Annotated in this window: 45 protein-coding genes (2 of these 45 only partly in view); 11 read left to right on the forward strand and 34 right to left on the reverse strand. The window is 29.1% G+C overall.

All coding sequences use genetic code 11. From position 1 onward, the window contains the following. The 4 genes from tldD to M9397_RS01190 form a co-directional block, all read right to left on the reverse strand. Positions 1-188, reverse strand: partial view of a metalloprotease TldD gene (gene tldD / locus M9397_RS01175; protein ID WP_250259829.1) — the beginning only. It extends 1,303 nt beyond the left edge of the window; the window shows 188 of its 1,491 coding nt (coding positions 1-188); it begins with the start codon at positions 186-188; the stop codon falls past the left edge of the window. Positions 189-708: 520 nt separating this feature from the next. Beyond that, entirely contained in the window at positions 709-1,188 is a 480-nt protein-coding gene (gene mreD, locus M9397_RS01180; protein WP_250227140.1) for a rod shape-determining protein MreD, read from the reverse strand. Between the two features lie 77 nt (positions 1,189-1,265). Then, a complete protein-coding gene (gene mreC, locus M9397_RS01185) occupies positions 1,266-2,081 on the reverse strand; it encodes a rod shape-determining protein MreC (protein ID WP_250227141.1) in 816 nt (271 codons plus the stop codon). A 121-nt stretch (positions 2,082-2,202) separates the two neighbouring features. Next, positions 2,203-3,246: a rod shape-determining protein gene (locus tag M9397_RS01190; protein WP_250227142.1), complete on the reverse strand. Its 1,044-nt coding sequence runs from the start codon at positions 3,244-3,246 to the stop codon at positions 2,203-2,205. Positions 3,247-3,908: 662 nt separating this feature from the next. Between M9397_RS01190 and aroQ the strand changes: the two genes are divergently transcribed. From aroQ to accC, 3 genes are read left to right on the forward strand one after another with little or no spacing between them, the layout of a single operon-like run. Then, positions 3,909-4,358: a type II 3-dehydroquinate dehydratase gene (aroQ, locus tag M9397_RS01195; protein ID WP_250259831.1), complete on the forward strand. Its 450-nt coding sequence runs from the start codon at positions 3,909-3,911 to the stop codon at positions 4,356-4,358. 28 nt (positions 4,359-4,386) lie between these two features. Further along, on the forward strand, positions 4,387-4,839 hold the full coding sequence (accB, locus tag M9397_RS01200; protein WP_250259833.1) for an acetyl-CoA carboxylase biotin carboxyl carrier protein: 453 nt from the start codon (positions 4,387-4,389) through the stop codon (positions 4,837-4,839). Between the two features lie 10 nt (positions 4,840-4,849). After that, on the forward strand, positions 4,850-6,205 hold the full coding sequence (accC, locus tag M9397_RS01205; protein ID WP_250227145.1) for an acetyl-CoA carboxylase biotin carboxylase subunit: 1,356 nt from the start codon (positions 4,850-4,852) through the stop codon (positions 6,203-6,205). 116 nt (positions 6,206-6,321) lie between these two features. On the opposite strand, the gene gmhB is transcribed toward accC, so the two are convergent. Beyond that, on the reverse strand, positions 6,322-6,933 hold the full coding sequence (gene gmhB, locus M9397_RS01210) for a D-glycero-beta-D-manno-heptose 1,7-bisphosphate 7-phosphatase (protein ID WP_250227146.1): 612 nt from the start codon (positions 6,931-6,933) through the stop codon (positions 6,322-6,324). A 364-nt stretch (positions 6,934-7,297) separates the two neighbouring features. On the opposite strand from gmhB, the gene M9397_RS01215 reads away from it, so the two are divergent. Further along, entirely contained in the window at positions 7,298-9,043 is a 1,746-nt protein-coding gene (locus tag M9397_RS01215) for a proline--tRNA ligase (protein WP_250259835.1), read from the forward strand. A 198-nt stretch (positions 9,044-9,241) separates the two neighbouring features. Here the strand turns inward: M9397_RS01215 and tilS are convergent, their stop codons facing one another. The 18 genes from tilS to rpsB all read right to left on the reverse strand — a co-directional run bounded on the left by tilS (position 9,242) and on the right by rpsB (position 30,342). After that, on the reverse strand, positions 9,242-10,774 hold the full coding sequence (tilS, locus tag M9397_RS01220) for a tRNA lysidine(34) synthetase TilS (protein ID WP_250259837.1): 1,533 nt from the start codon (positions 10,772-10,774) through the stop codon (positions 9,242-9,244). 148 nt (positions 10,775-10,922) lie between these two features. Next, positions 10,923-11,882, reverse strand: coding sequence for an acetyl-CoA carboxylase carboxyl transferase subunit alpha (gene accA, locus M9397_RS01225; RefSeq protein WP_250227149.1), 960 nt, complete (start codon positions 11,880-11,882; stop codon positions 10,923-10,925). A gap of 27 nt (positions 11,883-11,909) precedes the next feature. Continuing rightward, positions 11,910-15,404 carry a DNA polymerase III subunit alpha gene (gene dnaE / locus M9397_RS01230; protein WP_250227150.1) on the reverse strand — a complete coding sequence of 1,165 codons (3,495 nt, stop codon included), beginning with the start codon at positions 15,402-15,404 and terminating at the stop codon, positions 11,910-11,912. Positions 15,405-15,434: 30 nt separating this feature from the next. Further along, complete coding sequence (rnhB, locus tag M9397_RS01235) at positions 15,435-16,052, reverse strand: ribonuclease HII (RefSeq protein WP_420022207.1); 618 nt, start codon at positions 16,050-16,052, stop codon at positions 15,435-15,437. Between the two features lie 38 nt (positions 16,053-16,090). Further along, positions 16,091-17,236, reverse strand: coding sequence for a lipid-A-disaccharide synthase (gene lpxB / locus M9397_RS01240; protein WP_250227152.1), 1,146 nt, complete (start codon positions 17,234-17,236; stop codon positions 16,091-16,093). A gap of 19 nt (positions 17,237-17,255) precedes the next feature. After that, complete coding sequence (gene lpxA, locus M9397_RS01245) at positions 17,256-18,044, reverse strand: acyl-ACP--UDP-N-acetylglucosamine O-acyltransferase (RefSeq protein WP_250227153.1); 789 nt, start codon at positions 18,042-18,044, stop codon at positions 17,256-17,258. 4 nt (positions 18,045-18,048) lie between these two features. Then, positions 18,049-18,504, reverse strand: a complete 456-nt coding sequence (gene fabZ / locus M9397_RS01250; protein WP_420022205.1) for a 3-hydroxyacyl-ACP dehydratase FabZ — start codon at positions 18,502-18,504, stop codon at positions 18,049-18,051. Positions 18,505-18,606: 102 nt separating this feature from the next. Then, positions 18,607-19,638 (reverse strand): UDP-3-O-(3-hydroxymyristoyl)glucosamine N-acyltransferase, encoded by a 1,032-nt coding sequence (lpxD, locus tag M9397_RS01255; protein WP_250227154.1) that lies wholly within the window; start codon positions 19,636-19,638, stop codon positions 18,607-18,609. 3 nt (positions 19,639-19,641) lie between these two features. Next, entirely contained in the window at positions 19,642-20,142 is a 501-nt protein-coding gene (locus M9397_RS01260; protein ID WP_250227155.1) for an OmpH family outer membrane protein, read from the reverse strand. A 79-nt stretch (positions 20,143-20,221) separates the two neighbouring features. Continuing rightward, positions 20,222-22,645, reverse strand: coding sequence for an outer membrane protein assembly factor BamA (bamA, locus tag M9397_RS01265; protein ID WP_250259839.1), 2,424 nt, complete (start codon positions 22,643-22,645; stop codon positions 20,222-20,224). A gap of 46 nt (positions 22,646-22,691) precedes the next feature. Further along, on the reverse strand, positions 22,692-24,065 hold the full coding sequence (rseP, locus tag M9397_RS01270) for a sigma E protease regulator RseP (protein ID WP_250227157.1): 1,374 nt from the start codon (positions 24,063-24,065) through the stop codon (positions 22,692-22,694). A gap of 35 nt (positions 24,066-24,100) precedes the next feature. After that, positions 24,101-24,949: a phosphatidate cytidylyltransferase gene (locus M9397_RS01275; RefSeq protein ID WP_250227158.1), complete on the reverse strand. Its 849-nt coding sequence runs from the start codon at positions 24,947-24,949 to the stop codon at positions 24,101-24,103. Positions 24,950-24,968: 19 nt separating this feature from the next. Beyond that, complete coding sequence (gene uppS / locus M9397_RS01280; protein WP_250227159.1) at positions 24,969-25,721, reverse strand: polyprenyl diphosphate synthase; 753 nt, start codon at positions 25,719-25,721, stop codon at positions 24,969-24,971. Between the two features lie 156 nt (positions 25,722-25,877). Next, complete coding sequence (gene ispC, locus M9397_RS01285; RefSeq protein ID WP_250227160.1) at positions 25,878-27,071, reverse strand: 1-deoxy-D-xylulose-5-phosphate reductoisomerase; 1,194 nt, start codon at positions 27,069-27,071, stop codon at positions 25,878-25,880. A 96-nt stretch (positions 27,072-27,167) separates the two neighbouring features. Further along, entirely contained in the window at positions 27,168-27,734 is a 567-nt protein-coding gene (frr, locus tag M9397_RS01290) for a ribosome recycling factor (RefSeq protein WP_250227161.1), read from the reverse strand. An 84-nt stretch (positions 27,735-27,818) separates the two neighbouring features. Then, positions 27,819-28,544, reverse strand: a complete 726-nt coding sequence (gene pyrH / locus M9397_RS01295) for a UMP kinase (RefSeq protein ID WP_250227162.1) — start codon at positions 28,542-28,544, stop codon at positions 27,819-27,821. A 205-nt stretch (positions 28,545-28,749) separates the two neighbouring features. After that, positions 28,750-29,556 (reverse strand): translation elongation factor Ts, encoded by an 807-nt coding sequence (gene tsf, locus M9397_RS01300; RefSeq protein ID WP_250259870.1) that lies wholly within the window; start codon positions 29,554-29,556, stop codon positions 28,750-28,752. Positions 29,557-29,658: 102 nt separating this feature from the next. After that, the gene (gene rpsB, locus M9397_RS01305) at positions 29,659-30,342 is read right to left on the reverse strand and encodes a 30S ribosomal protein S2 (RefSeq protein ID WP_250227163.1); all 684 of its coding nucleotides are present in this window, start codon (positions 30,340-30,342) and stop codon (positions 29,659-29,661) included. Between the two features lie 332 nt (positions 30,343-30,674). On the opposite strand from rpsB, the gene map reads away from it, so the two are divergent. The 4 genes from map to recD all read left to right on the forward strand — a co-directional run bounded on the left by map (position 30,675) and on the right by recD (position 38,734). Then, positions 30,675-31,457, forward strand: a complete 783-nt coding sequence (gene map, locus M9397_RS01310; protein ID WP_250259841.1) for a type I methionyl aminopeptidase — start codon at positions 30,675-30,677, stop codon at positions 31,455-31,457. Positions 31,458-31,945: 488 nt separating this feature from the next. Next, positions 31,946-32,767 (forward strand): 2,3,4,5-tetrahydropyridine-2,6-dicarboxylate N-succinyltransferase, encoded by an 822-nt coding sequence (gene dapD / locus M9397_RS01315; RefSeq protein WP_250227164.1) that lies wholly within the window; start codon positions 31,946-31,948, stop codon positions 32,765-32,767. Positions 32,768-32,978: 211 nt separating this feature from the next. Then, on the forward strand, positions 32,979-36,527 hold the full coding sequence (gene recB / locus M9397_RS01320; RefSeq protein WP_250227165.1) for an exodeoxyribonuclease V subunit beta: 3,549 nt from the start codon (positions 32,979-32,981) through the stop codon (positions 36,525-36,527). Positions 36,528-36,835: 308 nt separating this feature from the next. Next, the gene (gene recD, locus M9397_RS01325) at positions 36,836-38,734 is read left to right on the forward strand and encodes an exodeoxyribonuclease V subunit alpha (RefSeq protein ID WP_250227166.1); all 1,899 of its coding nucleotides are present in this window, start codon (positions 36,836-36,838) and stop codon (positions 38,732-38,734) included. A gap of 125 nt (positions 38,735-38,859) precedes the next feature. On the opposite strand, the gene recC is transcribed toward recD, so the two are convergent. The 6 genes from recC to prfB all read right to left on the reverse strand — a co-directional run bounded on the left by recC (position 38,860) and on the right by prfB (position 48,924). Then, the gene (gene recC / locus M9397_RS01330) at positions 38,860-42,270 is read right to left on the reverse strand and encodes an exodeoxyribonuclease V subunit gamma (RefSeq protein ID WP_284150758.1); all 3,411 of its coding nucleotides are present in this window, start codon (positions 42,268-42,270) and stop codon (positions 38,860-38,862) included. Between the two features lie 395 nt (positions 42,271-42,665). Beyond that, positions 42,666-43,514, reverse strand: a complete 849-nt coding sequence (gene lgt, locus M9397_RS01335; RefSeq protein ID WP_250227168.1) for a prolipoprotein diacylglyceryl transferase — start codon at positions 43,512-43,514, stop codon at positions 42,666-42,668. A gap of 201 nt (positions 43,515-43,715) precedes the next feature. Further along, a complete protein-coding gene (gene rppH, locus M9397_RS01340) occupies positions 43,716-44,192 on the reverse strand; it encodes an RNA pyrophosphohydrolase (RefSeq protein WP_250227169.1) in 477 nt (158 codons plus the stop codon). A gap of 639 nt (positions 44,193-44,831) precedes the next feature. Further along, positions 44,832-46,112, reverse strand: a complete 1,281-nt coding sequence (gene lysA, locus M9397_RS01345) for a diaminopimelate decarboxylase (RefSeq protein ID WP_250227170.1) — start codon at positions 46,110-46,112, stop codon at positions 44,832-44,834. 176 nt (positions 46,113-46,288) lie between these two features. Beyond that, complete coding sequence (lysS, locus tag M9397_RS01350) at positions 46,289-47,818, reverse strand: lysine--tRNA ligase (RefSeq protein WP_250227171.1); 1,530 nt, start codon at positions 47,816-47,818, stop codon at positions 46,289-46,291. Beyond that, positions 47,811-48,924, reverse strand: a protein-coding gene (prfB, locus tag M9397_RS01355) for a peptide chain release factor 2 (protein WP_250227172.1) whose coding sequence is annotated in 2 segments (ribosomal slippage) — positions 47,811-48,860 and positions 48,862-48,924 — 1,113 coding nt in all. Because the reading frame shifts where the segments join, the coding sequence is not laid out codon by codon here. Before prfB ends, lysS begins: the two co-directional genes overlap by 8 nt. Before the next feature lie 487 nt (positions 48,925-49,411). Here prfB and ygfZ point away from each other — a divergent pair. Next, a complete protein-coding gene (gene ygfZ / locus M9397_RS01360) occupies positions 49,412-50,404 on the forward strand; it encodes a tRNA-modifying protein YgfZ (RefSeq protein WP_250227173.1) in 993 nt (330 codons plus the stop codon). A gap of 41 nt (positions 50,405-50,445) precedes the next feature. On the opposite strand, the gene M9397_RS01365 is transcribed toward ygfZ, so the two are convergent. Then, positions 50,446-51,666, reverse strand: a complete 1,221-nt coding sequence (locus tag M9397_RS01365) for an FAD-dependent monooxygenase (protein ID WP_250259845.1) — start codon at positions 51,664-51,666, stop codon at positions 50,446-50,448. Positions 51,667-51,691: 25 nt separating this feature from the next. Then, positions 51,692-52,882, reverse strand: a complete 1,191-nt coding sequence (gene ubiH / locus M9397_RS01370; RefSeq protein ID WP_250259847.1) for a 2-octaprenyl-6-methoxyphenyl hydroxylase — start codon at positions 52,880-52,882, stop codon at positions 51,692-51,694. Positions 52,883-53,747: 865 nt separating this feature from the next. Between ubiH and zapA the strand changes: the two genes are divergently transcribed. Beyond that, positions 53,748-54,092: a cell division protein ZapA gene (gene zapA, locus M9397_RS01375; protein ID WP_250227176.1), complete on the forward strand. Its 345-nt coding sequence runs from the start codon at positions 53,748-53,750 to the stop codon at positions 54,090-54,092. Positions 54,093-54,273: 181 nt separating this feature from the next. Further along, positions 54,274-54,843, forward strand: coding sequence for a 5-formyltetrahydrofolate cyclo-ligase (locus M9397_RS01380; RefSeq protein WP_250259849.1), 570 nt, complete (start codon positions 54,274-54,276; stop codon positions 54,841-54,843). A gap of 249 nt (positions 54,844-55,092) precedes the next feature. Here M9397_RS01380 and rpiA read toward each other — a convergent pair whose 3' ends face one another. The 3 genes from rpiA to M9397_RS01395 form a co-directional block, all read right to left on the reverse strand. After that, positions 55,093-55,749: a ribose-5-phosphate isomerase RpiA gene (gene rpiA, locus M9397_RS01385; protein WP_250227178.1), complete on the reverse strand. Its 657-nt coding sequence runs from the start codon at positions 55,747-55,749 to the stop codon at positions 55,093-55,095. A gap of 341 nt (positions 55,750-56,090) precedes the next feature. After that, positions 56,091-57,173: a class II fructose-bisphosphate aldolase gene (gene fbaA / locus M9397_RS01390; RefSeq protein WP_250227179.1), complete on the reverse strand. Its 1,083-nt coding sequence runs from the start codon at positions 57,171-57,173 to the stop codon at positions 56,091-56,093. Positions 57,174-57,258: 85 nt separating this feature from the next. Further along, a protein-coding gene (locus M9397_RS01395; protein WP_250259851.1) for a phosphoglycerate kinase crosses the window boundary here: on the reverse strand, positions 57,259-57,671 show its 3' end. The gene runs 772 nt beyond the window's last position; 413 of the gene's 1,185 nt are visible here — the last part of the coding sequence; its start codon lies beyond the right edge, outside the window — the gene reads right to left on this strand; its stop codon occupies positions 57,259-57,261.

Below are 57,671 nucleotides of genomic sequence, written 5' to 3' on the forward strand. Positions count from 1 at the left end.
TCGATAGTGTAGGATCCAGATTTAATAATGCTATCTTCAAGAGTCCATGTTTCATGCAAACATGATTGAAAATACAGATCTGAGTAGTCTATTTGAAATTTTTCTGTCATGTCTAACAAATATAAAAGATCATTATGTTGTAATTTATTAGGAGTGAGTAGTCTTTCAGTAACAAAATTTAAGCTCATATAACCTCTATTTAAAATATAATAATTAGTATATTTGACTAAATGGAAAGAATTTTTTAAATATTTGTTTTTAACAATTTTTATATATTTTATTTTAAAATGTTTTACTGAGTATTGGTTAAATGTGTAGTATACTCGTTCTTATTTCGGTTTAAAACCCTTTTATCTCATTGATAACATATTATATGTATAATATGCTTATTATGAATTAAATAGTTTAGTAATTATTATTACTTTTTATATATATGTATACACAGAGTGATTAATTTTATTGATGAAATAATTCTTATAACTCATTAAATTAATTAAATATGTATTTTGCTTTAATGATGTTCTTCTTCATGTGAAAAATACGATTATTCAATTTTTGTTTAATATTTTCATGACATTCCTGAAACAGTGTTGTTAACAATGATTTCAATTTTTTATAAGTTTATGTAAATATATTTATTCAATAAAAATAATTATTTAATATTAAAATTATTACTATTAGTATTTTTTAAAAATCATCAATTGTTGATTAATTTCGGCGAATTTTGTGCATTAAAAAAACTAAAAATGGCCATGATCCACCATCTAATAGGCAGTTCCAAAATATTTCCGGTGCATACAAAACTTTGGTTATTAAAAATTTTATTAAAAATGTAATGCTTTGATGAATAAAAGAAAGAAATATAATAATAAAAGTTTGTTGCCAGATAGGCATGTATCTAAAAAAATAAATGTTCCGGATTACCAAATAAGCAAGTATACTTAAAGATAAAGAGTGTATTCCTAAAGTAGATCCTAGTATGATATCAATTACTAATCCTAAAGTAAATCCAGTACCGATATTCACCTGATTTGGAAGTATTGTAATCCAACGAATTAACAGTATCATTGTCCAGGATGGATGTATATTCCACGTTCGAAGACAAAAGGGAATAATTTGTAAAATAATTGCAATGATAAAAGAACTATATACTACCCACAATTTATAATTATTGTATTTATTGTGCATGTTTTTAAAGTTGTTTTTATTGCAAATATTATTATGTTAAATATAATAAATAATGTTTTAATATTAATTACATTAATTTATTTCCAAAGTAGTATTGCATAACATAAAGATTGTAATTTAACTGTTGGATGTGCTTGAATGATGGTAGAGTCTTGTTCTGAATCTACTATTATATTAGATACTGTTGCTACTGGATATCCTTCTGGAAAACGACCATCTAATCCAGATGTTATCAAGATATCTCCAATACATACATCTAAATATCCTGGATATTCTGCACGTAAATCTGCGCCATATCCACAACCCATTAAAATAAAACGCATATTATTTCGCTTTATTTGTACAGGTAAAGCATGTTCAGGATCACAAATCAACATAACACGACTGCTAAGTGTATTAGTAGAAATTACTTGCCCTATGATTCCTGAATCAGTAATAACTGGTTGACCAATATAGATGTTATGATTCTTTCCTTGATTTATTATAACTTGATTGCCGTATAAATCTGCGTTAACAGAAATAATTCTAGTGATTATTTTTTGTTTATCATAACACAAAGGAGAGTGAATTAATGCATGTAGCTTGTAATTTTCATCTTTATATTGATCCATCAACAATAATTCACTGTTTTTTAAACATAACTCCTGACGCAATGTATTATTTTCCAATATTAATTTGTCATATCCTGATAACAATTTTTTAGTATAATTGTATATATTATGCGACTTATCGCATAAGCAATAAAACAAATAAGTGGAATCTTCCATGTAACTTTTTAATTTTAGGAACATATTTAGTTTTTCATCGGAAATAATAATGATAACAGACATTATTATTGCAAAAAATAAACGTAATTCTAAATAAGGAAATTTATTGCTTATAGCACTATACATGGAAGATACCTTAATCTTAATAAGACTAATTAATATATATCATTAAAAGTAATACATTTTAATTTATGTGATTTTATTAATTTAAAATGTATAAATTTATTTATAGCGCTTTTAAAAAAAATTATTCTTCACTAAATAAGTCTCGACCGTGTACATCAATCATATCAAGTGCTTTACCGCCACCCCGTGCAACACAAGTAAGCGGGTCTTCTGCGATTACCACGGGGATACTAGTTTCTTTTATCAATAAACGATCAATATTTCTCAATAGTGCCCCTCCTCCAGTTAATACCATTCCATATTCAGAAATGTCAGATGCTAATTCTGGAGGACATTGTTCTAGTGCCGCCATAACTGCACTGACAATGCCAGTTAATGGTTCTTGTAATGCTTCTAAAATTTCATTATTATTTAATACGAAACTTCGTGGTATTCCTTCTGCTAAATTTCGCCCACGTACTTTTATTTCACGAAGTTCATCATCTAAATATGCAGAACCTATAGTATGTTTTATTCTTTCTGAGGTTACTTCTCCAATCAAGGAACCATAATGACGTCTCACATAACTAATAATAGCTTCGTCAAAACGGTCTCCTCCAATCCTAACAGATGATGAATACACTACTCCATTCAGTGAAATTACTGCGACTTCAGTGGTACCGCCTCCAATGTCTACTACCATTGAACCAGTAGCTTCGGATACTGGTAAACCTGCTCCAATAGCCGCTGCCATAGGTTCTTCTATTAAAAAAACTTCACGTGCTCCTGCTCCTTGTGCAGATTCACGTATAGCTCTACGTTCAACTTGTGTAGCGCCTACTGGAACACATACTAACACCCTCGGGCTTGGTTTCATGAAACTATTGCTGTGCACTTGCTTGATAAAATGCTGCAACATTTTTTCAGTAATAAAAAAGTCAGCAATTACTCCGTCTTTCATGGGGCGAATAGCCGCAATGTTTCCGGGAGTTCGCCCTAACATCTGTTTCGCTGCATAGCCTACAGCAGCTACACTTTTGGGCATTCCGCCTCGATCTTGTCTAATGGCTACAACAGAAGGTTCGTTTAAAACAATACCTTGTCCTTTTAAATAAATCAAAGTATTGGCAGTACCGAGATCAATAGATAGGTCGCTAGAAAATATGCCGCGGAATTTTTTAAACATAATAGTAATAATCTAAAATAAGTTTATAAATTTTTTTAAAATTATTCATTTGTGATTGATCTTTTGGAGAAAAATAAAATTAAATGATCGCATAATATCGATAAATGTATTTTCAAGTTATTGTGTTTAAAATATTGCATATTATTTAATTCTCTATATTTATTTAATATTAAAAAATTGAAACATATACTACGTATATATATTGCATTATAAATATAACTATATATGTGTAAAAATAATAAATTATATTTGGTATACTATACAATTAAGATTGTCAAATATTATTTTAGATGCTTATTGTAGTTCGTGTAAGATTGCAATAATCAATTTTATTGAAAATATTACATTCTAATATTATAATAGTTATCTTGAAAAAATAAATTATTTATTACATGAATATTGTGTATGACAGTTATTTTTATTAAAAAAATTTAAAACCTAATAAAAATCAATTGTATTTTTAGGCATTATTGGTTTTTAATTATAAACAATAAACATATATATTTGAAATTATGATAATTTTCTACGAAATATATTATTGAATAATAAAAAATTATTATTACTGTACTACAGACAACATTTATTAAATATTAAATATAAAATGATATGTAAAGTTATAATTGTGCACTGAGGTGTTGAATTGATGAGGATGTTTGAATATCATGACAAATAAATGTCGTATTTTATTGATAAATGGGCCTAATTTAAATTTGTTAGGTATACGTGAACCACATATATATGGATATGAAACTTTATCTGATGTTGTAGCAAATTTATATAAGACTGCTGAATCGTTAGGTATTCAAATGGATCATTTTCAATCTAATGCAGAACATGAATTGATTGAATGTATACATAAAAATTACAAAAATACGGATTTTATCATAATTAACCCTGCAGCTTTTACTCATACCAGCATAGCGTTGCGAGATGCATTTTTATCTGTGAATATTGATTTCATAGAAATTCATCTTTCTAATATATATATCAGGGAAAAATTTAGATATCGTTCATATTTGTCTGATATTGCGCTTGGTGTTATTTGTGGATTTGGGGTATACGGATATCATTGTGCTTTACATATGGCGCATAAATATTTATCTAAAAATTAATGAGTAACAAATACACATAGGTTTTGCTATGGATATTCGCAAAATAAAAAAATTAATTACACTGATTGAAGAATCAAATATATCTAAATTAGAAATTTCAGAAGGAAATAAGATAGTGCGTATTACTCGTTCTACATCTACAACATCGTCCGATTCGGCTCTTTTGTCTACAAAAAAAGAGTCAGAAATACCAGTACGTATTCCAAGCGCAACAACACGTTATGAAAATGTTAAATTGATAAATAATGGACATGTTATACGTTCTCCAATGGTAGGTATTTTCTATATTGCTTCTAGTTCAGATTCCAATCCATTTGTATCAATTGGTCAAATGGTTGAGGTCGGAGATACTGTGTGTATTATTGAAGCCATGAAAGTTATGAATCAAATTCAATCAGATAAGTCAGGCATAGTCAAAGCAATTTTAATGGACAATGGTCAACCAGTTGAATTTAATGAGCCATTAGTTATTATCGAATAATGAGAATAAAATGTTAGAAAAAATTGTCATTGCAAACCGAGGAGAAATAGCGTTACGTATTTTACGTGCATGTAAAGAATTAGGGATAAAAACAGTGGCTGTGTATTCAACTATAGATCGTGATTTGAAACACGTGTTGTTGGCTGATGAAACTGTTTGCATAGGACCTCCTCCTGCAATACATAGTTATTTAAATATCCCGGCTATTATTTCAGCTGCAGAAATTACTGGATCATCAGGAATTCATCCTGGTTATGGGTTTTTGTCGGAAAATGCTGATTTTGCGGAACAAGTTGAACGTTCTGGTTTTGTTTTTATTGGGCCGCATTCAGAAACTATTCGTTTAATGGGAAATAAAATATCCGCTATAGCTATTATGAAAGAATCAGGAATAAAGTCTGTTCCAGGTTGGAATTATGAATTGAATAAGAACATAAATAATGAAATTTATAATTTTTCACATCAAAATTTACATATTGATTATCCAATTATCATAAAATCTGCTCATGGAGGAGGAGGACGCGGCATGTGTGTAGTTAAAAAAGAATCAGATTTACAAGATGCTATACGTATGATGCGATCAGAAGCAAAAAACACGTTTAATAATGATACTATTTATGTAGAACAATACTTGAAAAATCCTAGGCATATAGAAATACAAGTTTTATCTGATGGAAAAGGCAATACAATCTATTTGACAGAACGTGATTGTTCCGTACAAAGGAGATATCAAAAGATAGTAGAAGAAACTCCTGCGTTAGGTATTAGTTCTACAATGCGGCAACATATAGGAGAGAGTTGTATAAAAGTTTGTTATAAAATTGGATATCGTGGAGTAGGTACATTTGAATTTTTGTATGAAAATAATGAATTCTTTTTTATTGAAATGAATACTCGTATTCAAGTGGAACATCCGATTACAGAAATGGTTACCGGGATAGATCTCGTTAGAGAGCAGTTGAAAATTGCTTCTGGATATACGTTAGATGTTACACAAGATGCAGTTAAATCTTCAGGACATTCTATAGAATGTCGTATTAATGCTGAAGATTCTCATAAATTTATACCTAGTTCGGGATGTATTACTAGGTTTCATGCTCCTGGGGGATTGGGTGTACGTTGGGAATCTCATATTTATGCTGGTTATTCAGTGCCTCCTTATTATGATGCAATGATAGGGAAATTAATTTGTTTTGGGGAAACACGTGAGATAGCTATTGCTCGTATGAAAAATGCGTTGTCAGAATTAATTATTGACGGAATCAATACCAATATTGAGTTACAATTAAAAATTGTAACTGATGAGATGTTTCAGAAAGGTAACGAAATTAATATTCGTTATTTAGAAGATAAACTTAATATATAAATAATTAGAAAAAAACATATATGGCTACATATGAAAAGGAGTCTTGTCTTTACTTAAAGAGATTAAAATATACCATTAGATCTTGAGATTATTAAATGTAATTTAATACTATTAAATTAATAAAATAAAACATAAAAAATTAAAAAAGATATATATGTATATATTTTTGTATGGTTGTTTGTTTTTATTATATCTGGCAAGAACGCTAGACTTTCAATAATCCAGTTTGCTGTTGTTTTAGTTTTTTTTGTTATTTTTTTACCGCTAGATACTAGCACTTTAGTTCCAATACCTGCAAATTGACCTGCTAGCATATCATTTTCAGTATCTCCCACCATATAAGAAGCAGTCATGTTAATATTAAAACGTTTTTTTGCATCTAATAACATTCCCGGATTAGGTTTTCGACATAAACAAGATCGTTGGAATTTTTTCACTATTCCCTGTGTATGGTGCGGACAAAAATAAATAGCATCTATATATACATGATGGTATGTCTCTAAATAAGAAATCATCCATTTTGTTAATAATAAAAAATCATATTGAGTAAATAAACCTCGTGCTATTCCAGATTGATTAGTAACTATGATTAAAAAAAAATTCATTTCTTTCAAAGTTACCATTGCATCTATGACATTTTCAATGAAAAAAAAATTATCGATATTATACACGTAGTTTTTATCAATATTAATAGTACCATCTCGATCTATAAATATAGCATTATTCACGATTAGCCTTGTATTTATTATTATAATTACGAATGTTTATTTTGTTAAACAATGTTACAACAAAAATTAATATTATATAATAACATATAATTATTAAATTTTGTTTTAATTGTAAAACAGCATTGTTGTAAAATGTATTATTATCAGATTATCAACATTTTCTATAAAGTAGGAAAATGTTATTAAATGGTTATATACTGATATATAAGCCTATATTAGAGTATAGAATTGTATTCTTTTAAAGAAATACTAAATGTGTATTTATATAATAGTATATATTAAATCAAAAAATTTAATTCTTAAATAATAAATATATTTATTAAAAGGGCGATTATTATTTTATATCACTTATCAGGTGAAAATAATGCGTACTAGTCAATATTTATTAGCTACTCTTAAAGAGATACCTAAAAATTGTACAACGATTAGTCATCAACTAATGTTACGAGCTGGCTTAATTCGTCAAGTGTCATCTGGTCTTTATACCTGGTTGCCTACTGGATTACGAGTATTGAGAAAAATAGAAAATATTATTCGAGAAGAAATGAGTAAAATTGGTGCTATTGAAATAGCTATGCCGATAGTTCAACCTGCGAGATTATGGAAAAAAAGCGGTCGTTGGACAAAATATGGTACAGAACTATTGCGTTTTAAAAATCGTAACAATCAGGAATTTGTACTAGGACCGACTCATGAAGAAGTGGTGTCAGAAATTATTTGTAAAAAAACGATGTTGTATAAACAGTCTCCATTAATTGTGTATCAAATTCATACTAAATATCGTGATGAAGCACGTCCTCGATCTGGAGTAATGCGTGCTAGAGAATTCATTATGAAAGATGGATATTCTTTTCATTTCAATCAGAAATCTCTTCAAAATACATATAACAATATGTATCAAACATATCACACTATTTTTAATCGTATTGGACTAAATTTTTGTGTTGTTCAAGCTGATCCTGGTAGAATTGGAGGGGTATTGTCTCATGAGTTTCAAGCATATTCTGAAAATGGTGAAGATACTATCGCAACTCCTATGATACCTGATAATGATTTAATTGATTTTCAGTTATTGAATGATGTGATTTCTATTAAAATGCAACCAAAAATGGCTACAGAAACAATGCGTTTAGTAGCAGCTCCTCATATTAAATCTATAGAAGAACTAATTAATCAATTTAATTTGTCTATACATCAAGTTGTGAAAACAATAATTGTACGCTCTAAAAATAAACATATCAATGATAATCATTCTTTATTAGGATTGGTAATTCGGGCTGATCATCAGATTAGTTTAAAGAAAATTTCGATGATTCCACAAGTACACACTCCGTTATCTTGTATAGATCCAAAAGAGATGCATACAATTACTGGAGCACAACCCAATTTATTAGGACCTATTAATTTATCTATACCATTAATTGTGGATTATAATGTAGCAACAATGAACGATTTCGTAGCTGGATCTAATATGAGCGGTAAATATTTTTTTGGAGTTAATTGGAATCGCGATATACCGCTTTTAAAAGTAGCAGATTTAAGTGAGGTATTACATCATAATTTATATACTAATAAAAAAAATATTTTATCCATTCATAATTGTATTGAAATAGGGCACATATTTCAATTAGGACAAAAATACTTAAGCTTAAACACTAATCATATAAAAAAAAATAATGAACATAAACATAATTTTCCGATGGAAATGGGGTGTTATGGTATAGGAATTACTCGTATTGTTGCCGTAATTATTGAACAAAATTACGATAACAATGGTATTTTATGGCCTGATGTAATCGCTCCATTTAAATTAGCTATTGTACCAATTGATATGTATCGTTCCGTCAATGTAAGAAGTATTGCAGAAAAAATTTACCAACAACTTCTATCTGTTATAGGAATAGATATATTAATTGATGATCGTAAAGAATATCCAGGCACAATGTTTGCTGATATAGATTTGATAGGAATACCACATGTTTTAATTATTAGTGATCGTAGTTTAGCTAATCAAGAGGTGGAATATAAATATCGTAAAAAAAATGAAATAAAAAAAATTAAACTTGAAATATTAATGCGATATTTAGTTGAAAAAATTGTTTCTTCATGAAGTTTTTAATTAATTTTAATTGAAAAGAGCGTTGATTTTAAGGTTAAAAATTTTAATTATATTTAATATATATATATTGCGATATGATTGTTTTGATTGGAATTCTATTGAATTGTTCTTCCTATTGATACAATAAAAATTTTATTTTTATAGTTTTGAAGTTAATTATTTTTATTTAACTAATAAAAATGAAGAGCATTATTCTAAATGATAACGAACGCTGTTTTTAAAAATTTTATGAAATAAAATGTTTTGTAACCAAGATATTTTCCATAATATGGTTGTTTTATTTGTAATTTTACCATTTTGAGTAATGAATACTCCTATAGCAGTAATTAACGTTTTATTATAAAAAAGTAAAGGAATACGGCTTCTCAGCCACGGAGGTACACCTAATTCTTGCCAAATTTTTTTTAAATGTCGACCATGATTTCTTCCCAAAATATATAATAATCCATCTATATTTCCAAACATAATTGATATTTTTTCATCAGATTTTGGGGCCCGAACAAAACAATGTGTTAATACTTTTTTATATTTTTCAGAAAAATTATAAGACATATTTAATGAAAAATTTATGTTTAGATGTGTGTTGAATGAATTTTTAGATAAACATTCGTTGATACTTAATGGTTGATATATCAACTTACCTAAGTTATACGGTAGTATAAATGCATTATACATGATATTCCACGATAATTTAATTTTATTTAAAGAACATTTCATATTTACAGGTAAAATATACAATTTTTCACGGAAACGACGACATAGGCATTTATCTAATTGTAGTATTGGAGTGGCATCTCGACGGCTTAGTACTACTTCTTTCCAAATACGATTTACAAGTTGATAGGAAGGCATCTTTATAGAAAAATTTAATAACCAACGGCGCAGTAATGCTTGTCTTTTTGGTATGCTGCATTGGAATAGTGGACTAAATAGTAAAGAACCGTCTGATTCATCAATTAGTTTTTTCAAAGATTCTGATAACAATTCATTTAACAAACTTTCTTGATCTTTACACAGTTGAGCGGTACGCGCAACTACTTGATTGAAATGAGGCCAACGCTGATATATTGATGGTAAAATTTTTATGCGTAAAAAGTTACGATCAAAACGTGTATCTGAATTCGTGTCGTCTTCTATCCAGTCAAGTTTTTTATTATAGGCATATATCTCTAATTGTTCGCGAGAGCAATCTAATAATGGCCTCAACAACCTGTATTTATTAGCATACAACGTATTTTTACTCATTCCAGATAGTCCAGATGGGCCACTTCCTCTTTTTAATGCAAGGAGTAAACTTTCCGCTTGATCGTTCATGTGATGCGCGGTCAAAAGTATTTCTTTTGAATCTAAATGATCATATAATTTCTTATAACGAAGATTGCGTGCTAATGCTTCTGTGTTACGTCGTTTATTTTCTGAGTTATAACAATTAATATGAATTACCGAGAAAGGTATACCTCGCGTTTTACATTGATCGGAACAATGACTAGCCCATTTATCTGCATCATTACTGATGCCATGATTTACATAAATTGCGCGTAAAATAAATGGAGATGATGTGAAATGATCGATTCTATTTCTTAATTTTGTTAAGATATCTAAAAGTACTGTAGAATCTAATCCCCCACTATAAGACAACAACAATTTTTTATATCCAAGAATACAATGTGTTACAGTACGATATAAATTCCAATTTTCTGACGATGTGTTGATTGCAATCATATTGTTGCTAATGTAAATGTCATAAAGTCATGATGATTTAATATCATAACAATGATTATATCAATCTTTAGTATATGTATTATATATATTTTACATGATTTATACTATATATAAATATTTTAAAAAAGTAATATATTTTGACTTAAAATTAACAATATCCATAATGCATCAATCTGTGATATCGTCGATCTAACAATTTTTTTTCATCAAAAGAATCTAATTCGCTTAAATCTAATAATAATTGAGTTTTTAATGAAATAGATGTAGTTAATATGTCTCTATGTGCTCCTCCTAATGGTTCATAAATCACATTATCAATTAGATTTAGTTCTTTTAACCGATAAGAAGTAATACCCATTGCTTCGGCAGCTATAGGGGCTTTTTTTACGTTTTTCCATAAAATTGATGCACATCCTTCTGGAGAAATTACAGAATATGTACTATATTCTAACATATTAACTTTATCGCCAATGCTTATAGCTAAAGCTCCTCCGGAACCCCCTTCTCCGATGACGGTACATATAATCGGTATTTTTAATACTGACATTGTACGTAAATTTTTAGCGATTGCTGAAGATTGTCCGCGTTTTTCTGCTCCTACCCCAGGGTAGGCGCCTGGAGTGTCTATAAAAGTAATCAGTGGTATCTTGAATCGTTCTGCCATTTTCATTAGACGTAGTGCTTTTCGATACCCTTCTGGAGCAGGCATACCAAAATTTCGTTTAATTTTTTCTTTAGTGTCACGACCTTTTTGATGTCCAATAATCATAACTGGTCGGGAATTGAGTCTTGCTATGCCACCTACAATAGCTTTGTCGTCAGCGTATACTCGATCACCAGATAATTCGTCAAAATCATTAAATATACGCTCTATATAATCTAAAGTGTATGGGCGCTTAGGATGTCGTGCTAACTGAGCAATTTGCCAGGCATTTAAATTGGAAAATATTTTTTGGGTAAGTTCGATATTTTTAAAACGAAGACGATTAATTTCTTCATTAATATTTGTTTTTGATTTTTTATCTAAGTGTACTATCGATGTTAAAGAATTAATTTTTTCTTCTAAATCTAGGATAGGTTTTTCAAAATCAAGAAAATTTAAACCCATAAAATTCCTGTTATTATATATAAAAATTTAATGTAATTCTAATTTGATTTGTTTATCCCCAACAAGACTGCGTAGATTGGTCAATAACTGATCAGTCAGGGTAACATACCATTTTTTTCCACAATGTAATTTGATTTGAATGTCATTTTTTTGATAAAAAAAATATACTGGTAAAGTTCCAAGTCTATTTTTTTCTAAAAAAAAATGAATATTCGTTAATAATTGATTGTTCACTTCTTTATTATTTAAAGTGATAGATAAACTGCGTGCATGTTTTGTATAAATATCGTTAATATCTTCTAATTTCTGTGCAATTATTTTATAATAACCATGTATCTTATCAATACTAATTACTCCTGTAACAATCAATAAATTATTTTCCTTTAAACAATATTGATAGCTATGAATTAATTTTTCAAATATCATTATTTCTAATCGACCAGAATAATCTTCTAAAATAAAAAATACAACACGTTTTCCTCTTTTACTTAATTTTGTTCGAATTGATACAATCACACCAAAAATATGTATCATCTTATTATTATTTGTTTCTAGTATAACATCTTTTATAATAACAATATTAGGCATATAACTTTTTATTGTTTTCATGTATTGAACAGTAGGATGACTAGTTAAATATAGTCCAAGAGCTTCTTTTTCTTTTTCTAATAATAATTGACTGGACCATTGTGAGGCGTTGTAATTGCAATCAGCTGTTGTAACAGTGTTAGATATGTCCAAACGCATGTCGAATATATCTGTTTGTTTGCTATATTTATTTTTAATATGCTGATTAGCGCGTTTTAATACATCATTAAGTGATGCCACTAATTTTAAACGATGTATTCCAAACGAATCGCAGGCTCCAGAAAGAATTAATTTTTCAATCATACGATGATTTATTTTTGTACTATCGATGCGGATACAGAGGTCAAATAATTCTTTAAAATTACCATCCTTATTGCGAGATGTTATTATAGATTCTATAGAGGTTTTTCCTATTCCTTTTATAGCTCCAAATCCATAAACAATTTCTTTATGTTCGTTAACATAAAAATGATGTTGGCTAGTATTTATATTTGGAGGTAGAATTTTGAGATTCATTTTTTGACATTCACCTATTAGGTGAGATACTTTATTTAAATTGTCCATATCAGAACTTAATGCTGCCGCCATAAATTCAGAAGGATAGTGTGTTTTTAGCCATAACGTTTGATAAGATATTAATGCATATGCAGCAGAATGGGATTTATTAAAACCATAACCAGCGAATTTTTCTAAAAGATCAAAAATCTTCATTGATAATGTAGTATCGATGCCATTTTTTGTAGCGCCTAAATTAAAAAAAGAGCGTTGTTTAGCCATATCTTCTGGTTTTTTTTTACCGATAGCACGTCGTAGTATATCGGCTTGTCCAAGTGTATAACCTGCGAGCACTTGCGCTATTTGCATAACTTGTTCTTGATATAAAATAATTCCATAAGTTGATTCCAATACTGGACGTAAGGATTCGTGCTGCCATTTAGCATCAGGATAAGAAATAGTTTCATAACCGTGTTTTCTATTGATGAAGTTATCTACCATACCTGATTGTAACGGTCCTGGGCGAAATAAAGCAATCAATGCTATCAAATCTTCAAAACAATCTGGTTTTAAACGTTTAATTAATTCTTTTATACCACGTGATTCTAATTGAAAGATTGCTGTAGTTTTCGAAGATTGAAGTGTACGAAAGCTTTTTTGATCGTGTAATGATAGGGAGTGTATATCAATAATAGCAAGGTCATGTTTAAGGCGTGTGTTGTTAATCATTTTTAATGTATGTTTAATAATAGTTAATGTACGTAAACCAAGAAAATCAAATTTTATTAAACCAATACGTTCAATGTCATCTTTATCAAATTGGGTCATTGGATGAATGCTATCATTATCATAGTACAAGGGAGAAAAATCAGTAATTTTTATAGGTGCAATTACTACTCCTCCGGCATGTTTGCTTACATTTCTCACGATACCTTCTAATTGACGGGCCATATCAATTAGTGTTGTAATATCTTCGTCGTTTTCATAAAGTAGTTTAAGTTGAGGTTCGATAGAGATAGCTTTTTCTAATGTGATGCCTGGTTCTGATGGAATCAATTTAGCAATGTGATTGATCAACGTATAAGGATGACCTAGTGCACGTCCTACATCTCGGATCACTGCTTTGGCTGCCATAGTCCCAAACGTAATAATTTGAGACACAGCATCTGATCCATAAGTTTTAGAGACATGCTCAATTACTAAATCACGATGATCCATGCAAAAATCAATATCTAGATCGGGCATAGATATACGTTCTGGATTAAGAAAACGTTCAAACAGTAAATCGAATTGTAAAGGATCAAGTTCTGTAATTTTTAAGACATATGCTACTAGTGAACTGGTTCCAGAACCCCTTCCAGGACCAACTGGAATATCGTTATTTTTAGCCCATTTAATAAATTCCATAACGATTAGAAAATAACTAGGGAAATTCATACTATTGATTACTTGTAATTCATGTTGCAATCGCAAATCATATGGTATTCGTTTAATAAGGCGTTCTTTAGTCTTGGGAAACAACAAAATTAAGCGCTCTTCTAATCCTTTTTCTGCATATGTGGTAAGAAAATCTTGAGCAGATCTGCATCCAGTAGGAAATTGTGGTAAAAAAGATTTACCTAAATCGATGGTAATATTGCATTTGTACGCAATTTCTACACTATTTACCAAAGATTCCGGTATATCGGAAAATAATTTACACATTTCTTCTTCACTTTTCATAAATTGTTGTGAACTATATTTGCGTAATTGCTGAATATTATTTAATTGAGTACCAGCGTATATTGCTACTCGAATCTCATGCGCTAAAAAATCTTCTTCATTAATAAAACGTACATCGTTGGTAGCTACTACCGGTAGTCCCTTGACCATTGATAATTCTATAGCTAATTGTAAATAAAATTCTTCGTTTTGACGACCAGTACGTATTAATTCCAGATAATATCTATTTGGAAAATATTTTGAATAAAAATATAAACATTGTTCTATTTTTGATTTTTCATTTCTTAATAAATGTCTTCCGATCTCCCCGTTACACCCCCCAGAAAGTAGAATTAAACCTTTGTTATATTCTATGAGCCAATGGCGTTGAATTGTAAGAGCAATATTATTATGTTTATTTTTATATGCTTTGGAAATTAACATAATTAAATGATAATAACCTTGTTTATCAGTGGCCAAGCATGTTAATTTGCTCGGTTTGTTGCCAATGTTGACATCTTGTAGTAAAAAATCTGCTCCAATGATTGGTTTGATTCCTGATTTATAAGCAGAATCATAGAATTTAATAAATCCAAATAAATTGTTAAAATCAGTAAGAGCTAATGCGGGCATTTTAAGAGACGCTGCTTTTGCTATTAACTTATTTACTGTAGATAATCCATCAAACATGGAGTAATCGCTATGTACGTGCAAGTGAATAAAGCGTGGTTTTATCATAATTAAGAGGTCATAAATAATAATATATATCTAAATATCGAGTTGCCTATTAATATCACAAATTACATGTTTTACAGGAGCAAAGCTTTTTCTATGCTGTGATATAGGCCCGTATAGCGCTAATTGTTTTAAATGAAAATAGGTAGGATATCCTTTGTTTTGAGCAAATCTATATTTTGGATATTGCGCATCTAGTACGATCATATCTTGATCTCGAGTAACTTTAGCTACAATAGAAGCTGCGCTTATAACTGCTATTCGATCATCTCCTTTGATAAAACATTGATAAGGTATGCCTGTGAATTCTGGAGAATTATTTCCATCTATTAAAATCAAATCTGGCTTAATAGATAAATTGTGTACTGCTCGTTTCATTGCTAATAAACGAGCTTTCAAAATATTAAAACGATCAATTTCTATAGCATCAGCGCATCCGATACTCCAGGCTAATGTTTTTTCAATAATATTTTTATATAAATTAAGTCTTTTGTGTTTATTTAATGTTTTAGAATCAGCTAATCCAAAAATTGGTCGTATTGGATGCAATATTACTGCAGCAGCTATTACTGATCCGACTAATGATCCGCATCCTGATTCATCTACTCCCGCAATTAATTTAAATTTTTTGATAGATAATGTTTTTGATATTTCATGATTTTTTAATTGCTTGTTACATAACATTGTTGTCATTTGATTAACCTCAACACTGCGTGGGCTGCTTGTTCATCTGCTTTACATCTAATTCTATAATGTAACTGTCTAAATGTTTTTTTCAATACTATATGTTGATTATTATCATCATTTAATAAGTCAATTAATGTTTGTGCTAAATTTTCAGGACGACAGTTGTTTTGAATAAATTCTTTTACCAATTCACGATCTGCTAATAAATTAGGCAGTGATATCCAGGGAACATTTATAAAATGTTTGACTAACATAAATGTTAGGGGATGCATTCGATAAGCTACAACCATAGGACATTTGACTAACATACATTCTAAAGTTGCTGTGCCAGCGGTCACTAAAGAAACATCTGCTGCCATAATTATTTCCCATGCTGATTGGTTGTTGTTTAGAATACGATACTTAATTGATGTTGATACGACACTAATAAATTTTTTTACAGATGTTTGATTGTGTAATGGTACTAAAATTTCAAGATTAGGAAAATTATTTTTTAATAATTTAGCGCATAATAAAAAATCGTGAGCTAACATTTTAATTTCCCTAATTCTGCTGCCTGGTAATATTGCTAAACAACATACGTTACAGGGAATCCCTAATTTTTGACGAGCAAAGACTTTATTTGGATTCAAAGGTATTTGATCTGCTAATGTATGTCCAATAAATTGACATGGTATATTGAAGTGATCGTATATTTTTTTTTCAAAAGGAAAAGTAACTAAAATATTATCGGTGGCTTTTTTAAGCGCAAAAATACGTTTTTTCCTCCACGCCCATACTGATGGGCTAACATAATGGATCGTACGAATTCCATGTTTTTTCAAACGATTTTCTAAAGAAATATTAAAATCTGGAGAATCGATACCAATGAAAACATCAGGTTTTAAGTTAATAAATCTACGAGCTAAATTTCTACGAATGTGCAATAGTCGTGGTAATTTCAGAATAATTTCAGCGAAACCCATGACTGATAATTCTTCTATATTGTACCAAGATTTCATATGTTCAGATTGCATACAGGGGCCACCAATCCCAAAAAAACATACTTTTTTTAAGTATTTTTTTAATGCACGGATTAATCCTGCCCCTAAAATATCTCCAGAAGCTTCTCCTGCTACTATACCTATAATAATAGTACGATTATGCATAGACGATAGATTAACATTGTTAACGAATAATTCCCCTTTGAGAACGTATTAAAAAATCTACAAATTCATTGATGATCGGATGTTCTGCTGCTAATAGTTTTAAAGCTGTTTTAGCTGATTCAATAGTTTTATTGCTACGGTATAAAATTTTATAGGCATCTCGAATAGCGTGTACGGAGGAACGACTAAAACCTCGTCGTTTTAAACCTTCAATGTTTAATCCAAAAGGTGTTGCATGATTTCCTTGGGCTATTATGAATGGTGGAATATCTTGGACTACACCAGAACATCCTCCAATCATAACATGTGTTCCAATAAGGCAAAACTGATGGATTGCGGTCATTCCTCCAATAATAGTGTGGTTATCTACTCTTACATGTCCTCCTAAGGTAACGTTGTTAGCCATGACACAATGATCCCCGATTATGCAATCATGAGCAATATGCACGTTAATCATAAATAAATTGCTATTTCCTATTTTGGTCACTTTTTTACCTTGTATAGTGCCACGATGAATGGTGACACTTTCTCTAATCTTATTGTCATGGCCAATTTCTATTCGTGTAGATTCTTTTGCGTATTTTAAATCTTGGTTCACTTCTCCAAGAGAAGCAAATTGATAGATTTGATTATTTTCTCCAATTTGAGTAATCCCGTTAATTACAATATGAGATTTCAACAAAGTTCGCGCCCCTATCTCAACTTGCGCTCCAATAAAACAAAATGGTCCGATATATACGTTGTTGTGTATTATAGCTCCTTCTTCTATTATAGAACTAGGATGTATAATGGCAGATTGATGAATCATCAGTTTAAATTTCCTTTCTACGAGCGCACATCATTGATGCTTCACAAGCCATTTCTTCGTTTACTGTAGCGATTCCTTTAAATCGTGCAATACCGCGTCTTTCTTTAATAAATTCTACATCGAGTATCATTTGGTCACCAGGTTGTACTGGACGCTTGAATCGAGCTGAGTCAATAGCAGCAAAATAATATAATTCTCCTGGAGCTAATTTACCTGTACTTTTGAAGGCTAAGATTCCTGTAGCTTGAGCCATAGCTTCTAAAATTAATACTCCAGGAAAAATGGGTTTTCCTGGAAAATGTCCTTGAAAAAATGGTTCATTAAAAGAAACATTTTTTACCGCTCTTAAAAATTTCCCTTTTTCAAAATTTAGTACACGATCAACTAATAAAAATGGAAATCGATGCGGCAAAAGCTCTAAAACTTCCTCAATATGCAAAACACAAGTATCAGTAATCAAGGTTTTTATTCCTGTTTAAGATAATAAGTCGTATTAATAACATTCATTTATCCTGTTCATCCTAACAGGGTAAAGAATAAACTGTCCTAGTTATCTTAAAATTTATAGGCACAGTATTTTTTTTAATTTTTGTTCTATAGTTTTTATACGTTTGTTTATATTACTAATCCGCATAATTAATGCGGCGGTTTTCCACCATACTGTATTTGGTTGCACAGGAATACCTGATGAGTAAATACCAGGTTGTGTTATCGCTTTAATCACCATTCCCATTCCGGTGATAGTGACTCTATCACAAATATTTATGTGTCCATTAATTACACTGGCTCCGCCTATCATGCAATATTGTCCAATAGTTAAACTCCCGGCCATGATAACACCGCCTGCTATTGCGGTGTGTGCGCCTATTTTGACATTATGTGCAATTTGGCACTGATTATCAATAATTACTCCGCTTTCAATTTTAGTATCATCTAATGTTCCTCGATCAATAGTAGTACAAGCACCTATTTCTACATTATTTCCAATTTTTACTGTTCCTAAATGAGGAATTTTGATCCACACGCCATGATCATTAATATACCCAAATCCATCAGAACCAATGATAGCTCCAGATTGTATTAAACAGAATTCACCAATTTCTACCTCATGATATATAGTGACATTAGCCCATAAACGTGTACCTGTCCCTATCTTTGTTTTTTGTCCTATGAAGCTACCAGGACCAATGATTACATCATCACCCAAAATTACTTCAGATTCTATAACCACATTAGCACCTATTCCTACTCTTTGACCTAATATTGCATCTGGAGCTATGATGGCTTCAGATGCAATATTCCTCGCTGGTTTCGGGCTATTATCCATCAATCGTGCTATTTTAACATATGCGATATATGGGTCTTCTACTACCAATGCAGCAACCTTACAAAAAATCAAGTTGTTTTTAGATAATATCACTGCTGAAGCGCGACAGGAGCTTAGTTGACTTAGAAATCGTTGATCTTTTAAAAAAGTAATATGTCCTATTTGTGCGTTATTTATAGAAGCAATGCCAGTAATAATAATATTTTTGTCTCCATATAATTTAGCGTCTAATTGCTGTGCTAAATCTGATAGCTTCATTTCGATCATAATTTATCCAACTTGTTTCATTACAGAATTAGTAATATCTGTAATGTGAACGCTGTGATATACTACAGCATTAGAGTCAATTACTATGTCATAATTTTCTTTTTTGGCAACATTTGATACTACATTGTGAATCATATTAAGAATTTTATCTCTTTCTTCTGTTTGACGCGAATGATTTTCTTGTTGAAATTCTTTAGCTTTGTTAGTGAAAATTTCACGTTGGTTTATTAATGATTTTTCTAGTTCATTACGTTCGATTGCTTTCATGGTGGTGCCATCTCGTTGTAATGTTTGTATTTTTATTTGTAAATCATGCTCCATCTTTTCTAATTCGGCAGCACGATCTTTAAATTCATATTCAAGTTGTTTAATGATTTTAGCGCGTTGTGAAGATTGTTGAAAAATATTAGAAATGTTAACTATTGCAATTTTGTCGGTAGCCTCAACAGAGTTAATTTGTGTTATCCAAATCATTATACTCAATATATATGTCCACTTTTTCACTGTAAACCTCTTAGTTTAATAAGATATGAAATTTATTATTTTGATAAGATATTTTTTATTAGTATATTATGTCTGAATGTTACCATGTTTTTCCGATACTAAATTGAAATGGTTCTTCTATATCTCCGGGATATTTTTTTATTAATTTTGAATAGGAAAAAATCATTGGCCCAATTGGAGATACCCACTTCAAAGATATACCACTAGATATGCGAATATTATTTGGAATGCTATAATCTACAATACCGGCTTTTTGTGTTGCTTCAGTATTCTTCCAAAAAGTATCCCATACAGTACCTGTGTCTAAGAACACAGAAATACGTGCAATATCAGAATGTTGCGCATGAAAATATATCATAGGAATGATTAGCTCAGTTTTGAAAAGAGTTATTGCATTTCCACCAACAGCATCTTGAGATTTTTTTATTGCACATGTAGCATAGTTTTGTCTAGAATCGTTGCAATGATAATAAGCAGCTTTTGGACCTATACTATTTAGTCTAAATCCACGTATTGTTTCAATACCTCCGGCATAGAAGTTATCATAAAAAGGATTTTCTTTTTTATGTATACCGCCAGCATAACCAGTGTATATCGAATTCATCGTTATCCAATTAGATTGTCGATATAAAGGTATATAACTATTACTATTAATTATTATTTTATAATATTGATTATTAGACCCAGGTAGTGTCAATGTACTTGATATATTGGCACGTACACCATATGTAGGGAAATAAGCATGATTTGAATTATCAAAAGTCCATCCTGAAGTTAATAAAAAATCATTTGTATGAAAATTGATAGTATTATCTACAATTTTACTGTTAATTGATATTTTTGGATGAATATTTGTAGATTTTAGATAACGCCATATTGCTACTTGAGGGGCTATTTTACTTAAATAATTAGATACATGATTTAATCCTATATTAAACGTATTGTATTTAACGATCGGGTATGAGCAATTAATATTAATACCACAATTTTTCAAATTATAATCTGAAAAACTTGTATTGTTAGTGTTTAAATCATTATAAAATATTTTACCGCCTATACTAATGTTATTAACGCCATAGTAAGGTTTTAAAGATGATATTTCAGTATAAGTTTGATAATGATTTTTAGTGCTAGCAACAGCTATAGAATTTCCTGAACCTAACACATTTTCTTGATACATTCCAAATTGCAAATTTATACCACTTTCTGTTCCAAATCCGACGCTCAGATTTAAATGACCAGTATTATGTTCTTCAATTTTATAAATAACATCGATTTGGTTTAAAGTATTTGGTACATATTCAATGCGAGTATTGACAGTTTTAAAATAACAAAGACGTTTAAGTCGGGTTTGGTCTTGAATAATACGATTATAATCTAATTGTATTTGTTCTGTTTGACGTATTTCTCTTCGAATGACTTCATCTTTAGTAATATTATTACCTTCCAAGCGTACTTCACGTACATAAAAACAATGGCCTACATCGACGTATACATATAATTTTATTGTTTTATTGTTGTCATTTATGTCAGGTTTTATTGATAAGATAGGTTGCATGTAACCATGTTTGCTTAACATATATCGTATGTTCCGTTCTATTTCTTGAATTCTATTGTTACTATATAATTCTCTAGGATAAATGTTTATGTATTTTTTAATATTAGGAAAATAATCTAATATATTTCCATGTAACTCTACAGAATCAAATGAATATTGCATGCCTTCATTGATATATAAAGAAAGATAAACATATTTTTTATTTGGTGTAAAATCAATTTGCGTCTCATCAATATGAAATTTAGCATAGCCATGGTTTAAGTAAAAATTACGTAATTTATCTAAGTCATGGAATAATTTTTGTTCTTGATATTGTTGATTAGATAGTATAGGTCTCCATTTAATTTTTCTATACAATTTAAATTGTGATAATAATTTTTTTGTATGGAATGCATGATTACCAAAAATGTTGATTTGTTGTATTTTAGCGGTTTTACCTTCTGTAAACATTATTTTCAAATTAACACGATTTCTTGATAGAGGGATGACTATTATTTTAGTTGTAGCTGAAAATTTACCAAAGTTATGATACAGATTATTCAACTCTTGTTTTAATTCAAAAATAGAGCATTCGTTAAATGGTTCACCTGATTGTATTTTTTTTATATTTAATGTTTTTTTTATTATATCTTCTGTAATTATTTTGTTTCCTTGAAAACTAATATTATCAATGACTGGGCGTTCTTTGACCTGGATTATAACAATTCCATTTTCATTATGAGAAATTATGACTTCTTCAAAGTATCCTGTAGAAAATAACACTTTAATACTATTAGCAATATCTTCATCATTAATAATGGATCCAATTTTTAAAGGTAAACTAAATAATGCCGTATCTAATGAAATTCTTTTTAATCCATTAAAAAGAATTTTGTTTATAATTGTATCATCGCTGTGTGCTGCATGACTAATGATCAATAAGAATGCTATAAATATTTTTTTCATTGATTGTTATTTATTTTAATCTTTTTGGGTTAAATTTTTTTATTTATTACCATAATCTAGATATGTCGTTGAAAATCGCTAAGCACATCATTAAAGTAAGTATAATAGATCCAATGATATAACCAAAACTTTGTGTTTTTTTTGATATTGATTTTCCTTTTATTTTTTCTATTACGAAAAAAAATAAATGTCCTCCATCTAGTGTTGGAAAAGGTAGTAAATTAATAATACCTAAATTAATGCTAATTAAAGATAAAAACATGAGATAGTAAATTGCTCCAGATTGAGCTGATGCACCTGCTCCTTGTGCTATTGCGATTGGACCGCTGAGGTGGGTCATCTTAATATCTCCAGTAATTAATTTAAATAATGTATTAGTCGTTAGGCATATCAATTTCCATGTTTTTTCACAAGCTTCCAGTATAGCTAGATGCAATCCATATTGATGAATTATATGATGTTTTGATGGGATACAAATGATTTGAGGAGAAACACCTATAGCTCCTTCTGTTTTTTCAGAGGAAATCAGATTTTTTTTATCTGGTGTTAAGCTGAAGTTGAGTACTTTATTGTTCCGTTCTACCATAATTTTAAAAGTTTTTCCTGGGTTATTTTTGATGATTGTTATGAATGACTCCCAATTATGTATTAATTGATCGTCGAGTGAGATTATTTTGTCTCCAACTTTTAAACCAGCTCGTTGTGCAGCAGAATCAGATTGTATTTCTGATAATATCAATGATACATGTGTATTAAAAGGAAGAATACCTAATGTTATTATAGGATCTTTGTTATTAATAGATTTATTGAACCAATTATGAGATAAATGAATGGTGTAGGTTTGAATATGCGTATTATTTATTGGTGTTACAGAAATGATAATTTCTTTCTTGCCTATGGTGTTAAGAATCTCTAAACGTACTGCATCCCAATCATGAGTCGGAATATTGTTAATTGATTTAATTTCTACACCAGATGGTATGTTTGATTGATCAACAATGGAATTAGGTATAACAGAATGGATTATTGGTTTATAAATAGGCACACCTATCATAAAAACTAATACATATAACACAATAGAAAAAAGAAAATTAAAGATGGGTCCTGAAATCACAATAATAATTTTTTTCCAAATATGTTTGCATTCAAATGAATTATTACATTCTGCATTGCAAGATGTTATTGTTTGTTGAGTGTTAAACAATTTAACGTATCCACCAAAAAGAATAGCAGAAATTACATATTCGGTATCATTTGCATCTCTCCAACTCCATAAAATAGGACCGAATCCTATAGAAAAGCGCTCTACTTTTACCTTCAAAAAACGTGCTGCTACAAAATGTCCGTATTCATGGACTGTGATAAGAATACTCAATGCAAGAATAAATGTAGTTAAATTCCATAAAAAATGTAATATCATGATGTTGATGAATTCTCTATTTTTTAATAAGGATATTAATATAAATTTAATAATATTAGGTAAACGAAAATAGGCACTGCGGCAACTAAGCTATCTATCCGATCTAACATCCCTCCATGTCCAGGGATCAAATTTCCGCTATCTTTAATACCAGATGCTCTTTTAAACATGCTTTCAGTTAAATCTCCTATTATAGAAGCTATAATTGTAATTATAGAATAAATAAATATAAGAGATGGGTTTATTATCTTTATTGGCATATATTTACTGAATAACCATGATATCCCTGTTGAAATTAATATGCCGCCAATAAATCCTTCCCAAGTTTTTTTAGGAGATACAGTTTGTAATAATCTGCGCTTTCCTAATGTTTTACCGATGATATATGCGCTTACATCATTAATCCAAATTAATATTACAACATACAGTAAACACCATGTTCCGATGATTCTATCGTCGATATGATGAAATTGACGTAACGTCAATATCCCCCAAAAAAATGGTAATATTGTTAATATCCCGAACAAAAAACGAAGTATATTAGATTTTTTCCAGAAAATAGCAGAATCAGGATAAGATAATATTAATAAAAAAGCTAGTATCCACCATGCTATACTAATGCTACTGAAAATATACCAAAAAATATACCAATTATTGAAGTATAAAAAGCTTTGAGTTGTTACAATTAATAATAATCCAAATATAACGCATATCCACATTCGGTGTATACAATCGGAAAAACGCATCATTTTTCCCCATTCCCATGCACTAATTAAGCAAATAATAGATACAACAATCAAGAATTGTATAATAGGCAACAGGAATATCATACAAATGGTGATAGGAATCAGGATAGATGCGCTAATTAAACGAGTTTTAAACACAATTTTCTCCTTGTTGAAATTAAGTAGATACGCTATTTCCGAATCGGCGCTCTCGTTTCATAAAAGTATTTAATGCTCTTTTAAATATGATATTATTAAAATCAGGCCATAGTACATCTGTAAAAAATAATTCAGCGTATGCTATTTGCCAAAGTAAAAAATTACTAATACGATGCTCGCCTCCTGTTCGAATCACCAAATCTACTGGAGCTAACTCATTCATACAAATACACTTACACAGAGCATCCTCGTCAATTTGATTAGGAGTTAATATTCCTTGCTGCACTTGTGTGGCAAGTTGTTTTACGCCTTGGATAATATCCCATCGTCCTCCATAATTTGCAGCAATATTAAGTGTAAGCCCACTATTATTGGAAGTTAATTGTTCAGAACGGTGTATGTTTTTTTGTAATTCAACAGAAAATCGATTAATATCTCCGATGATTCTTAGTTTGATATTGTTCTTATGTAAAACATCTATTTCATTGTTTAAAGCATGAGAAAACAATTGCATCAAAGAATCAATTTCTTTATCAGGACGTTTCCAGTTTTCACTGCTAAATGCATATAGAGTTAATGCATCGAATCTGTGATTAACAGCGAAATGAACAGCACGCCGGACTGCATTGAATCCAGCTTGATGCCCAACAATACGTAATTTTCCTCGTGTTCTTGCCCAACGCCCATTACCATCCATGATGATAGCAACATGGCGTGGTAGTAAATTGGATGAAAAAGTGCTAAGATCTTGATTATGTTGAGATAATATCACACTTATTTATTTTCCAAATTAAATACCTTGTATTAAGTAAAAAGTATTTATTCTATAATAATTAATATTATAATTACAGATTAATGAAGTTACTTATAATTTTTATGATATATATGTAGTAATTCTGATAAATTTATTAAAGACAATATTATTTAATCATAGGATACATATAGATATTGCTTTTTCACGAGCTTTTTGATCAATATATAAAATATCTTCTATATCATTAGGATCATTTATATTTATTGCATCAAGTACACGACGAATAACATTAGGAATTTCGGTAAAAGCAATCATTTTATTCAAAAATGATTCCACGGCGATCTCATTGGCTGCATTTAGAGTAATAACAGCTGATTGACTACAATTATCAGCATCTATTGCTAGTTGTAAGCAAGGATAACTGTGAGGATCCAATTGATCGAAATATAATTTGTTAAGATGACATATGTCTATATTGGACGATGTTTTTAATCCTATTCTATTAGGATAAGTCATTGCATGTGCAATAGGGATTCTCATATCTGGAGGCGCTAAATGTGCCAATATGTTTCCGTCTGCATAGTATACCATAGCATGGACAATGGATTGTGGGTGTAATAAGATTTCAATCTCACTCGGTTTAGCATTAAATAAATGGCGTGCTTCAATATATTCCAATCCTTTATTCATCATGGTAGCAGAGTCTACTGATATTTTACGTCCCATAGACCAATTAGGATGTACACAAGCTTGTTCTGGTGTTATGGCGGTCAATTGTTCTGGTGGCATTTTAAAAAAAATTCCTCCAGATGCTGTTAGCACAATACGTGATATACCGCATTCAGATAAAGATGTATTTCCCAAATTTTTCTGACATGTTACTGGTAAATTTTGAAAAATTGCATTATGTTCGCTATCTATGGGTAGTACACAAGCATGATATTGATTGGCTTCTCTCATAAATAATTTTCCACAAGTAACTAAAGTTTCTTTATTTGCCAATAATATTTTTTTACCGGCACGTAACGCGGAAAAAGTAGGTTTTAATCCAGCAATTCCAACTATAGCAGACATTACCATATCAACATCATCAGTTGACGCCAACTCACAGGCATGCATTATGCCAGATAATACTTTAATATCGCATTTTCCAGCAGTGATTAAATTTTTTTTCAACATCCGTGCTGCATCTTCAGATATCATACATGCATATTTGGGAGACATCGTTATGCACTGTTCTGTCATTACAGCAACATTATTTTTAGCGACTAACGCGTGTACAAAGAACTTGTCGGTATGTTGTTGTATTACAGATAGGGTAGCTTTTCCAATAGATCCAGTACTGCCTAAAATTGTTAAAGATTGCATATGCATAAATCAAATTATTCATTTAATTGTAAATATAAAATTTATTATTGCCCGTTAATATGTGTGTGGATATGTTATTAACATACGATTTAATATTTAAAATTTCATTAATTCTGATTCTTTTTCTGTGAGAATAATATCAATTTTTTTAATCCAAATATTAGTTAATTTTTGAATTTCATTGTGAAAAAAATGTTCTTCGTCTTCATTAATTTCCTTGTTTTTAAGTAAAATTTTGGTTTTATCATTAGCAATACGACGCACATTTCTTATAGCTATTTTACTTTTCTCTGCTTCAGAGCGTACCATTTTTATTAAAGTACGACGACGTTCTTCAGTTAATGCAGGTAATGTCACTCGAATAATATTTCCATGAGAAATAGGAATTAATTGTAAATCAGACATAAAAATAGCTTTTTCAGTTGATTTGATGATCTGATGGTCAAAAACTGTAATAGCTAAGGTACGTGAATCTTCTGCTACGGTATTTGCCAGTTGAGATAATGGAGTAGATATTCCATAGTAGTCTACTCGGATATTATTTAATATTTTCGGAGAAATGCGTCCTATGTGAATATTGTTTATATTTGTTTTGAAATTGTTAATACAATTTTTCATATGTATTTCTGAATCTATCTGAATATTATCAATTTTATTGATCACATCATATACCTCTGATTTTTATTTCTACATAAAAAAATTAATTTATATAAATTTAAATATGCATTTGAGTATACAATCCTTAAATTATTTGGTTATTAAAGTCCCTTCTTTATACCCCATTATTATTCTTTTTAACGCCCCAAGTTTATTTATATTAAATATACGTATTGGTAAATTGTGTTCTCTTGCTAATGTAAACGCTGTTAAATCCATAACTTTTAATTCACGATCTAATACGTCTTGATAACTCAATTGTTCATATAATGTAGCGTCAGGATGTTGCATTGGATCATTAGAAAATACACCATCTACTTTAGTTGCTTTGAGTACTACATCTGCTTTAATTTCGATACCCCGTAAACAGGCAGCAGAATCAGTAGTAAATAAAGGATTTCCAGTTCCAGCTGCAAAAATTACCACCCAATTATTAGATAATAAGTTAATAGCTTTCATCCAACTATAATGATCACATACTCCATTTAATGGAATAGCTGACATTAAATGGGAATGAACATAAGCATGATTTAATGCGCTTCTCATAGCTAATCCATTCATTATAGTGGCTAACATTCCTATGTGGTCTCCTACTATACGATTCATTCCGGATTTCACTAATCCAGCGCCACGAAACAAGTTGCCACCTCCCATAACTATACCTATTTGAATACCTATTTTCACTAGTTCTTTAATTTCTGTAACCATTCGATTTAACACAGTAGTATCGATTCCAAAACCTTCGGCGCCTTGTAGAGCTTCTCCGCTCATTTTAAGTACGATACGCCGATAAATTGGTTTCGTGTGAGTTACCATTAATTATATTCCTCACAAAAAATGGCATAAACAGGAGCAAACACTAAATTATTTAAAGTATAATATGCATATCAATAAATTATTCTGACTTAACCAATTTAATTAATAGTTTTTGTTGTTAAAAATATTAAATATCTTATTTTAAAAAACAATGATAATCTGTGTTAATTAATTACAAATTTTAGTGATAGTATTAAATACTAATTTATATATCTTCACCTAATTCAAAGCGAGCAAAATTATTAATTTTTACGTGATACTCAATTAATAATTGTTCGACTGTTTTATTAATATCCATTATGAAGTTTTGTTGTGTTAATACAATGTCATTGATAAATTTTTTCATACGTCCTTCGGCTATTTTTTCTGAAATTTTGTATGATTTTCCAGATCTCATGGCAATATCCATTTGAATATGATTTTCACGAATCATGATATCTTTCGGAACATCATCTATGGTAATATATTTAGGGTTTTTAGCTGCGATATGCATAGAAATATGTTTCATTAAATCTTCAGTTACACTTCTGCTAGTAACAACTATTACCCCGATTTTGGATCTATGCACATAACATCCTAAAAAATTACCTGTTAAAACAATAAATCTACGAATGTTTATATTTTCTCCGACTTTTGCAATTAAATTAGCACGTTTCTCTGCAAATCTAGTTTGTAGTATATTAATATCATTAATTTTTTCATTCAATCCTGTGATAATAACAGTTTTAACAAACTCTTGAAAAGTACTATCTTTAGCTACAAAATCAGTTTCACAATTTATTTCTACCATGATACCGTATTGCCTATTGGATGCTATTTCTATTGCGATTAGACCTGATGATGTTGTATGTCCAGATTTTTTGATAGCAGTTTTTAAACCGGATTTTCTCATGTTATCTATAGCTAATTCAAGATTTCCATTGGCTTTAATTAAGGCTTGTTTGCATTCTAAAATACCAATGCTAGTACGTTTACGTAATTCTTTAATTAAATTGCTATTAATATCAATCATTTTTTCTTTCATAATAATGTCATCATATTAAGAATATATATGGAGAGTGTGATTACACATTTAATTGTCAATAAATTTATTGCGTAGCATTAATTATGTGAATCATTGAACATAATTTATGTGTATCATGTTAGATATTGTGTTTAAATATAGATTAATTGCGCGTACAGCATCATCGTTGCCTGGAATGATAAAATCTATTCCATCTGGATTAGAGTTGGTATCAACTATTGCAAAAACTGGAATCCCTAAGCTATTTGCTTCTTTTATAGCAATATGTTCATGTGTTGCACCAATAGCAAAAATTGCGTCTGGCAGTCCGCCCATATTTTTGATGCCTCCTAAACTATTTTCCAGATTCATAAGTTCTCGATTCAAAATCAATGCTTCTTTTTTGGTTAATTTTTTAAAAGTACCGTCTTGAGATTGAATTTCTAAATCTTTTAGACGTTTTATAGATTGTCGCACTGTTTTCCAATTGGTTAGCATTCCCCCTAACCAACGATGATTAACAAAAAACTGATTACAAGCCATGGCTGTTTTTTTGACTGCTTCACTAGCTGCACGTTTGGTGCCTACGAATAAAATTTTACCCTTAAGCGAAGCGATTTTGTTTAGTTCAATTAAAGCTTTCTTAAACATTACATTAGTTGTTTCCAAATCAATAATATGTATTTTATTACGAACTCCAAAAATGAAAGGTTTCATTTTAGGATTCCAATAACGGGTTTGGTGGCCAAAATGGACACCGGCCTGAAGCATATCACGTATAGAAATGTTTTCCATTATATACCTCTATGAGTTGTTAAATAGATTACTTTTAATGGTTTCTACTGGTTATCAATATTTAAATATAGATAGATCATATATTACATGTTATAATAATTTTTGATAAGTTAAATACGATGATTAGTCGTTTACTAATACCCTAAGAATAAATAATTTAATACGTGTTTGTAAATAAAATATATTTATATTTAATCACAAATTAGTGCGAGTTATGCAATTAACTGTGATGCGATTGTCTTTTAATTAAATGTATGGATTTATGTATAGATCATGTTATGTAGCAACAAAAACATTGTGTATTTGTTAATGCGATTAGTAACATATATATTATGAAAATTATCATTAAAACACTTACAGATATAGCAAAAATGCGCATTGCTGGGAAGTTAGCAGCAGAAGTATTAGAAATGGTTGAAGCTTACGTGCAACCTGGCATTAGTACTGGAGAATTAGATGTTATTTGTCATAATTATATTACACAAATACAACATGCTGTTTCTGCTCCTCTCGGTTATCGAGGATTTCCCAAGTCTATTTGTACTTCAATTAATGATGTGGTGTGTCATGGTATCCCAAATAATTCAGATAAATTAAAAGAAGGTGATATTATAAATATTGATATTACAGTAATTAAAGACGGATTATATGCTGATACTTCACGAATGTTTATCGTTGGTCAACCGACAAGATTGGGGTATCGATTATGTAAGATCACTCAAGAAAGTCTTTATTTAGCAATTCGTATGATTAAACCAGGAATACGTTTAAAAAAAGTAGGTCGGTCTATTCAAAGGTTTGTTGAAAATCAGAATTTTTCAATAGTAAGGGAATATTGCGGGCATGGTATTGGAAAATTTTTTCATGAAGCTCCCCATGTATTGCATTATGATGCCGATGATGAAGGTGTGATATTGAAATCTGGCATGACATTAACAATAGAACCTATGGTAAATGCAGGTACTCGTCATATTTATACTGACAATGATGGATGGACAGTAAAAACAAGAGATCATAATTTGTCAGCACAATACGAACATACTATTGTTGTTACGGAAAATGGGTGTGAAGTGTTAACGCTACGTTCTGATGAGTCTCTATCATCAATTATTTAAAGAATCGTATTAATTGATAAAACCATGTATTTTTACACTAAATCATTTTTCGATGTATTTTAAATTATTTTGATAGATGAATTTTCATAAGTGCAAATTGTGATTATATGGAAATATATATGCATAGTATTTATTGTTTTTGGTGAAAATATAAAAATTATTACAATTATTATTGTTATTTAACAAACAACATTATTTAAATTATATATGCCATTTTAGTGGTGTACAATCTAAGTGATAATTTTATAGATATTAGTAGTTCTGCATCAAATCAGATTTATTGAATATAAATAAACTCTGTTTAAAGATATTAATAATTAATATAATAATCCTTAAATAAATATCACTTGATAATACGAAAGAGTCATTATAAATCATAATGATGTTAAATGTAAATTTATAATATTTATTTCAACAAAAATATTATTCTTCAAAGTCAATTAAAATAATACTCCTCGAATAAATCTATATTATAGGATATAGAACATATGAATCAATTACGAAAAACAATAGAAAGTGCTTTTAAAGAAAAAGAATATATATCAAAAAATAATATTGACCCTACCCTTGAGAATGCAATCCATGAAATTATGGATGGTTTAGATAATGGAAGATTGCGTATATCAGAAAAAATCAATGGTATATGGATAACGCATCAATGGTTAAAAAAAGCAATTATGCTTGCGTTTTATATTATGGACAATCAACTAATAACCTGGGGGAATGGTATTTTTTTTGATAAATTTCCTATGAAATTTTCTGGATGGGACACCACGCGTTTCGAAAGTAAAAAATTGCGTATAATTCCGCCAGCTACTGTACGTTATGGGGCTTATATTGCTCCTAATACAGTGATCATGCCTTCTTATATCAATCTTGGAGCTTACATCGATGTAGGCACAATGGTGGATACTTGGGCTACAGTTGGGTCTTGTGCTCAAATTGGAAAATATGTACATTTATCTGGAGGAGTAGGGATTGGAGGAGTATTAGAACCCATTCAAGATAACCCAACTATCATTGAAGATAATTGTTTTATTGGATCCCGTTCTGAAATTGTAGAAGGGGTGATTGTTGAAAAAGGTGCAGTGATCTCTATGGGAGTATTTATAGGTCAAAGTACTAAAATATATGATCGTGATAGCGGCAATATATATTATGGACGTGTACCGGCTGGGTCAGTTGTAATTCCAGGAAGTTTACCTTCTCAAGACGGTTGTGTTAATACTTATTGCGCAATAATCGTGAAAAAAGTTGATTGTAAAACTAAAAATAAAGTTAAAATAAATGATTTATTACGTGATATATAAAATATTTTAATTATTTTAAAGTATTGTATTTTATAGGATATTTTTTATTATTTGATTTATCTATTTAAACGTAATTAATAATAATCAATTTTTATAAATAAAATATAAAGATCAGTGTTTTGATATTTTGTTTAAAATAAAATTATAACAATGTAGTTTTAAAAATTAAAAATTATAACTTCATTATTTTAAGTAAATGTAAACAATAATTATGTACACCTTAAATGTTTTGGATTTTCCTTTGTATGGCATCAATTTAATTGAGGCTTCAGCGGGAACTGGTAAAACATATACTCTTATAATAATTTATCTTAGATTGTTGTTGTGTTTAGGGAGTAAATCAGATTTTTACCGTCCTTTAACAGTCAAAGAAATACTTGTAGTGACTTTTACTAAATCTGCAGTACAAGAACTGCGTCATCGCATAAAGGAATACATTCATCAGTTTAGATTAGATTGTATGCGTGGATATAGTAATAATTTTTTATTGTCTAAGTTATTATTACAAATACATAATGTAGATTTAGCCATACATCAATTATCTGAAGCAGAAAAAAAAATAAATCAAGCATCTATTTTTACCATTCATAGTTTTTGTCAAAATATATTAAATTACAATACAATCGAATTAAATATGTTGTTTAATACAAATATTATTGATAATGAAACAATATTGTACCAACAAGCGTGCACTGATTTTTGGAGGCGGCATTTTTATGCACTTCCACTGAATATAGCTAGTTTAATTCAAGAATATTGGAAAGATCCAAATTCTCTTTTCAACGATATCATTCCTTATATACATAGATCTAGATCTAGTCTGCATTGTTACAATTGTAACATACATGAAGATAAAAAAAGTATCGCAACTTATTATGGACAGATTCTGGATTATGTCGATAATGTTAAAAAGGAATGGCATAAAAATAAATATAATATAATTACTGTTGTCAACTCTTATGACATTAATCGTAGGATATATAATAAAAATAACTTAATACGTTGGACGGAAAAAATTAATCAGTGGGTCGAACAGCCAACAATTGATCATACTATACCTAACGATTTACAACGTTTTAGAGTAACTGAATTAAAGATATATAATAATAGCAACAAATCTAATGGTGTATATGCTTTATTTGATTTGGTGGAAAAATTATATCGTCAATTATCGTTATTTAAAACATTAATATTTGAAATTGCAATAAATGAGATACGCAATGATTTAAATGATATTCAATATCGCAGATCAGAAATCACTTTAAACAATCTTGTTGACGTGTTATCTCATCATTTAGTTAAAGATAAAAAAAATAAATTAGCGCACATGATGCGAGCATGTTATCCGGTAACGCTTATTGATGAATTCCAGGATACAGATTGTCAGCAATTCAATATTTTTAGCTCGTTGTATGATAATAATTCAGAAAATGCTCTTATTTTAATAGGAGATCCTAAACAATCAATTTACGCCTTTCGTGGAGCTGACATATTTTCGTATATGAAAATACGTCGAACAATATCTAACAAATACAATCTTAATATTAATTGGCGTTCATCATTAAGTATGGTTAATGCTATTAATCAATTATTTCGTTCGGTCTCTAATCCATTTATTTTTGAAGATATTCCTTTTATTCCTGCAGTAGCTGCTAGTCGAAACAATATGTATCGGTTTTTAATAAATAATCAATCACAAACAGCTATGTGTTTTTGGTTACATCCCGATGAGATAGTTACAATAGATGACTATAAACAATCAATGGCACAAGAGTGTGCTGCTATTTTATATAATTTATTAAATGAAATACGTAATGGGACAGCTTGGTTGGAAAATGATAAATATAAAAGGAAACTAGAAATCTCAGATATAACTGTATTAGTACGAAATCATGAAGAAGCATCATTGATGTGTTCTGCTTTATCACAATTAAATATATCAACAGTATTTTTATCTAATAATAAAAATATTTTTGAAACAATGGAATCTTATGAATTATCATTATTATTACGATCAATTTTATTTCCAGAAATCCATACTATTTCTACTGCTTTAACAACTGTTTTTTTTGGATTAAATGCTACTGATATTGAAAGTATTAATAATAATGAATTTAAACAGGAAAGAATATTTGAAGAATTTTTTGAATATTATTCTGTTTGGAAAAAAAAGGGTGTGTATTTGATGATACAAAAAATAATTTTTCATTATAAAGTACCAGAAAAATTATTATCTACACGAGGAGGTGAAATTAGTTTAATAAATATTTTGCATTTAAGTGAATTATTGCAGGATGTTGCACAACAGTTACAAGATGAGAACGCACTTATGGAATGGTTAATGTTAAAAATAACACAACCCAAAAACAAAAGAATATCTGATCAAAATTTACGATTAGGTAGTAATCATCAATTAATAAAGATTAGTACAATACATAAATCTAAAGGATTAGAGTTTCCATTAATATTTTTGCCATTCGTAGCGGACTTTAATGGTGTAAAAAATCCCTTTTTTCATGATAGAAAATCATATAAAACTCATTTCAATTTTAATACATCTAAATCAAATTTAATATTGGCAGATGAAGAACGTTTATCAGAAGATTTAAGACTGTTATATGTAGCAGTGACTCGTAGTATTTATCATTGTTCTATAGGTGTTGGTCCAGTAGTACGACGACGATATAAAAGAAAATCTAATATCAATGATTTACATCACAGTGCCTTAGGATATTTAATTCAAAAAAAAATTGCTGGAAATGCAGTAACATTAAGGAAACATTTAAAAAATCTCAGTGTTTATTCAAATGGCGATATTTCCTTTCGTATTATTTCAAAATCGCAAGAACTATTTTCTAACATATCACCTGTTGTATCTAATCAATTTCTATGTGCGAAACAGTGGAAGACACCATCAAATTTTATTCCATGGAATATAACAAGTTTTAGTTCTTTAAAACATACTGATGTTGATGTTACGACGTGTTTAGATTTGGACAAACAATTAGATATCAGAGAACATGTTCAGAGCCGAAATAGTGATACTCCTTTGACACCACATACTTTTCCTGCAGGGAAAACATGTGGTAGTTTTTTTCATAGTATCTTTCAAATTTTGGACTTTAGAAAAATTGTAGATATAAAATGGTTATGTGCGCATATGGTGAGATATAATATTGATCCAATTTGGGGGTTTGTTGTTCGAGAATGGATATACATAGTACTTAATACCCCTCTTAATAATGATCATTTAACTCTTTCACAAATAATTCCTAATAATAAAAAAACTGAGCTTAAATTTTATTTATCTATTAATACGCGTTTATCATCGGAAGAATTAAATTGTTTATGTAAAAAATATGATTCTTTATCATGTAAATCTGCATCGTTGAATTTTTCGGATATTACAGGAATGTTACAAGGGTTTATTGATTTAGTGTTTCGTTGGAATCATCGATATTATTTATTGGATTATAAAACTAATTGGTTAGGTAAGAACAATGAGGATTATGTTAATTCTAAAATAACACAAGAAATGGTTAAACATCATTATGCATTACAATATCAATTGTATACTTTAGCGTTGCACCGATTTTTACGTAATAGACTCGTGTCTTATAATTATGAGAAAGACTTTGGGGGAGTATATTATTTATTTATACGAGGTATGGATGGGTCACCGTTGAGTAATGGAATTTATTTTTTTCGTCCATTGTCAACATTTATTAATAAATTAGATAATTTATTTTCTAAAAAATAATCTGAACATCGTTATTATATTCTATTCTATGGAATGGTAAAATTATATCTTAAGTAAGATAATATAGATGTCATTTAATATATGAAATGATTAGAGTGTATATTTATTGTAATAAATATACATGTTGGATGTATATAATAATTATGCAAATAGATGATTTACATCTAAAAGAATAAATATAGATTATTAAGTGAAATTTTAAAAATTATAATTATCTGTGTTTAATTAAAATACAGTTTTTTGTTTTTTAAAACATATAACTTAATATATGGATCGTACAATAATTTTCTCTTTTCTTCTTCTATTATATGAAAGATGTTGTTAAAAAAATTTTAAAATTAGGATTGTGGCATTCATTAGACGTGCAATTTGCTGATGTATTGGCCCTTCCCATTTATGATGACAATAATATAAAAGAGGCATTAATTTTAGCTAGTGCAACTTTAAGTGCTAACGTTAGGATTGGTCATGTTTGTTTACCTTTATGTTTTCTTACTCCTGATAAATTATTTCAAGGAAATTATCCTGAATTAACGAATACGATATGTAGAAAATTAGGAAAATTATCTATAACTGATTGGCAAGAATTATTGCTTTCTTGTCCCGCGGTTAGTGATGGATCGCGGGTCACCCCATTAATATTGGAAAATAAGAATTTGTATTTACATCATATGTGGAGAGATGAATGTATAGTCGCTCAATTTTTTAATCATAAATATCAATCAAACATCTTTCAAAAAGAAAAAATAATTTATGTATTAAATCAATTATTTCCTGTTTCTTATACAGAAATTGATTGGCATAAAATAGCCACTGCTATTGGAATAACACATCATAGAGTATTAATTTCTGGAGGACCTGGAACCGGAAAAACATCTATTATAGCCAAGATAATAGCAGCATTATTGTTATGTAATAACAATAATAATTTAAATATCAAGATTACTGCTCCAACGGGAAAGGCAGCGGCTCTTTTGACTGAATCTTTTAAAACAACAATTAATAATATTCCACAATTAAAACAGTATTCTTTGCGTAATTTACCAGAAAAAGCTACCACTCTACATAGTTTACTTCGAACATTATTATATACAGAAGAGATGCAATATAATTACTTCAATTTTTCGAATTTAGATCTGGTAGTGATTGATGAAGCTTCTATGGTTAGTTTGTCTATATTAGCTCAGCTAATTTTAAGACTTTCTCCTCAAACGAATGTAATTTTGTTTGGTGATCAACATCAATTATGTTCAGTGGAACCTGGATCTGTATTTAAAGATGTGTGTCAATTTTCTAATTTTTTTTATTCTCCTGAACGTCATCAAGAACTTATAGATCTTACAGGTTACACATTGCCTGTTGTATCTCCTTCTGAATCATCTATGCATTATAATTATAATAGTATTATTGATGGTACATGTATACTAAAGAAAAATTATCGATTTAGTGAAAGTTCAGGAATTCATCAATTATCTAGCGCTATAAATGCAGGAGATTATATTAAAACGTTGTCATTATTAAATTCAAATATATACAAGGATTTATATTATATTTGTTTCGTAGATAAAAAAAGCTATATCACTATGATTCTTAATTGCGCAATGAAATATTCTAACTATTTTAAAAAATTGAAACACACTAAAATATTAACAAAAAATATTTTAGAGATTTTTTCTTATTATAGAATATTATGTGCATCACGTGATGGTCCATTTGGGGTAATAAGGCTTAATTATTATGTTGAACAAATATTAAATGAGAAAGGATTAATTCAATTAAATAATTCTAGGAACTATATAGGTAGACCGATTATTATATTGCGTAATAAACCATCATTAGAATTATATAATGGAGATGTTGGAGTTTTGTTGTTAAATGATCAAAACAAACTGTCTGCATATTTTATTTCATCACAAGGCGGTATAAAAGTTATACAAATATATCAATTGCCAGAGCACGAAACTTGTTTCGCTATGACTATACATAAAGCACAAGGCTCTGAATTTCAACATATCTCAATAGTATTATCTGATAGACATACACCATTACTAACGCGAGAATTGTTCTATACTGCTGTCACTAGAGCTCGTCAATATCTTTGTTTATACGCAACAGATCACGTAATAATAAGCAGCGTCAATTTGCCTACACAACGTTATAGCGGGCTATATAATAAAATAAAAAATAATATAATGTCTATGGTTTAAATAAATAAAAATTTTTTATTTTATACTTGGCATTATTTGCCAATGTAATATTTGTATTGTGTAATATATAGTATTTTAATTGTTAAAATATTTATTTTTTTGTGATGTGAAAAATTTGGAAATCATTATATTATTCTGTATTTCATTGCGTTGAAAAAGTAATGTTCTGCAGTTTCAGTAATTTTTGAGATGGTGTCTTCGCTTAAGTCAAATGAGATAAGTTTTCGAAAATATGGATCGTGACTTTCTCTAAAAAGAGAATATTTGGTACCTTTCCAAATTTGGATTAGTTTTTGGCGCGCTTCTTGTTGACAATGTGGGTTTGAAGAAATTGTTCGAGTATTCCAGTCGAATATATGATTCATCCAAGCTCCTCCAGCATGATGTAATAGCAATACTGGTGTGTTTATACCGCTACAGTAATCCGATATTAGAGTGAATAGTAACTTTTTTGCATGTAGTCTTGATAAATTAGGAAAATGCCATGTATTACTAGTACCAAATAATCTACTACTGCCCTTTCCACCTATAGCGCAATAGATGATATGTTCTATCCATAATAATAATACATCTTTCATAGAAAGATGTCGAGGTTGCCAACGTATCAACCCATTTTCTTGAACTGAAATTAATTGACCGATTAATTTAGTCGTATCAAATATTAAAGAAATATTTAGGCTATGTTTTTCAATACAATGAAATGTTTTTATTTGATTTGCCAGTATTGTCATTTTTTTTTGTTGTTTAGTCCAATATAATTTTCCAAATACACCATAAGGTAGAATTCCAGAAGCACGTACATTACGATATAGTTCATCAATGTTTTTATTATGAATTAGATAATCGATCAATTTTATATTTAGTTTATAACGATTGAGTCTATCTACCGAAAAAGGTTCATCATTTGATAATTTTAATGTGTTTTGATCAAAATAAACATTCAAACGGTTTTGAAACCATGTGCGTACTGGATGGCGATAAAAATTGTATAAATCTTGAAACATTATTGTTTTTGTAGCGTGATAAGAAAGTGGAGTATTAAAATTCGGATAGATTAATGGAGAGTGATTGTTATTAATATTTATTGTAGATAGCCATTCTTTAGCAAAACTTTGTTGGTTATTACTAGAATTAAAATTGTCAGGAGAAAAAGGAAACGGATGATGCCATTGGCATAAACGCTGACGTATATGTTTTATGTTAATGTTTATGTCTATATTTTCATGTTCTTTTGAGTAAAAGTTCAAAGCAATATATTCGAAAAGTTCATTAACTAGCACAGAAGGATAATTCATGGCAATATCATACATTGAGTGCCCGATAAAACTAATATATATCCGTTCTTGAGCTAATAACAATGCCATCAAAAATGAATAACAATCTTTTTCGTATATGTTATCGTCATTTTTGCGTGGATTTTTAACCATTAAATTAAAGTCTGGGGTAATTTTATTGCGAGGAAATTTATCGTCATTCATGCCTAAAAAACACACTATTTTGTAAGGAATACAGAAAATTGGATTAATATTGCAAAAATTAATTACATTTGGTATAAATCGGGGGATTATAATATTTTGTGTTAATTTTTGACATAATTTATCGCGTAGCACTGTTATACTGATAGTTTGATTATATTCTGCTTGTATGCCTGATTCTAATACATCTTCGTAGCAGTTTTTTAAGAATAGTAAAACTTTTTTGTTGTCTGAATCCAGATGATCACAATAAAAAAAATCGTCAATTATTTCTTTGAAATAAGATCTCCATTCTATCAATGGATAAGAATGACTGAATCGATCTCTCCATTTTTTTAATGTTTTTAAAAATTCACCTAATTGACCAATAACATTAGAATGGTCTCTGATCGTTATATCATCATATGGTAAAAATTTTTCCCAGGTATTATGTTGATGTTTGATAGCATAACCTAATAACATTCGATTTAATCCAAAATTCCAGGTATTTTGATTAATGATAGGCAAATTAAAATTATACATGGTAATATCATCAAGCCCCCACCTAATACCAGATTCAATAGTCCACTGGTGTAATAATTTCACTTCTTCTTTGTTCATGTTAAACCGAGATGCGATAGGTGTTATTGTTAAAAATGACAAAATTTCTTCAGAAGTAAATCGACTGTGTGTTATATTAAGTATTTTAATAAAAGTTGATACAATGGGGTGAGTATTTTTTTTATAGCTATTTGTTGCGATATTAAACGGTAGATGTCGATCTTGTATATTATCAAATATACTGTGAATAGCTGATTTATAATAGTGTATATCGTAAGCCATAACTATGATGTCTCCCGGAGACAGTGATGGATCATCTGTCATCATGGATAATAAATTATCATGTAACACTTCTACTTCTCGTTGAATACTATGGCAAACATGACAAGTAATTGATTGATCTTCTAATGTTAATAAATGTCGTTCATTATTTTTAAATGTTGTGGTATTACTTTGTTTTTTTTTATTTTTTGTATGATTCTGAAATTCTAAAATGTTTTTTTGTATTATGTGAAGTAAAGAATTTTGTTTAGGAACAATGAAAGATGTTAGTTCTATTTTATCTTGTAATTGAGTAAATAAAGATAGAGTATTGCGAGCGACGTTTCCCCATGAATTTAATAAAGGATGATTGATATTATCATGATTATTACGTTTGAAAAGGTGAGCAGTAACAAATGAAGATGAATGTGATGAAGCAGTTGTTTGGTTGATCAATTGTTTTTCTTGTTGTGTTATAGTATCTTGATCTTGATTAGGTATATAAATCAAATTATGACAACATGGATTTATAAACCATAAGTAAATATCAATATGATAGCTTAATAATTTTAATATATTCCAATATATAGGTGGTATGGATGTGATTCCAAAAATAAATATTCTACTTGGAAGATGATTGCAAATTATATTTTGGGTGTTTTTTAAAAAATTAATGCAACGTTGTAAAGGATGTATATTATTATTATTCAATTTTTGATGATCACATTCTATATTCTCTATAAATATGCGCCATATTTTTGATTGCCAGGACTGATGCGTGTCATCTAAATCATTTATTATTTCATTGGATTCCCAGCTATTCAACCAATCTGGACGATATATTAAATATTGGATAAATAAATTGGAAAGTTGTTCAGAAAATTGACCTATTTTTTGTTGATTGGCATCATCGTGTAAGTATTTGTCTATAATAGGGCACTGGTTTAATATTTGCGTTTGAGATAATATTTTCATAAATTTCCAATATATGCTAGAACATGAGAAATTATTCGTTATAGAGTTATTGGGTTCTATTTTATTAGAAATATATTGTATGAAAGACATTAAAGTCATAAATTTGATATTACATGCAATACCAAAGTGATTAGCTATCTCAATCTGTATCCATTGATCCATAATACTGTGTTCTGTTAATATTATTTCAGATTGCATGGGATCAGGTAATGATTGATCTGACATAGTATTAATTAATAGTTTTTTGAATGCATTTGATTGATTAGAGTGATAAATAATGAACATTGTGTATTAAAATTATCTAATTAGATAAGGCGTATTTTTGTCAATTTGATACATATATATATATGTTCTGTATAAACATATGATATGGGTTATGTTTGTTGTAATTACATATAACTAAAAGTATAACTATAAATATGCAATATAATTTGTTCAATTTCATAAATATGAGCTATGTGTATTAGTTCAAACCGAACTAATTTTAATTAATTCATATATTTCAAAAAACAGAAGAAATAAACAAATGTTGTTCATGATTAAATATTTACAAAATTGATCTTTTTATCATTATTGATTTGCTGTCTTTATTTATTATATAAATGTAGTAATATAAAAAGTATATATAATTTTTTGATGTTTTAAACAATATATATATATATATATATTTAATAAATTAACTATTTATAAGCGACATAAATTATAACTATTCCCAATATAATCATGGGACATGACAAAATTTGACCCATGGTGAGTATGTTATTAATTAATCCTAGATGACTATCAGGTTGACGAAAAAACTCTGCTATAAAACGAAACACACCATAACAAATTAGAAACAATCCAGATACACTACCTACAGGATGTGGTTGACGAATAAACTTGTGTATAATAACGAATAGTATCATTCCTTCTAAAAACATTTCATATAATTGAGATGGATGACGAGGCAGTACACCATAATTATCAAATAGTGGTTGCCATTCAGGATGATCTAGTAATGTTAACAAATCTTGATATACGGAATTAGGAAATAAAACAGCCCATGGAATATCAATGGCTATTCGACCCCATAATTCTCCGTTAATAAAATTTCCTAATCTACCGAGTCCTAATCCAAAAGGAACTGCTGGTACGATAAAATCCGATATTTGAAAAAAAGATTGGTGTTTTTTATAAGAAAACCATGCAATTGATATAATTACACCTATTAATCCGCCATGAAAAGACATACCTCCTTCCCATATATTAAATATCGAAAGTAAGTTTTTAGAAAAAAAAGACCATTGATAAAATAATACATATCCAATACGACCACCCAATAAAACACCAAAACAACACAAACATAGTAAATGTTCTATGTTTACATGCGTCCATAAAACAACATTATTAGAATATCGTATACGATGCGATAATGACCACATGGCGTACATAAAAGCTAATCCATACATCATTCCATACCAATGTAGCGAAATAGGTCCTATTTTAAAAATTACTGGATTAAACGTATGATAATAAAGATCTTGCATATTTATTGATGATATTATACGATGTATAATTGTTGTGATTAGTTTTTAACTAAAATATATAGTTATATTTATATAAAAATAAAACATATTTTGATGTGTCATTGGTATTTTAAAGCTGCAATATTTTAATCACAAATTGATCTATTTTTATTGATTATATTAGATGTTGTTTTATTTTTTATAAATAATAACAGTATTTCACTATGAAATTATTACATTAACAAATTCTTGCATAACTTTTCTATACACATTTCTTTTAAAAAAAACGACTCGGCGTATTGGATACCACACACTAACCCATTTCCAGCTATCAAATGTATGATCTTCATTGTTTTGTATATTAATATGGGTATCTTTAGATAAAAGTTTTAATAAAAACCACTTTTGTTTTTGACCAAAGCAGATCGGTCTAATTTTCCAACGAATTAATTTCTTAGGCAGCCTATAACGTATCCAAGATTGGGTTGAAGATAGAATACGAACATCTTGATAATTCAATCCTATTTCTTCAAATAATTCCCTATACATGGCTTGTTCTGGAGTTTCTCCGATGTTAATTCCGCCTTGAGGAAATTGCCAGCAGTAATGTTGCTTACATTTTCTGGCCCATAATACCTGTTGTTGAGTATTACATAGCACAATTCCTACGTTTAATCGGTAACCGTTACTGTCAATCACCAGATGGCCCCAGTTTTATTAAGATATTTTGTTAAATTTTAAATATTCATATTCACAACAAAAATAACTGTTCCATTGCATTTTTGTATAAATTTAGGAATTATAAAGTATTTAAAATATATGCAAAGCTGCACATATACCCGCTTTGTTTACGTTAGTTAATTAAAATTATTATAGTATCAACATACTTTTTGTATTCTATATTATAATTATAGTTAACTCAAGGAGTTTTATTACGGTGTTGTAAGCTTAAGTTCGTACTTTTCACAGAAATTTTTAATTAAAAAATTTGATTATAATTTGTGTCAGTGTTCTGATTGAAAGTGATATTGTTAATCATTTTATAAAAATTGGAGATATAATATTGCTTATGGAAACATCATTAATAATAATCAATCTATATTTAAAAATTTTAAAATAAAAAGTATAAGAATATGTTTTGATTTGTATCGTTTGGTTCATAATTTGTTTGTTTTTGTCAAAAACACACATAATAAATAATTCTAAATAAACAAGATAAAAATAAGATTAAAAACAATTATATGAGATATAAAAATATTATTTAATTAACATTTTAAATATATTAAATAATGATTTTTTAATAAATATATAGTGTAATATTTAATAATTCTAATACTTTTATTTATGAAAATTTTCCATCGTTTCTAACATAAATAAATCTTCTAGTTTTTGTTTTCGGCGAATTTGACGCATTTTCCCATTTTCAAATAAAACCTCTGGTAATAATGGACGCGTATTATAATTAGAAGACATAGAAGCACCGTATGCACCAGTATCATGAAATATTAAATAATCTCCTACTTTTGCTGAACAAGGTAATTTACGCGTCAATACTGTTCCATTTATATTTTGTGTAAAAATATCTCCAGATTCGCATAATGGCCCACCAACAACGGTATCACATAATGTTTCTACAATCATGTTGCGATTATCTCCGGGTATCAATGAAATATGGTGGTAACTGCCATACATTACTGGGCGCATTAAATCATTATATCCTGCGTCTATTAATACAAAATGACGAGTACCCATTTTTTTTACTGCTCTAATTTGTGCAATTAATATCCCTGATTCCGCAACAAGAAAGCGACCAGGCTCTATTTCTAATGTTACTGTGTGATTTAAATGTTGACTGATGTATTTTCTTGCGTTATTCCATAATTGAAAATAATGATTTACATCTACAACTATGTCGTTGTGTTGATACGGTATTGTTAATCCTCCTCCAGCAGAAATAACATGTACATCTATTTTATATTTTAAGATTTGCTGAACCATCGCATTACATACTTTAGACAAATGGTCGTATTGTACCCCGGAACCAATATGCATATGCAGCCCAATTAATCGTAAATCATAATGATGAATATAATATAAAGCGGTTGGTATATCTTCATGCCAGATACCATGTTTGCTATTTTCTCCTCCAGTATTAGTTTTTTGATTATGTCCATTTCCAAATCCAGGATTAATACGTAACCATACTTTATGCCCAGGAGAACAAATGCCTAATTGCTCTAACATATCTATCGATCCTGCATTAACAACTATATTTAATTTTAATATTCTTAATAGAGTTTCTTCTTCTAAGATGTCAGCAGTGAAAACTATTTCATTACTTTGTTTTCCTGTTTTAAAGCCAGCTAATAATGCTCGTTCAATTTCTCCTAAAGAAACAGCATCTATTTTCACTCCATGATTGTGCATTAATCGCAAAATATGAATATTAGAGCAAGATTTTTGAGCGTACCGTATAACATCAAATTGTTTTAATTGTGTAATACGATTAATTATGATTGAGGCATCGTATACCCATACTGGTCCTTTATATTTTTGATGTAATTTTTTTAAGCTTTCATAAGGAAGAGAGTTTATTTGCGTACAAATACTATGTGCCACGCTATATTCCTATTATCTTTGTTGTATATATGTCAATATCAAGATGTTTAGAGATTGTATCTCTAATACATATATTTTGGAAATATTAAACATAGATTTGTATTATGAAAAAGTGATCAGATAAATCATCAATATGTAATCATGTCTTAAGTACACTGCGAAAATATGAATAAATTTTACTTTGGGCGAAGTGTAGGAAATAAAATCACATCACGAATAGTATGATTATTGGTTAGCAGCATGATCAAACGATCAATTCCTATTCCAATACCTGCTGTAGGGGGTAATCCATATTCTAATGCAATTAGATAATCTGAATCATAATTTATGTGAACATTATTATTATTATTTTTATCTCTTTTTTCATATGTTTGTTTTAAAAAACGTTTTTTTTGATCTTCTGGATCGTTTAATTCTGAAAAACCATTTCCTATTTCTCGCCCAGCAATAAAAAGTTCAAATCGATCGGCACACTCTGGATTGGTATCATTACGACGTGCTAATGGAGATACTTCTATCGGATAAGAAGTAATGCAAGTTGGTTGAATTATTTTTTTTTCTATTGCTTCTTCAAAAATAGCCATGTGTATTCTATGTAACGTCCAGTAATTCTTAATTTTAATGCCAATTGATTTTGCAATAGAAATAGCAGTGTATATATCGTCTATATTTTGGAATTTAGTTTCTGGTAGATAATGAAATATAGCTTCTTTTATACTAATTTGCGTAAAAGGATGTTGAAAATCTAATTCATAATTTCCATAATTTATGATATTTTTACCTAATACTTTTTGTGTTACCGATTTTAATAAATCTTGAACCAAACTGATGATATCGCGATAATCGGCATAAGCCATATATATTTCCATCATTGTAAACTCAGGATTATGATGTGAAGATATACCTTCATTACGAAAATTACGATTTATTTCAAATATTCGTTCGAAACCACCTATCACTAATTTTTTTAGATATAATTCTGGAGCGATGCGTAGATACATATCGATTCCTAATTTATTATGATGTGTAATGAAAGGATGTGCTATAGCTCCTCCTGCGATTGTATGCATCATTGGTGTCTCTACTTCCATGAAATTATTTTTCATCATGAATTGACGTATTTCAGAAATAATTAAAGAACGTATCCTAAATGTTTTTCTTGTTTTTTCATTAATAATTAAGTCTAAATATCTTTGACGATATTTTGTTTCTTGATTGTTTAAACCATGAAATTTATCTGGTAATGGACGTAATGCTTTAGTTAACAATCGAATTTCTTTGCAATATATTGATAGTTCCCCAGTACGCGTTCTAAATAATGTTCCGCGTGCTCCTATGATATCTCCTAAATCCCATTGTTTTATATTTTCATCGTATAAATTTATTGATAATGAATCAGCAGTAATATACAATTGTATGCAACCTTCAATATCTCGTATAGTTATAAAAGATGCTTTTCCCATGATACGTTGACTGATTATGCGTCCTGCTATGTTGACTTCAATGTTTAATTGTATTAATTCTGAATTGGATGTATGAGCGTATTTTTTGTGTAGTTGATTAGAAATAGAACTACGACGAAAATTATTTGGAAATGCTGCGCCTTTTTTACGGAGTTTTGATAGTTTTTTTCGACGAATATTTAATTCATCATCGACATTAAATTTTTTATGTGATTGATCTTTTGAATATATGCGTTTAGTCATTGTAAGTCTCGCTTAGAGTATTTTTGATGCTAATTTTTATGAAATCGTCTAGATCTCCATCTAAAACAGCTTTAACATTACGTTTTTCAAAACCAGTACGCAAATCTTTAACTCTAGAATTATCCAAAATATAAGATCGTATTTGACTACCCCAAGTGATATTTACTTTGTTGTTTTCTCTCATTTTTTTTTCATAATTTTTTTTTTGTAATTCAAGCTCATATAATTTAGCTTTTAGTTGCTTCATGGCTTGATTTTTATTTTTGTGTTGTGAACGATCACTTTGACATTGGGTAACGATATTTGTCGGTATATGGGTAATGCGTACTGCAGATTCTGTACGGTTGACATGTTGACCTCCTGCTCCAGAAGCTCGATAAACATCACAACGTAAATCTTCTGGACGAATGTGAATATTTATACTATCATCTAATTCTGGATACACAAATACTGAAGCAAATGAAGTATGACGTCTTCCAGCAGAATCAAAAGGACTTTTACGTACCAACCTGTGTACACCAGATTCAGTGCGTAACCAACCATATGCATAAGACCCAATAACTTGAACAGTGACAGATTTTATCCCAGTGATTTCTCCTGTTGATTCTTCAATAATTTCGGTGATAAAGCCTTTATGATCCATCCAACGTAGGTACATGCGTAATAACATACTAGCCCAATCCTGTGCTTCAGTTCCTCCGGATCCTGATTGAATATCGACATAACAATTTGAATCATCATATTTTCCTATAAACATACGACTCATCTCTAATTGAGATAACGTACGTTCTAAATCAATTAATTGATCGTGAATTTCAGAAAGCAGGATCTTGTCATATTCTTCCGTTAATTCTAATAAATCATTTAAATCTACTAAATTTTTATAAAGTTGATCAACAATATTGATAAAAATTTTTAAAGAAGATGACTTTTGTCTGAGAATTTTTGCTGTTTTAGGATTTTTCCAAATATCGGGTGATTTTAGTTTGTTGCTAATTGTTTCAAAATATTTTTTTTTGAGATCGTAGTCAAAAATCATCCTTGAACTTAAATATTCTATTTAACATAAGTTGAATATGTTGTTTAATAAGATTGATATCTACCATAAAATTTTATTCCTTAAGATGTATATTTTTATTCATTGTTATTTTATATGGTATATATATACTAATATAGTGAATTCAATTGAGTAGCAATTCTCTACTTAATATCTATAAGAACGTATAATTTCTTATGATATCAGTTATATAATTTAGTTTTGATTTTTTTTTGATCATTATCACTAAAATGAGTTATTAGTTATATATAAATTCGAACTGTCGTATATGTTTTTATTTATTTTATTGGAGGTAAAACTGTAGATAATCATACATTACAAAGATAATAGCATTCAATCAATGATTGTTATGTGTTTGTAACTATTTATTATTATATTAACTATATATAGTGCGAAATAGATAATTGTTCAATTATTAGATTTACGATAATACATAATTAACGTGTGGCTCAATTTTTGTTGAGCGTAATATGTAGACATTTAAGTAATGGAATGGAATTGATATATAGTTATTTTTATTCATAAGGAGAGATATAGTGTTTTCTCATACGACTTTTTCAGGACAGTACCCTGTTCCCTCAAAAGATTTGCCCCTAACATTTATCTCCTTAGAAGAATGGACGTTAGTGAAATTATGTGGACCAGATGTTATACAATGTTTACATAATCAATTTACTTGTGATATTCAAAATTTAGATGAACATAAATATAGTTTTGCAGCACATTGTAATCCAAAAGGCAAAATGATTAGCAATATGTATGTTTTTCATTTTAAAAATCAAGAAATGGCATTGATTGAACGTTTAAATATATGCAAGAAACAAATAGAAGAAATGAAAAAATATATGGTATTTTCTAATGTTACTGTTGTCCCTGATTACGATGCAATACTTATTGGAATAGCTGGAAGAAATGCAAGAAATCATTTAAGTATGTTTTTTTCAGTGCTTCCAAATGAGACGCATACAATAATTCATGCTCAAGATGTAACTTTACTTTACTTTAGTGCGCCATCGGAACGATTTTTATTGATTATTAATAAAAAATCAGTATTAGATCGCTTGTTAAATGAATCACAATTTCACATACAACTTAACGATAGTCGCCAATGGGTATCGTTGGATATGGAAGCAGGTTATCCAATTATTGAGCCAACGACTAGTGAATTATTTATCCCTCAAGCTGTTAATATGGATATATTACAGGGTATTAGTTTTGATAAGGGTTGTTATATTGGACAAGAATCTATTGCGCGCATTAAATATCGTGGATGTAACAAACAAACGTTATGTCGGTTAAATGGTGTCATTGATTATACGAATCGTTATAAATTGCCTGCAGCTGGTGATCAGGTAGAGTTAAAAGTAAATAATCAATACTGGAAAAATATTGGAGTTGTTTTGCATTCCTGTCAAATTAAAAAAAATAATGTATGGGTACAAGTAGTGTTAAATAGATCGATTTTAGAGCCTTCAGAATTGAGAATTACAAATATACAAACTCATGACAGTCTTATTTTTCATTATTGATATTTGATTAATTTAAATGATTTTTTAATAGACTAATGCTTTTAGTTATAATGGTCTTTTAGTAACCATTCCGGCATATTATTTAAGCCCATAATACGATGTAAAATATGCATTTTTAAATTGGGAACAGTGTTTATCAGATAATAAATAAAACATTGTATGTATTTTACAAGATTATTTTTATTGTGAAGAAACATATACATATGTGGCATATACATGAAGTCTTTAATTATTCTGTGTTTTCTATTGTGTTCATAATATTTTAAATAACTATAGTATCCAATATCTTTGTTACTTTCTTTTAGATTCTTTAGATAATGTAATAAAATTGCTGCATCTATCAGTTCTGAATTGATATTTTGAAAAAATAAAGGACACATGGTGTGTGCGGCGTTGCCTAATAATACTAAACGATGGTTTGTACATTTATGTGTATATTGCATTCTAAGTAGTGAAATGTTATATTTTTTATTATCACACATAATACAAAGACCGAGTATATTGCAAATTTTAATTAACGCTTCATTAATAGATTGATCGGCATCGGATACATATAAATACTTTTTAGCAGCATATGGAGGCAATAACCAAAAAACAACGGAGAGATGCATATTTTTTAATGGTAATAACATTACTAATCCATCGTTATGAACAATATAACGAAGAATGCTGTTGTGGGTTTTCTCGGTTTGAATAATAGTAGTTAATCCATAATATTTATTATCTCTAAATATTATGGAAAGATTTGCAGCGTTTCTTACCCAAGAATTTATTCCATCTGCTCCTATTACTAATTTAGCTTTAAATGTATAATTATTGGCTATTGTAATAAATGCTGCATCTTCATGATAATTGATTGATTCAGGTACGTATGAAGAAATAAATGTGATATTTTTTAATTGTTGTGCACGATCAATTAAAGCTTGATATATTAAATGTTTATCAATAATATATCCTAAATCAAGGTATCCTAAGTAACCGGAATTAAAAACAATTTTACTTATATTATGATTTTTAAGAATTTCCAGTTTATGTAATGCAACAGAGAAATCTGATATTTTTGGATGCCAAATTTTTAAATATTGAAGAATTTTTATGCTAGTTATATTAACTAATGATGTTTCCAAATCCCATAGATTTGCTTCATACGTATGAAAATGTGTATGTTCTATAATTGCAATACGAAAACCATCACCTAATCCACAGGCTAATGCTAGTCCAGCGATTCCTTGATTTACAATTAATAGATCGAAACTGTCCATATTATTGTTTATTTCAATAAAAAAATTAATCTGTTTTCCAATTTAATATTGTATTTACCAAAAGGCGCCTTAGAAAGGTACTGTAGTGAACAAAAAATAAACCCATACTTCGAGCAATAATCAATGGTAAGCAATGATTGCTAAATAGACGCACTAATCCATCAGTGATGGTAATGGTTCTATATTGATCTAAATACCTGTGTTTCTGGTATGTATTTAGCACAGAATAGTCTCCAATATCTACATTCTGATATAGTGCTTGTGTAATTATTTTCGACAACACTACAATATCACGTAATCCAAGATTAAATCCTTGCCCTGCAATAGGATGTAGACTTTGCGCCGCATTTCCGACTAATGCCAATCTGTGACTAATGTGACTATTTGCTCGGGTTAGCCAAAGATCGTAAAAATATCTTTTTCCTACATCTAAAATTTTTCCTAATTTCCATCCGAATACATTTTGTAATTCTTGAGAAAATTTATCTTTCTTCCATGTAGATACTTCTTTTTTTTGCTTGTCAGAAATACACCAAATTAAAAAACTAAAATCGTTAGCCATCGGTAATATTGCTAATGGTCCATGTTCTGTAAATTTTTCAAAAGCTCTTCCAAAATGCGGTATTTCAGTAGTAATTTTAGAAACTATAGCAGTTTGTTGATAATTCCATCTGAACCATTTTATACCACAATTAGAAGCTAATGTGGAATCAGTACCATCTGCCGCTACCATTAATTTTGAAATAATTTGATGACCATTATTTAAAATAATTATATTGTTTTTTTTTCCGCGCTTGATTTTTTGTAGAGTTGCTGGGCAATATACAGTCACAGTTGATTTTTTATGTAAAAAATCAAATAACTTTTTTTTAAAAATGTTTAATTCGATAACATAACCTAATTCTGATAATTGATAATCTTGAGCATTAATGAATATTTTATGTAACCGATGATATTCACTGATCTCTACTTGTTTTATAACAGTGGAGCAAGAAGATAAAATTGAAGCCATATTAATTCGTATCAATTCAGAATAAGCTCCTCGTGATAAAGCTATTACATGAGGAGGGTATATATTCGAAGATAATTTTGTATCATAACAATAAGGAGAATGTTGTTCTATTAAAGATATCTCTAGGTCTCCTTTGGTTAATTTAGATAACATTAAGGCTAGTATTGCGCCTGTCATTCCTCCGCCATTTATAACAATAGACATTGATTATTTATTACTTAACGTATGAATACTTTAAATTTAGTATTTGAAAAAATATAGCGTATAAATTAATATAATCGGATTCAATTTGAAAATATTAATATTATATATCTTAGTAATGTAATTTTTATATAATTTAATACTCGACATAAGTTAGTTAACCATATAACAACAAAAAACATAATATGTAAACATCTTTGTAAGAATTAATATACTAGTAGATAAAGTATATTTTTAGTTAATTGAAATATGGGTTCGACACGCATGTCAAAATTTTTCGTATTCATTGTGTAGTATAACTAATAAGATTAAAATCTAATTGCAATAATTCTTATTCATTATAAAATATGAGATGTATTTATGCTATTAAATGACGATCATAAAAATATGAGAATTGACTGTAATATAATTTCAGTGGTTAGTGTTTATAGTAAATAAGCTTATATTTACAAAACATCCAAACTATTACTTGTATTAATAAAATGAATTGCAGTGGTTTATAGTATATTGAATATTCATATTTTTATTTTAAATGTATCCGGTTTGCAAATATCTTTGTAGCCTATAGCCGCTATGAGCTACAAAGATATTTTATAATTTTTTTGAAATACCTAATTTTCTAATTTTACTATATTTACATACATATTAATTATCTTCTATATAAGATATTTTTATGTTTAATATTTTCAAGAACTTAATAATGATTAATTGCTGTACGTGTTTAAAATGAAACAATGATTATTATTTTTTAATCAAATATTTATGTACAAAATAAAATTTTGGTATGCGCCTATAACTCATATAGTAATTATTGCAATAATATGATTATTGAAAGTATAAACAAATTGAATTTTTTCAGGAAAGAAATATGAATGAACAACCAATAGATATTCAAATTTTCGGTCGAACATTACGTATCAATTGTCCGCTTCAACAACAGGATGCTTTAAATAAGGCGGTAGAAGATTTAACTCAACGTTTGCAGGATTTAAAAATCAGAACAAGAGTAACTAATGCCGAACAATTAGTATTTATAGTTGCTTTAAATGTATGTCATGAATTGGCTCAGGAGAAATTAAAAACGAGTGAATATGCAGCTAATATTGAGCAACATATTCTGTTGTTACAACAAACTATCGAAAGAGCTTTAATTGCACATACCCATATTACTGAACATGCTAATAGATCATTGGAATGTTCTAAACACCTATAATTTAATGTGTTATACATGTTATGTATTGTGTATAGTCGTAATAACGTCGTCAAAATAATGAATATTAGTGTAGTTAATGTTATGTTTAGTGTAAGCAGAATGTGTTATGTTGTGTTCATGCAATAATATCAATCAGAATATGTATGCCGATGACAAAAAATCATACAGAAAATTTCTTCGTATGTATATACGCAAAATACGTAGGACTTTAACGTTTCAAGAACAATATATAGCGGCACAATTAATAACTAACAAGATTATAATTATCAATCATATACATAGATCTGCGCGTATAGCAATGTTTATTGATTGTGATGGAGAAATAAATACTTCTTTGCTTATTAGAACTTTGTTGTTGATGCATAAGCAAATATATTTACCGATTCTGACTGGTTCAGGATCTAAATATTTAGAGTTTGCACGATATACATTTTCAACGCCTCTCATATGTAATCATTTAAATATATATGAACCTAAATGGAACACCAGTTCCATTATGCCTATAGAAAAAATAGATGTTATATTTGTTCCTTTAGTTGCATTCGATATTGGTGGAAATCGATTGGGAATGGGTGGTGGTTTTTATGATAGAACACTAAAAAATTGGAAGCATCAGGGCCATTATATACCTATAGGTTTAGCGCATGATTTTCAAAAAATACCTACCCAATTGCTTCCTGTAGAAACATGGGACGTAATATTACCAGAAATTATCACTCCATCTCATCATGTGATCGTAGACGATTATTAAACAATAAATACTCTGATAAAGTTATATTGTTGTAATGTTTAATTTTTATGGTGAATGATCATATTTTTTGAATACGGAAAGGGATTGTATAAATTTTCAGCAATTAATTATTAGTTAATTGAATTTATTATTTAAGGATTTTCCGACAATAATCATATTAAAAATATATTGATTTACACCGACTATATCAATTATCAATAAGCTTCATTTTATGTTATTTAAACTAATTTTTTTAGTATATCAAAAAAATTACATAATTATTTTTATACCTTCTTTTGTTCCAATTAATACTATATCTGCTCGTCTTTGAGCAAATATACCAACACTTACCACTCCTGGAATATTATTAATTTTTGTTTCTAATAACGACGCATCTACAATTTTCATATTATATACGTCTAAGATGTTGTTGCCATTATCAGTAATTACATTATGTCGATATTCTGGTAAGCCACCTAAACGTACTACTTCTCTCGCTACTAATGATCGAGCCATAGGAATGACTTCTATTGGCAATGGACCGCGTCCTAAAATAGAAACTTGTTTGCTGCTGTCAACAATACAAATGAATTTTTTAGCTGCAGTAGCGATAATTTTTTCCTTAGTTAAGGCGCCACCTCCTCCTTTAATCATTTGCATATGTGAATCAATTTCATCTGCACTGTCAACATATACATCTAATTCGTGTAAGTTATTAAGATTATATAGAGGAATACCTATTTTTTTTAATTGATTAGATGAGTAATTTGAGCTAGAAACTACGCCGTCTATTCTTTCTTTTACACTGTTCAGTGCTTCAATAAAATATGTAACGGTAGAACCTGTTCCTACTCCGATAATTCTGCTAGACTGAATATATTTTAAAGCTTCCCAACCTACTGATTTTTTTAATTTATTTTGTACCATACAGCACCTATACAAGATGTATATAATATAATTAGCATACTGATTTCGATCTATTATTGTTGATGTTTGATGATAATTTTCATTTTATATATATATCAAAAAAATAATGTTTAATGGAAATTAAACCATACATTAGATAATTTTTATGATTTCGTGAAGAGATTACATTCTGCAAACAACAAACAAATTTTGTGATTTATTTATTTTGAAGTTCTATTTAATCTTACTTGTTGTAAGACATAATACTAGTAATACTCATCTAACTGCACTGAGCATAATTCGGTTTTATTAATACATGAATTTGATCTAATGTAATCATAATTTGCTATTAAAGCATGATTTTACAAAATGTTAATAGCATTTAAAGTACAAAATATTTTTTCTAAATACTTAATCATTGATTTTTGTCCTTCACGAATCCAGATACGTGGATCATAAAATTTTTTATTTGGTTGATCGTGTCCATACGGGTTACCTAATTGAGTTTGAAGAAAATTTTTATTGTGTTGATAGTATTTTAAAATTCCGTTCCAAGTAGCCCACTGTATATCAGTATCAATATTAATTTTTACAACACCGTAACTAATAGCTTCTTTAATTTCTTCTTCTGTAGATCCAGATCCTCCATGAAATACTAAATTTAAAAAATTATCAGGTAATCCAAATTTTTTAGAAACGTATTTTTGTGATTTTTGAAGAATTTTTGGATTTAATTGTATGTTTCCTGGTTTATATACACCATGTACATTTCCAAATGCTGCAGCTATAATGAATCGAGGGCTGATGATATGCAATTTTTCATAAGCGTAAGTTATATCTTCTGGATTTGTATATAAAAGTGAACGGTCCAAATGATGGTGATCAATACCATCTTCCTCTCCTCCTGTGCAACCTAATTCTATCTCTAAAGTCATATTTAATTTATTCATACGGCTTAAATATTTTGAGCTAATTGCTATGTTTTCTTTTAAAGATTCTTCAGATAAATCAATCATATGAGATGAAAATAATGGGCTACCAGTTTCATAAAAATGTTTTGTACCTAAATCTAACAAAGCATCGATCCAAGGCAAATTTTTTTTAGTGCAATGATCAGTATGTAAAATAACAGGAATACCATAGTGTTTAGCAATGTGATGCACGTGTAGACTTCCAGAGATAGCTCCTAATACTGCTGTAGGGTAATCATTGTTATTGTTATTTAAACCGTATCCTGCCATAAAAGCAGATCCTTTCTTAGAAAACTGTAAAATAATTGGAGACTGCATATTAGCTGCAGCTTCTAGCGCAGCATTAATTGAATCTATGTTTATACAGTTTATTGCTGGTAAAGCAAAATTATTTTTTTTTGCAAAATTAAACATTTTCTGTACACTATCTCCAGTGACTACGCCTGGTTTTATAAAATCGAGAATCTTAGTCATTTATTTTCTTCTGTTGTTAATGAACATATTATATATCTAAAAGATTATTTAAATATAGTAGTGATGTTTTCATATTTAATGCTAATTAAATTATGGTGTTTAAAGCATGTTTTTCAAGCATTTTTACCGATGGAAATGTTTTACCTTCAATGAATTCTAAAAAAGCACCACCTCCAGTAGAAATATAAGAAATTTGATCGGAAATATTAAATAAATCAATAGCCATTAAAGTATCACCTCCTCCAACAATGGAAAAAGCATTACTTTTAGCAATAGCACGTGATATCATTTCTGTACCTTTTCTAAAATTTGGAAATTCAAATACTCCAATAGGGCCGTTCCAAAGAATAGTTTTAGCACAATTTAAAATATCTAATATTCGATCAATAGATTCGTCACCTAAATCAAGAATTTGCTCATCATCTTTAATATCAATTATAGTTTTCATAGTTACTTGGGCGGTTTCAGAAAATTCTGTACTTACTCGTACATCAGTAA

This window comes from Blochmannia endosymbiont of Camponotus sp. C-003 (assembly GCF_023585685.1).
GTDB lineage: Bacteria > Pseudomonadota > Gammaproteobacteria > Enterobacterales > Enterobacteriaceae > Blochmanniella.

Bases quoted from the DNA above. Each gene is read 5' to 3' on its own strand.
- mreD (WP_250227140.1), bottom strand. From the start codon at position 1,188: ATGCACAATAAATACAATAATTATAAATTGTGGGTAGTATATAGTTCT.
- mreC (WP_250227141.1), bottom strand. From the start codon at position 2,081: ATGTATAGTGCTATAAGCAATAAATTTCCTTATTTAGAATTACGTTTA.
- M9397_RS01190 (WP_250227142.1), bottom strand. From the start codon at position 3,246: ATGTTTAAAAAATTCCGCGGCATATTTTCTAGCGACCTATCTATTGAT.
- aroQ (WP_250259831.1), top strand. From the start codon at position 3,909: ATGACAAATAAATGTCGTATTTTATTGATAAATGGGCCTAATTTAAAT.
- accB (WP_250259833.1), top strand. From the start codon at position 4,387: ATGGATATTCGCAAAATAAAAAAATTAATTACACTGATTGAAGAATCA.
- accC (WP_250227145.1), top strand. From the start codon at position 4,850: ATGTTAGAAAAAATTGTCATTGCAAACCGAGGAGAAATAGCGTTACGT.
- M9397_RS01215 (WP_250259835.1), top strand. From the start codon at position 7,298: ATGCGTACTAGTCAATATTTATTAGCTACTCTTAAAGAGATACCTAAA.
- tilS (WP_250259837.1), bottom strand. From the start codon at position 10,774: ATGATTGCAATCAACACATCGTCAGAAAATTGGAATTTATATCGTACT.
- accA (WP_250227149.1), bottom strand. From the start codon at position 11,882: ATGGGTTTAAATTTTCTTGATTTTGAAAAACCTATCCTAGATTTAGAA.
- dnaE (WP_250227150.1), bottom strand. From the start codon at position 15,404: ATGATAAAACCACGCTTTATTCACTTGCACGTACATAGCGATTACTCC.
- lpxB (WP_250227152.1), bottom strand. From the start codon at position 17,236: ATGCATAATCGTACTATTATTATAGGTATAGTAGCAGGAGAAGCTTCT.
- lpxA (WP_250227153.1), bottom strand. From the start codon at position 18,044: ATGATTCATCAATCTGCCATTATACATCCTAGTTCTATAATAGAAGAA.
- lpxD (WP_250227154.1), bottom strand. From the start codon at position 19,638: ATGATCGAAATGAAGCTATCAGATTTAGCACAGCAATTAGACGCTAAA.
- bamA (WP_250259839.1), bottom strand. From the start codon at position 22,645: ATGAAAAAAATATTTATAGCATTCTTATTGATCATTAGTCATGCAGCA.
- rseP (WP_250227157.1), bottom strand. From the start codon at position 24,065: ATGATATTACATTTTTTATGGAATTTAACTACATTTATTCTTGCATTG.
- ispC (WP_250227160.1), bottom strand. From the start codon at position 27,071: ATGCAATCTTTAACAATTTTAGGCAGTACTGGATCTATTGGAAAAGCT.
- pyrH (WP_250227162.1), bottom strand. From the start codon at position 28,544: ATGGTAACTCACACGAAACCAATTTATCGGCGTATCGTACTTAAAATG.
- tsf (WP_250259870.1), bottom strand. From the start codon at position 29,556: ATGATTGATATTAATAGCAATTTAATTAAAGAATTACGTAAACGTACT.
- rpsB (WP_250227163.1), bottom strand. From the start codon at position 30,342: ATGGAAAACATTTCTATACGTGATATGCTTCAGGCCGGTGTCCATTTT.
- map (WP_250259841.1), top strand. From the start codon at position 30,675: ATGAAAATTATCATTAAAACACTTACAGATATAGCAAAAATGCGCATT.
- dapD (WP_250227164.1), top strand. From the start codon at position 31,946: ATGAATCAATTACGAAAAACAATAGAAAGTGCTTTTAAAGAAAAAGAA.
- recB (WP_250227165.1), top strand. From the start codon at position 32,979: ATGTACACCTTAAATGTTTTGGATTTTCCTTTGTATGGCATCAATTTA.
- recD (WP_250227166.1), top strand. From the start codon at position 36,836: ATGAAAGATGTTGTTAAAAAAATTTTAAAATTAGGATTGTGGCATTCA.
- recC (WP_284150758.1), bottom strand. From the start codon at position 42,270: ATGTTCATTATTTATCACTCTAATCAATCAAATGCATTCAAAAAACTA.
- lgt (WP_250227168.1), bottom strand. From the start codon at position 43,514: ATGCAAGATCTTTATTATCATACGTTTAATCCAGTAATTTTTAAAATA.
- lysS (WP_250227171.1), bottom strand. From the start codon at position 47,818: ATGACTAAACGCATATATTCAAAAGATCAATCACATAAAAAATTTAAT.
- M9397_RS01365 (WP_250259845.1), bottom strand. From the start codon at position 51,666: ATGGACAGTTTCGATCTATTAATTGTAAATCAAGGAATCGCTGGACTA.
- ubiH (WP_250259847.1), bottom strand. From the start codon at position 52,882: ATGTCTATTGTTATAAATGGCGGAGGAATGACAGGCGCAATACTAGCC.
- zapA (WP_250227176.1), top strand. From the start codon at position 53,748: ATGAATGAACAACCAATAGATATTCAAATTTTCGGTCGAACATTACGT.
- M9397_RS01380 (WP_250259849.1), top strand. From the start codon at position 54,274: ATGTATATACGCAAAATACGTAGGACTTTAACGTTTCAAGAACAATAT.
- rpiA (WP_250227178.1), bottom strand. From the start codon at position 55,749: ATGGTACAAAATAAATTAAAAAAATCAGTAGGTTGGGAAGCTTTAAAA.
- fbaA (WP_250227179.1), bottom strand. From the start codon at position 57,173: ATGACTAAGATTCTCGATTTTATAAAACCAGGCGTAGTCACTGGAGAT.